Genomic DNA, 55328 nt, shown 5'->3' with positions numbered 1-55328 from the left:
ACTCGCTCATGCTCGATATCATCTATTCTATTTTTAAATAGACAAAAAAGGGGACCTTTGCGGTTCCCTTTTTTTTTTATATAGCTTTATGATGATAACAAATACTCTTTTTAGTCACAGATTATAGATCGTCATTCTCCGATTAGATAGAAATTCTTCATTAAGAGATGCATTCGTTAATTCCATAGGCACCGTCCGGAATAACGTTCGGACGAGCGATTGCCGATAAATGAAGCGAGGTTATATGCTATTTAGACTTATATCAGTGATCTTCAGATAGATAATACAAAGAAGACCGAAAGGATACATGAATATGAAACTAAAACACAGTGAATATCTAGTCAATGAAGTTGAAAAGAAAATTCTAGCCCCTAGTAATTTCAATAAATTAAACTTGAAGAGGCTAGATAGCAATGAAATCAATTCTGCAGCGATACATGAACCAACATTAAATAATACATTGATTTATTTATTCTCTAAGACGATCGAAAGTACACCTGATGGAGTTATTGTATGGGATTGGGAGTTACCCCATATTGAAGTACTCCTATCTGGAAAAGTTCTTCGATTGGATCAAATTAATATTAAGAACCTCCATACGACGGTTGATATTAGCATAGAGATTTGGTTAGATTAATTACTCGCTTCAGACTTAAGTTAATCGTGATCCCTAGTACGAATCTAACGAAGCTTGAAGGAAACATCTTTGAGCCTTAACAATGTGGCTAAATGTAAAAAGAAAATAGAAAAGGAGGGACATCGTGACCTATATTTATAAACCAGACGATATGTTCTACGACGTATTATCATTGAACAACGTTTTCATCGTCACATGGTGGCTACCTGCAGCTAACGCTATTATAATTTCTTATTTAGATGATAATCAGATCATTCAGGACCTGCAGAGAGAAGAATACATCCGTGAGTATATCTATCAGCTAAACCCGAATCTTCGTACAAATAAAACAGAAGTTGTTTTTGAGAATATCGGCAATACCGGATTCATTCGCGAGTTTAACCCAGATCCAAACCAAAGCGGCGGATATCTTGGGATGCAGAGCTTTGCAAAGCGTTTGGGGCTAACCAACGCTTCCACGTACGTGAACGCACATGTCCAAAAACGTGACAAAGAAGCAAATGGTGTTAAATACGATCCAGCCTTTTACCCAGTCAAACAAACGGACCCAGACTATGACGAAAATCGTCATGGTTTCCGTTTCGGATATAACTCTAAAAACTATCACTTGACCATTTTGGCCAATTTGCTCTCTCAGGTACATCCAGATTACTTCACCCGGCGATTTATAAATAGTCCGGTGCTCGCCGAACAAGAAATACCCCTTACAGCAGGAAGTATTCGTAATTACCATAATGAGCTGCAAGAAGATATATGGCGAAACGATATGCCAAAACGGCTTACTTACGCTAAAACATTACACCAGGATCAGAAAGAGGATTACTCTAAGCTAAGCTGGTTAATGCGAAAAGGATGGATCTTAAGCGGTCGTTATATCGATGTCGCTCGTTTAAACGAAAAATCACAAGGTACCGACTTTAAACGTTTGGTTGGTACACTCGGTCTTCAGATCAAGGAATACCACAAGTTTGAAAGTAATGAACAAATCAATACGGTGGAGCAATTCGCTGATCGTTTGAGCTGTAACATCTGTGACGTTTTGAATCTTCAAACACTTTTTGAACATAGAATTTATCAAAAATCGTTTAATATACGAGGACGGCTACTCAGCGAATATCCGCAAACAATCTATGGTCAGCGAAAAGAAAGTCATCCGGAAAATCAAGAAGCACAAGTTGATACGGGTAACTATTTGAACATACGTAAAAACCGACTTACTCGTGACTCGACAAGTGCCTCATTCGTTGAATACGCCATCGCACCTTATAAGCCGATTAAAGACATTGAGAAAGTTTCCTTCATGTACCCATCGGAAATGGAAGCAAAGAAACTCGGTGTTGTACCAACAGATATCCTGGAAGACACGAAGACCTTTTTCGAAAAAAACATTACCAGTGATCCAAACGATCCTGCTCACCAGGATTTCATGCAAATTTATCAGTTTTACGATGCAATACGTGGCCGAAACTTTAACAGCTCGAAAACTTACAAAAAACATTATCCGAACGGAATCGAGAGTTTAGGTAAGTCTTATATCAGCGAATTAATGTCTACGTATAACACCAATTTGTTCTACTACCGTAAAAATGAGAATGGTCATGTCCATCGTTCTTCCTGTTTTGTTAAGTTTTCTATCGGCGGCGTTCATGGAGCTGAAATCAATATAAAACGTTTTCGAGAAGACCAAGAAGAAAGCAAGAGGGATGAAATTATCCAAGAGTACGTGAAAAGTCTGTATCCATCAATAACTGAAGCCCTCAATAGTGAATCGTCGATAAAGATCCCTGATCATTTGCAGATACCGAATCGACTAAAAGATAAAATTAGCAACGATCGCAGAATTAAGCTCCAAGAGTTCACAAAATACGGTTCACTAAAACCGAGTGCGGTTTGGCGGGACAAGATGAACAATGATCTATTCAAGAAAAACTCATCAGGTAGTTGGAGCATCCAATCAAAATATATGTATGTCAGCGCCGGAGCTAGTCATCATCAGGATTACGAGTCTTTTTATCCGTTGCTCCTTTCTCGCTTATCTGTCTTTGTAAACCCAAGCTATCATGGGTATAAAGAAAATGGTGAGCCAACAGATCCGTATTATGACATGTATTTGGAGCGTGCCGGTAAAAAGGAAGAATCAAAAGATCAGTCTCTTCCGGAAGAAGTTCGTAACGACGCAGATATAGAGCAAGATTCCCGAAAGCTGTTGATCAACGCAGCATCTGGCATGGGGGATGCAAAATTCGATAACAATATCCGTGCTAACAATGCAATTATTTCGATGCGGATCATTGGTCAGCTATTCGCATGGCGTATTGGCCAGGCACAAACACTCGCTGGTGCCCGCGTACCTTCGACCAATACAGATGGTTTATATACAATGGACATCTCAGCCGAAGAGAATGATCGCGTTCTAGAAGAAGTTTCAAAAGATATGTATATTAAAATTGATTCAGAACGACTCGACAGATTCGTATCTAAAGATTCTAATAATCGCTTGGAAAGCTATAACGGGAAGATTACCTCCGCTAAAGGGGGGACACTCAACTCCTGGGAAGGTCCGCAGCTCACCCAGAACTTAGATCATCCGGCAATCATTGATCATATTCTGGCAAAATATCTGTCCAGTAAAGCATTTGTAAATCCGGTCAACCAAGGGTTTAAACGGTCACTCGCCGATAAGATCCTTCGTGACTTCGTTAATGATCATTTACATGCCGGCACGCCACAGACCGCGCTTAGATTCTTTCAGTGGATTATTTCAAGTTCAGGGGATACTCACCGCTATGTGTATGCAAACTCATTTAATAAAGAAACCGGTGAAATCACCCTCGAAACTTTGCAGAGTCATAACCGCGTGTTCCTTATCAAGGAAGTTGGAAGGAAAGTGGTGCAAGAAGTAAGACTCGCAACACGGAGCCCCATTAATAAAGCAACATGGGATAAAAGGTACAACGATTATCAAAGAGGCGATCTCTCGTATTCTAACCTTTGGGAACATGATGTGGATGCGCTACAAATCTTACTGCAAAATGGGTTCGATCTTAAAGCTCATAACCGTAATCGCACATCCATGTACTATAGAGACGAGGCTAAATCACAAAAAATAAAAGCTATGCCCGACGATCAAAAAATCGCGCTATTCAATAGCAGTATAGATGATCTACCCAGCGATCGTGCAGCTGCTATGATTCAGGCGCTCAACTTGAATGCATACGTTGATATGGTAGAAAAGACATTTTATTTGTGGTCGAATCTATAAGAACGGCAAGCAAAATTTATACGAAAAACAGGTGACGATATGGCTGAGAGGAGCAGGCTCCATCCATCTCAGCCCATCAACCAGTAACAACTTGCAATGTATAAATCAATAAAGCCTAGAAAATAGAAAAGGTACAGTAAGTAAGGCAGCATTATTGAAAGTACTTAACTTATAAGAATTCCTGAGTACAAACACTACCAAGGAGGGTTAACAATGACAACATTAGAAGAGAAAGTTGCAAAAGCTAGCTGTGTAGTTGGTGATATAGTAATAGATGGAAATGACCCTTATTCCGAACCTCACATCATTGGGAGTGAAACTTTATTTCCTCTACTCAATGTACCGTATGCCAAGAAAGGTAAAACGGGAGATTTACATTTGATTTCCCTTAGGATGAACGACGGAAGTATAGAGTTAATAAAAGTGAGTGATATGACTCGTGAAAAAGTAAAGGAATCTAACTGCATAATAGTAGAGTCTGAAGGTTTAATGACATTATATAAACTTTATAACTGGTCGAATTCTGAATGGGAAGTATGGGAAGCAAAAGAAATAAAAATACTAAAATAAAATGAAGTAATAAAGAGGGCGTTCATATATCCATATGGGCGTCCTTTTTATTTTAAAAATAAATCCTCACCCTTCCTATAGAGCTGCCTCAGCATTTGCGGAATCATCTATAAATCATTTTTCAGAACTACATAAACGAAAAAGAGAAAACATATTTCTCCTTCTCAAACAACCTGAGAAGAAGAAATCGATTAAGGATCTGAAATAAGAGTCTAAACAAAAGTGATTGGAAGGCTCTAACAAAGTGAGACCTTAAAGCCAATGTAAAAGGAGGTACTATTATGACTTTATACACGAAACGCCCAGGAGTTCTTGCCGCGTGTGTAGGTGGAAATTGGTATCTGATCGAAGACCAAAAAGCATGGAAGTCAATCTGCTCGTTTACACCGTCCCAGCTTGGTAAAAAACATAGACTTAACAGTAATACCTATAAAAACGCAACGACTGCGCTAAAGCGCATTCATGTTGCTATATAAAAAAGGAGCGGATAATTATGACAACAGCACAAGCTATCCAAACACAAACAATTCAAGAAAGAATCACTGATCTGATTAATATTTACACTCAAGACCGGAATGAGGTCATAAAGCTTCAAGAAAAATTAAAAACCGCTGAAACAAACTTTCGAGAATCTGGACGTAATGTTGTTTTTATGCAGCGTATGGCTCAAATCGCAAGATATGATCAAAATACAACTGAATGGCAAGAAAGGTATAACGACGATTACTCTTCATCGCATGAAAACGAATGGGTCCAATTTTATGAACTCAAAGTGGCAACATACGAATTTGTGATTTCCATATCAAGAAAAAGGAATTTGAAAAAATTCAAACACGTCGTTCATGTACGTGGATCAAAAATGTCAATCTCTGAAATTATCAATGCAGTCGATAGTTCCTACCGAGATTACACTTACGTTGAAGATAAATATAGAGATGAAGAGATTAATAAAAAATTTGTCAATATCGAAGATGCGATCGCTTTCGTAGAGGAATGGAAATCTCGTCTCGAATCTGATCACGCCGAAAGTCTTCAAGAACAGCGCGATATAAATCGTCAACTCAAAGATGCAGGTCTTATTTATGACCGCGACACAGCCCGAGAGAATAGTTTCAAGCGTGGATATTATGAGGAACCACTAACATCCCTTGATGAAATTGGGATTGTTGATAAAAAAACAATTTCCTAAGTAAAACCTCTAAATGAAGAGCGTCTCACTACGAGGCGCTTAGTTCATTTAGGTGAAAAAATCTTTGATATTTTCAAGACAACTGCAGGAGGTATTTATGAAAAGGTTATCAGAAGAACAACAGAACGCCTTAACGCTGCTCAACAGCGCAATTACCGCATTGAATATCGTTAATGACAATGAATTAGGCATTATATTAGAGGATCTTGGTTATCTTCCGGAACGGGATCTTGACGAAATGAGTGGAGAACTTGATTTCTTTCTTGAACGCGGTGAGATATGCGATCGTGGAGAACTATTAAACCATTAAAGTGAGGCGTGATAACATGAAAATAGCTGTATTTGTTCCAGTAGCAATGGATTGTGTAGAGGAACCTAAAATTTTTACAGGTAATGATGCTGAGAAAAAAGCAGCAAAGGCATTCTTCGATCACACGGGCGTAGAGTATTCAGTTTTCCTAGCGGCTGAAGACAAAGGGGAAATCTTATCGTCTAGCGATACCATTGGTACGAAGATTATTACTAGTCAACTACATCAGACCGATAACATATATGAGGATCTTAATAAAGATGATATTGATTATGTAAAACAGGTACTATGCGACTTGAAGGATGCGAAATATAATGCAAATCAAGCAAGTGACAAAGCCTTGAGATTGCCCAGACAACCAGGGGAGAAAATCAGTGACTATTTATCAGATATTTACCAGCAACTAGAGATGGTAGAAACCATGATCAGTGAAATGTACCCGCAAGCTGCAGGGGAATAAACAAAGCATGAAACGTCTATAAGCGGTGACAATTTTTTGTGAAATTTTAAAATAAATAGATAACTGGTGATAGAAACGTAAAGATGCTTTATAATCAAAAATCCCAAAATAAAAAAGAAGGGACGTCTCCTCGTCATGAAATCTGAAAACAGCAAAATTCGGGGCGCCCGACGAAATGCTGATCGTATCATTCGACGCATTGAAGTATATACCGAACATTTTCCGGAAGTTAGTTCATTTCATAACGATTGCTGGCATCTCGAAATACCAGCATCACAAGCATTTCTTCGTTCAGAACGAACACCAATGAAAGAGAAACGCCGATGCATTCAAACAATGATTGATCGTGCTGAACATTTAATCCAGCAGCGTCCACCAAGTAAAGAATTATTTCAGGTCATGGTCGTCCTAGACGTCGGCGATCTTTGGAGTTCTCAAATCATTATTGGTACACGAGACGCCGATTTTGACCGCTTCATTCATCCGATCAATCCGAACCTTCGCCGAATCGAACAACCTGATCCAGGAAAACTGATACGAGATTGGGGCCTAAACATACCTCCTCACTGGCAAATCACAGGTTTTAGAGAGTTTATTCGTGAAGAGGATCGTCAATTAGAAGGAGAAATTTGGTTTATTGGAGAATGGAACTGACTCAAATCAAAACTTAAAACCCGTAGCATGTGCTATCCATTAATAATTGGGTGGCGCGATATGCTGCGGGTTTTTATATATTTATATATTAATGAGTTTTTGATTAATGGGTTCTGATCCACTCAAAAGACAAATTCCCCCTGATTAAGGCAAATTAATTTTTTCCATTTATTTTATAAATTACTAAGTATCGTCGATATATTAGATATATATATAAATAGAAAGGTGGATTAAAACTTTTGCTAAGTAGCAGCTATGAACATATAGAAAATTCAATTAAATCAACGATATACGGTATAACAGATAATTATCTTAACCATAAAATAGATAAGTTTCAGTACATGGAACAAGTACATACATGCTGTATCGTATTAGGGACACTCTGCAAAACGTTACAAACAAGTGGCTGCGATAAACAACTAATTAGTCGTTTAGCTTTACTAAGAGATGAACTAGCTAGACCAGTAATGCAAATGGTATACGACCAAATTCAAATGTATAGTCAAGAAGACGAATGTGAATTAGATCAAGAAAAAGTATATGAAATGAAATTAAAGAGATCTAAATTAAAACCACTAGCTGGTTAGATAAATGCCCTTTAAGGAGGTGGTTGAGGCAAAATATTTCAAGTTAAACATTAGGTACATTTAGGTATGGTAAGAATTTTATTATATGGAGGAAACAATGAAAAAGAAATTATTGACAACAGTAACAGCACTGACAGTCTCAGCAAATTTAATTAGTCCTGCGGTAGTCCTCGGAGCAGGAATTGAGAACTCTACACCAAACCAGACAGAAAATAATCAGACACCAGAGGTAGAGGTAGACAACAAGGAAGTTAGTAATGAGCAAGTAGAAATTAGTAATGAAGTAGTGGATGTTAGTAAGGATGATACAGAGTCAATTGACACCGTTGAAGAGAGTACATATCAAGACCTTAGTACGTTAGCAGTGGGTGATGTAATACAGATTAGCACTTGGGAAGAGTTGCAAGCAATTGCGGATAATCCAAGCGGTAATTATGAGTTAACGCAAGACATTAATATGGATAACAAGCCTTGGGAGATTATACCCGAGTTTACTGGGACACTTGACGGTAACGGGTTTAGTATTGAAAACTATGTTGGAGAAACAGGTATATTCGCTAGACTAGAGAACGCAGAAATTAGTAATCTTAAATACGTTAGACCTATTATCCATTCTGATGAGAACAAGCCTTTAGGCGGTATTGCCGCAGAAGCAGTTGATTCCACGATCAAAGATATTGTTATTGAAGATATGGATATAAGTGGCGGTGGTATTAGCTCCCTAGGTGGACTCGTTGGACTAGGAACAAATGTTGAAATTAGTAACATACGAGTTATTAACTCTTCTTTAAGTAATATAAATCTAGGAACTGGTGGTGTGCTAGGAACTGGAGGATTAGTAGGGGCAGGCACTAATGTGAAGATAAGTGACAGTAGTGTCGACTTGAGTAACATCACAACAAAGGGTGTCGTTGGTGTCGGCGGTCTTATCGGGGAAAGTACAGGAAACAGCATTAGTAATAGCGTTGCAACTATATCTTCGTTTAGCTGGCTAGGACCGTCATCATCTATAGGCGGAGCTGTTGGCAGATCGGCAAATGACACCTTAGTTGCTGTCGTAGGCTCCGTAACCTTTGATGGGTCAGTGCCAACAGGAAGTAGCATGAGGAACGTGGGTGGACTTGTAGGGAACGCTACGAATATAGCTGTGTCAGGGGGAAGTGCTAACCTTGGACTGCACAGTCCAACACTTAACGCCTCCTATATTGGTGGAATCATAGGTTATATGGAAGGTGGTTCTGTAGAAGGCACCAGTAGCAATAATGATATTCATGTTAATGAAGTGCAATATGTGTCCGGAGGGATAGGTAATATTTTCCGTACGCCAGCAAAAATTAAAGGATTAACTGTGACTGGAACCATTACCGCGGGCGAAGTGAGCAAGCTGAGCAACAGGGTAATAAGTATTGGCGGAGCAGTGGGTTCCGCAATGACTGATACGGTGATTAGTGACACTAATGTGAAAGTTGACTTTAACCTTCATACTAAGTCTCTCACAGCATTTGGTGGAGTACAAGGAGAAGGTGGAGACCTCCGCAATTCTAAGTATGAAGGAACTATGACTGTTACTGGTGAAGGTATGCTACACTCAGGAGGTTTAGCTGGTAGAGCTACATCTGTGCACGACAGTGAAGTAAATGCTACTATGAATTATGATGGCCAGAGTATAACCTTCTTCGGAGGTTTAGTAGGCGGTGGACTTGTTGGTGACCTGCTAGGAAATGATGTTAAGTTTGACATGAATGCTAATGTAACTGGTAGCGTTGGATTCTTGGGAGGCTTAGCCGGTACTACAGCTACTAACACTAAAGTTAACGACAACACTGTTAAGCTAACCATGGCAGGCTCAGCAACTAGAGAAAGTTCTTACATTGGTGGACTAGTTGGAAGTGGTTCGTTTGATTACCGTAATAGATCGGAATTTACAATTAATTGGACAGGAGCATTCAGCGCCTTAGGTGGTCTGATAGGTACGGGTTCTGGTGGTGTTAAAGATAGTTATACTTATAATACCTTTAATGCAAACATAGCAGGTAATCTTACACGAGTTGGTGGAATGGCAGGTAATAGTATAACTAAGTTACCATCTAAAGTAGCTAACATTATTAATATCAACCAAACTAGCGGAACTTCGAATATGGTTGGAGGCCTTGTAAGCTATCTAAGTGTTGATAGTATTAGTTCAGCACCAATGGCTGGAAACTCTAAGTTATTTGCTTTTGAAGAAATTTATATCGATAACACAATGCACATAGCGTCAGGCAGTGAAGTTGGTGTGTTAATTGGAAACCTAACTAACAGTAGCCAAGGTAAAACTTTAGTGTTTAAAGATACTTATGCTCCCACAGTATTCACATCTGAAAATTCTGCGATACCTGCACAATGGACAGGCAGTGGAACAGTTGGGTTAAGTAACGTACTTACCACTACAACTGGAGTGCCAGGACCTAATCTGATTTATTCTAAGGGTATACCGGGAGTAGTGGATAACGCAATTACACAAAATGATATCACAGCCACAACTAGCTATGGAGGTTTTGATGGTGGCCCTTGGAGAAAGCTAACACAATTGGAGAACGTCGACAGTTCCCGTCTAGTTTGGCCAATCGCGGAACACCCATTAGTTGAAGTAACGGTTACGGGCAACACAGCTGATATTAGCTGGGAAGACGTTCCAAATACGGAGTATTATATTGTGTGGGAAACTGGGAAACCAGAAAGAGCCCAAACAGTGGTTGATTCTACCGTATTACATGTAGATAACTTAGAGGTTGGAAGAAACTACGTTTATAACGTTATCGCTATGACCAAGTACGGAACCACTAGAAATGGGGAAGTAATCATAACCCCTGAGCCACCAGTGGTAGACCCTGATCCTGAGCCAACACCTCCGGTAGTTGACCCAGAGCCAACACCGCCAGTGGTTGATCCGGAACCTGAGCCACCAGTGGATGTCGAGCCACCAACCGATGTTGAGCCTGCGCCACCAGTGGATGAAGTAGAACCGCCTGCGGAAGACGCAACTCCACCAGTGGATGAAGTAGAACCAACACCTCCGGTGGAGGACACTAAACCGCCTGTGGTGGATACAACGCCTCCAGCAGTCATTACTCCGGGAACAGGACAAACGCCTGCACCAGATAAGGAACCCGAAGTGGAAGAGGATGCTGAGATTGTAGTAGAGTCTCCAGTCTTCAAAGATAACATTCCTGAGTATGCTAAGGAAGCAGTTAGGGAATTAGTACATGACGGAGTTATCGTAGGTTATCCTGATAACACCTTCCAAGCTTCGGAAACAGTTAGTCGTGTTGAATTCGCTATTATGATTCAACGTGCATTTAACTTCACTGATGGCAAAGCGGAGGTTCCAGTATTTAAAGACCTAAGCAGAAATGCTTGGTATGCCGGTGAGTTAAATAAAGCACTAGTCAATGGTGTTACCAAAGGCTTTAATGATAACACATATCGTCCAAACTTAGACATCCCAAGAGAGCAAGCTAGTATCATGTTATCTAATGTACTTAGACGTGCACAATTGGATAAAGATACTGAGGAACTTGTGAAGTTTAAAGACTTTGAGAATGTTATTAAGTGGGCGCAAGAAGACGTACGCTTAGCAACTATTCATAATATTATTGAGGGCTATCCAAACGGGAATTTCTTGCCTAAAGCACATGTGACTAGAGCGGAAGCTGCTGTCATGATTCATAGATTAATGCAAATAGTAAAAGAGTAGGTTTGAAGAGTTAATCTATATTTCACCAACATAAACCAGAAACCCGTAGCATCCGCTACCCATTAATTATTTGGGGACGTGAAAAGCTATGGGTTTTTTATATGTTGAGGATAGTACGTATCAAGTAGTCTCCGTAAACAATTTAAAATAAAATTAAAAAGTGATGGAGTTAACTTCATGTAACACCGCGTTGTAACGATGAAAGTCTGATGTGAGTGATGGGGATTTACCATATCGGAATTAATCGAAAAAGCGCTACACAATGAACACGAACCAACGGAAGAAAATTTAATTCTTTGCTTTACGGACTATGTAGGGTGCGGCACATGCACCGACATTGAGCCTGAAGATAAATGGCAAAAGCACTTAACAAAATATAAACCTATAGGGGGAATTACTATGTCAATCTTAAAAATTACAAACCTTACCCAAACCGAGCGTCCGAGACTTCAATCAGGCGACTACTTCAGTATTGGTGTAGATCGTATACTAGTCGTATCTATTACAGGTAGTGATGTACAGACGACAGATATCGCTACTGGAGAACTGATCTTACATGAATGCGGCAACACTGTTGAAGAGTTAACGGAAGAGCTAGAGTGTACCTACACAGATATCGTTACCCATGTTCCGAATAAAAACGTCCATATGCACGTCACAATCGACCCAAAAGGGGTGTGACAGCTGTACATATTCTTCGGCAGTTTAGGTCCCGGACAATAGTGTGTAGTATGTCTCAACGACTTTGCCTACGGGGTAAGCCCAGTTCACCCGCACGGTTGGACTCCTTATAAATTAAATATTAAATAATTCATTTTATTCACACAAAATCATTATCGTATACGATGCGTAAATTTATACTTATATTATTTAAATATAAATGCGAAATGTATGTAGTGTGTTTATTATTTGTTATTTATTACTCATATAATGTGAATAAAAGGAGATATAAAATATGAAAGAAGTATATACTCAATATATGGTGAACATAAGAAAAAAGAACTTAGATAGTAAAACGTTTGGCTACTCCTCTGAACTGGACGTCACATTTGATTCAAATGAATGTGATTTTGTAACAGATCTAATCAAGTATTTGGAAGAAAATATCGGATATAAACAGGGAATGTCTGGTCTCTCCATTGTACAGAGAATCAACCACGCTAACAGTCCTTCTTTTATCACTTTTAAACAACTTGAAAACGCCAATGGCGATGAAGATTCAAATGGCCAATTTAAAGCAGAGTATAATCTGACAATCACCTGTAATTTCGTAAGAGTAATGACGAGCAGTGTCCTTTCTCGTCTTTTTAGAGATGCAGCGGTATCTGATCAGAATATACCGGATAGTATAGCTGATAACCTCATGTGGTTCGACAAAGGAATCGATGACACGATAGATCAGTTCCTTGAAAAGTATCCAGACATAACAGAACCATCATCATTCCCTGGTATGCTAAATCTAAGCCTTATACTCAATGGTGACTCGCTCGATCTCCCACTAACTTCTAACATCGCCGACGCTCTTCAATCGTTTTTACGCGCAATAAAAACTGAAGTATGAATCATAAATAACGCTCATAGCTTATGCTATGAGCGTTTATTTTGTATATCGACATTAGTGCAATTCACTGTATATCTGTAAACCTGTAAACCTGTATAAATGTACAGGGTTGTTACTGTATATTCTGCTTATTATTTTTTTTCAAAGTACAACTGTAGTGCGTTCTCAACTATTTCAACCATACTCAAGTCATGTTGAGCGGCATAAATTTTGAGTCTCGTATGGAGTTCTGGATCAAGATCGAAAGTTGCTTTCTTCTTTTTTTTGGCGACCTCTGTAGATCCAGGAATCTGTAAATTTTCAATCCCATATATGTTGGTTTCTGTATTTACAGATTTCTGTGTTGGTTTATTTTCTTTACGTTGAAGCAATTCATTTATGGTCTGTTTCTTTGACACGCTGTAACAACTCCTTTACGAAAGAACTATACGATTTTAACGCCTCTTTATCCGCTTTAGTGGAATCTTGGATTCCATAAATGGATAACTCTTTAATTCGATTTCTACGCTTAATGATGCTATCGAAGACGACATCTTCATAATCAGCCCGAGCCCTCTCTAGAATCGCTGCATCAAGGGTTGTACGAGAATCTAGCATAGAAGTCAGAATACCAGCGAGTATAAGATTTGGATTCGTTTTTCTTTGAATAAGTGAAAGAGTCTCAAGGTAACGATCCAGGGCATCATAACAGAAAGGTTCACTCTGTAAGATAACTACCGCATAATCTGAAGCGGTAAGTGCATTAATAGTTTGCTCCCCAAGGTTCGGAGGCAGATCAATAATAATAAAGTCATACTCATCTTTAACACCATCTAAAGTCTCACGGAGTAGATGAGAAGGTTCACCTCTATAAGATTGATATAAGTAACGAGAGAACGTGGCCAATAAGTCCTCGGCGGGAAGTAAATGCAAGTTCTCTGTAATTTGATGTATATATGGACGAGCATCCATATCTTTAACTGCTTCAAGAACAGTCATCCCTGTGAACTCATAAATATTTTTTTGAGTTAAAAACTGAGTAAGATTCCCCTGACTATCGAAATCAACTGCAAGCACCTTATGTTCTTTAGATAGAAGGTAGCTTGTTATAGCAGATGTAGTGGTCTTACCTACACCGCCCTTTTGAATTCCGATACTAATCGTGATTCCCACTTTATCACCTCTCCTGTATTTACAGTAAACCATATTCCCAAAAATACAGTTTACCATATATTCTTCAACCCAAGATACTCAATCTCCTGCAAAAATAGAGAATAATCTGCTAATACAGGTTCCTGTATTTATGTAGAACCATAGAAAGTGTTAACCTATACTGAGAGAACAGAATCATGAATCCAAATGATGTGATTCTTTACTTTATTGACTAGCCTGTAAATACAGCAAACCGTATTCACATAAATACAGTTCAGATTATATTCTTCAACCCAAGTTACTCATTCTTTTACAAAAAATAAAAGGAGACATAAATACAGGAATCTGTATTTATGTAAAACCATAGATGGTAACAACCTATGAAGTATGAATACAACTGTATGATTCTTACTTTATTAATTAGCCTGTAAATACAGTAAACCATATTTCCATAAAAACAGTTCACAAAATTTTTTCTACCATAACATTGAATTTACGCAAGAAAAAAAGCTTTAAATACAGGAACCTGTATTTATGTAAATACATTAAAATTACAACTCTATACTTATAGATTAGAAGGAAGAATCCAACCGTGTGATTCTCACTGTATTCTTTATCCTGTAATTATCCCTTCTTCCCTTGGTTCCGCTAACTGCAAAGTGTCAAATGATCCGGGACATGGCAAAATAAGGACCCTTCGGGGTCCTCAAATAACTTTGGAAAAGAGGAAATGGAAATAATGATAGAACGTACTGAAACGGAAATTGTAACCTTGAATGAGAATCTACATTTAAATGGTGATATTGCTAAGAATATTCTAGTGGGGTTGTGGAATAGGAAATTAATAAGGTTGCAGGTTGGTCAATCGGTGAATGTTCCTGATACAGAAATTCCATCATTAATGAGGGGCTAAATAATGGATTGAGTGGTTAAGGAAATTGTTATTTCGGTGATGTTGGTCGAGGATGGTGATGATTATCTTTTGATGGTGAATGGTGTAGAACATTATCGTTCTAGAGAGAAACAAGATACATTTCAAGAATATTACTCATTGATTGAAAAATTCCAATAAGCAAGGATAGGTAATTATAGAACATATTTTACCTCTAACTACAGTAAACCATATTTCCATAAATACAGTTCACATACTCTAATCAACCTAGGCATCTAAAACTACTACCAAAAGAACCTTTAAATACAGGAACCTGTATAAATGTAAACCATATAAACCCAACCCTATGAGGAGTGAGCGGTTCCAACTGAATGATTCTCACTTTATTACTTGACCAGTAAATACAGTAAATTGTATTCCCAGAAATAAAGTTATCCATATTTTTATCCAAGCTGCTTAAGCTACTGTTTAAACTTTAAATACAGAAACCTGTATTTATGTAAAACCATAAATATGTAGAATGATCATCTAAATAAAATATTATATTGCATGATTACACACACATATTATTTATGATTATTTGTAGATGAAGACTTTACTAGTAATGGTCTATAGAGCTTAAAACTTATATAATTTGAGAAGAAAAAGTATTGCGGTTGAGAAATTATAGGAACAATGAGTAAAATGAAATAAAAATAAAATAAAACCCATCCATTATAATCTTGGATGGGTTTTATTTTTATTGGCTGGTAAGATCCGGCTGTTTCGTATCTCTAGGAAATAGCAGAATCTCACCAACTCGAATCATATCCGCGTCCTGAATTCCGTTCAGTTCAACGATCTGTCCGAGCGACACGTCGAAAGACTTGCTCAAAGCATACAGCGTATCGCCGTATTCCACGACATAATAATTGTAATCTTTTGTATCCAAGTCCTGTACTAATTTAAGCCGCTTAGAACCATCAACCTGGCTAGTAAGTTTATCCTCTGAACTTATATTCCCGTCCAATGTAGTAGCCACCTCGTCATCACTAGATGTTACCATATCTACGCCAGGAGTAGATGTGGAAGAACCTTCTCCAGATGTAATCGAAAGCATAAAAGAAGTGAACTCTTTGCTATCCAACCTTTCAAGTCGATCCATGATGTCGGTTTTCATTACAACATCGCCGCTAAGAATTTCTTCGTAAAGAGTTACTCCATTCATCGATGATGACGATCCAACAACGGGACCTTCATTTTTACTAACTCCCTGCGTTTGTATAGCTTCAAGAACAATTTTCACATCATCCTCCGACATATCCCTCAAATAAGTCATAAACTCATCTTTCGGCATATCAACGCTTGGTAAAACAATGATACGCGGGGAACTAATTGAATTTTCTGTATCCGCCTGCTCATTACTAGTGGTAACTGAAGATGCAGCAGCTAACTGCTGAGAAGCACTTGCGTTTACAATTTTACTTGGTACATCCATGGAGAAAAACAGAACGAAAAATAATGCGGCACCTGCAATTGTAACTACTGATGCGATCGTCACAGACCGGGTCCCTGTGCTGTAAATGTCGTTTTGGAACTTAGTTTCTTTGAAAACCTTTTCAAATTGTTGAGCAGTTTTCTTGTCTTCAATGTTCGATTCAGAAACGAACGGAGGCTTTCCTATAATGTCCGTATCTTGTTGTACTAGCCCCGAGTCTTTTTTTCGTTTGATTTTGTAAAACGACATTTATTGTTCACTCCCTTTTAATTTTAATTATAACGAATAAGCCTAATTTCCACAAGGTAAAAAACCCGGATTTTTTATATAAACCATTGAACATAGAGCGTTTTGTAATACTTATTAAAATTATTTGTTATGTTATGTCCATCAAACAAATCAATTTAAAATGATTACTGTGACCATAAACTTTATTTTTCATTTATATGGAATTTAACTCAGATGCGAAAGCGGGTCACGCCCCCCATTTCGCCTATATAATATTTGCTTATAAATGTACTAAAACGTCTAGCAAGTGATTCTTAAAATATTGTTGGTATAGAGTTATTAAAGTATAATTCAAATTGAAATGAATGGAAATGCTAATCTAATTCAATAAAAAATAACCTGAAAAGGATACCATTTAATATGTCAAAATTAACGAGAGAACAACTCGGAGTTACGATAGGCGACACCATTATCATTAGTGGTACCGTAAAGTTCGCCAATCTAGATAAACCTGTCGATGGGAAGGCTCTTGCCAAAGTGAATCAGCGTAGATTGAAAAAAGGGATGAAGGAAACAAAACCATTTCGCCGGATCACGCTCAAGAATCCATGTATCATACAAGGACAAGACACGCCACTCGCAAAATTTTACGAACAGAATATATACCGGAACAAAATAACACTTGAATCAAAATCCTTATTTCCGCCGGCATATAAACACTTGCAAAACGGTGAATCTGTCACGATTAATGATCCTCAAAAAAACCCAGCTACAGGTCAAGAGATTATGATTCAGATTTCAACATTTCTATCAAAAGGATTCACACACCTGGGATCTGGAATTGATGTCGTTATATATCCAGAAGGGCCCATCAAATTTTACGAGGCTATTAGGGCTGAGGAGAACTTATCAGGTTTCGGGAAATCAATTGATCTTCTTGTTCATAAGCCTGTAGTCAATAAGAGAGGTTTTGCCGTTGCGCCGATCATTGATCCAGAAAAAATCGGTATAGATATCAGCAATTCGCCCTTCAGCGGTGTAATAAACAGTAGCATAAATGGTGGAATCCTATCCGGAAAAACAGTAGATACGATGAATAAAGTTTATGATGAATCTGCATCAACAAAACTTCCCAAGCAGATAAACCTTACCGAAAAAGAAACTAAGACGGAGAAGAATACCATCAGTATAGACTCTCCATTTGGACCAAACCACAGTTCCGAGTTTGCAAAACAAACTGTAAGCAGCAGGACGCTTAGTCAATTCACATAAGTGAAAAAGCAATTGCCGGGGAGCAGTCGCTCTTCGGTTTTTTGTAGCGCAGATGTTGGCGTGAAAGACTGAATATATAAGGCGGTGTACTATGAAAAGTATGAATCTCTTAACCGAAACGGAAACGCAAACTCCTATCAATACATATCCTATGGTTCATCCGGATGTTTTTAGCAGAAATCCACTCATTTCAAAATTATCAGATGATCCTAACTGGACCGTCTCCGACGATATGAAGCGCCCAATTAACGCTAAAGTTTTACTGGAAACATATGAACTCTTCAATGCTAAACTCGACGAAAGAAAAGAATGGCCGCTTGTTACGCTACCCGAAATTGATGCAGATAGTAATTTAGATTGTGTTAATCGAGCATACCGACTTCGTGCCAGAGAAAACCGTGTTATCGGTATTGATGTAGAACCTATAGCACCGAAGTGGATGAAACATCAAGTTCTCAATTTTCCCGCACAGTATACCGAATTATCCAAAAATGGAGGGGTTCATGCACTTGTTCTTGTACCTGAATGTTTGATAAACGACGATAACCGATACCTGTTCGATGATCTGTCTGTTTTCAAAGAACCAGTCCCCAAAGATAAAAACGGTAAAGATTTGCGTTCCGCATTTTTCGAAGTTATTTTTAATGATCATTACCTGACATTCACGAAGCGTATGCTTACAGAAAAGCCGTGTGCAGACTATGAGAATGACCCCCTCGCTCGGCAATTTCTCGTATCCTTTCTAGCTAATATCCTGGAGATGGATCGAAAAAAGAAAGCCGAGCGAGAAGTCGCTAAACAATATCGAATCGATATGATCGATAGAGAATTAGATGAAAAGAAACAAGAAGATATCCGGTTATTCTTAGATATGGAAATATTCGATAAAGCCAGAACGAAAAGCACTGAGAAAAAACCGCACGACTTTGCAGGCGATGCATCTCGATATGAAATGAGCGTGGCTAATGCAATTGCATATTACGTGATTTTAAATCACAAGATTGCTTTAGACACGGAATCATCGCGAGAACTCGCGGACTCGCTTAGCGAAAAAGATTTGGCTTATGCCATTTTCCTCATGCTTAAGGACGTCGTTCCATACCGTGAGAAACACGATGAATACCGATACAACATGCCCTGGTTGCTGTTCACTTCGAAACGTGCGTACGAGTTCGTACAAGCACAGAATGACCAACGGAAAATAGAGCAGTCCAAATCTTAAAATACTCTAACGGCTTGATCGCTACATTACTTGCGATCGGCCGTTCTTTGTAAGAATAATACCGTCAACATCTAACATTAGGAGGTAAAGACCGATATGATTATAAAGAACGGAACCCCAGTGATTGGACAGAGAGTAGGAGTATACGTGAATTTAAATAAATCCGGAATGTTCTCAATCGTAGATCGTGAACCAAAAAGCAAAAGCCCAACAAGCGGAAAAGTTCTCGGTTATGCTGAGCGAGTACAATTATCTGACGCAGTGTTTAAAATCGCTGACGGAAGACACAACTGGATTATTGAAAATCAGTGCCGAGCCGTGTGTGCCGTATGTATCGGATACCTAGTCTCAGTAGACGAAGAGTGCCCAGCTGATTTAAATCAGGTTGTGACATATAACCCTTATCGAAGCAAAAACTTTCACACCCCAACAGGAGACGTCATAGAAATGGCCAAACGCATACACTTCGAACATCAAGCCGGGTTTATAGCTGCCAGCTAATTACTGAATACAAAAGCTTTATTCAGTACCGACATAAAGGCCATCTAATCAATAGTGATGGATTAGACAGATTATGAAATTTAAAATCATAAACGAAAAAGGGAGAAACATAACGTGCCTAAAAACATAAACACTGAACATATTGATCGCATGTTTCCATTCGAATTTTACGATGAACTTACCACTCAACTTGCAGGATATAAAATCATGAATCCTGCTTTTTTTTCACATGATCACGTTCAAATTAATGAAAAAGAGAAACGTGAATTATTCGAAAACCAAAGAAAAAAAGCAGGAGAACTTAATCAAATGAATATACAGAGCGTAGAACCTATTGGCGAGTTGTTAATGCTCGATGCTTGCTACACTAATGATCAAACAGAAGCGATTTTAAAGGGGGGTCTACAAAGAAGCCAAGTTCCAATGTCAATTCTTACGGTACAGCTTTATGATTCATCAAACCAGCCAGTCTTTGCGACCGATGTATGTGAAGAGACGATCGCCCGTATACCAGAAGTATTATGGGATGATCCAAATCTTCTCATCGCTATAGTAACTCTCGCTGAAGAAGGTCCTAATGTCGGTATACTCAAGGCTCCCCTGTACATCGAAGAGCACATCCAGCAAAAGGTTTTAGAAAATATAGAACATGCAGAAGGAAAAGATAATGAGGAATAGCAGCATGAATACAGCGAACTCTTATCCAATATTTCACTGGCCATCCATCAAAAAAATGTTTGTACATCGTGAACTATACCAAGCCATCGCTTTCTTTTTAAGTCCGCAGCTCATTCCGATCACCGTTATGTTAGGAACGATGTATCCTGAATATACCGCACTCATAAACGTTGTATCGATCCTAATCGGACTTATCATACTTACCTTCGCGATCCGCGTCATTAGCAAACGGCAGCGTAAATACAGGTACGTCAACCGGATTCGAATTCTTCCCATTATAGGAGTCTTTATTAGTTGTATAATTGGGTTAACGTTGATTACCTACTTGTACAGCCTGATCGGAATTACATTACCGTCACAACCCAACCAGGAGTCTCTAACCGATATGATAGGTCGATTCCCACTCATCATGATCTTCATGATTACTATTTTGGCGCCTGTGACTGAAGAACTTGTATTCCGTGAACTGCTACCTAATACACTTGGCCCCAGTTATATCAGTTTTATTACATCCAGTATGCTTTTTGTTGCCATCCACAGCCCCTCAGGCATCATGGGATGGACGTCTTATGGGATTATGGCTGCCGGTTTCTTATACGTAAGGCTCAGTCAAAAAAGCATTTACGCCTGCATTGCTGTGCATATCGTATGGAACACCGTCAGTATCATTGCTTGAACGATAAAGCAAATTATTTTACGATGCTCTGTACGACTTATCCTTTTTAGTAATCTATATTGTCGGAGCCTAATTATCTACAAAATCGAGTGATACTCCCGATTTAAGTGGCCCCGACCAATAAAATAAACTGAGAATATAGTGCGTCGGAGCAATAATTCCGGCGCCTTTTTAATGAAACGCTATCGCTTAACAGAAACCAACGATTTAATAAATGTAAAAAGGAGATATTTAAAATGAAAACCGCTTTTTTAAATGGAAAAATTATTGAGGTCATAAACAAAGTTTCCCCGAAATTTGAAAATGAAATGGACCCCATTGAAATGATGGAAATGCTTAATCGCATGCAGCAAGAACTTGATCAAAATCCAACAGAGAAAACAGAACGGAACGTGCGCGAAGAACTTCAATCTTTTCAAGTCATTACGATCAATAATGTTCAAACGGGAATGAGATGGATCACTAAACCTATGACGTATGAATGGAGAAAAATAGAACGTTCAACGTTACGTCGTATTTTGTATCTTCTAAAGACAGGAACACAGTGGACAAGTAAATATGTGATGAATTCAGAGATTATAAGTGAACAAAGTTTCCCAGTTCCTATAACGCGATCTATTCACTCGTCTCTGCATGACATTTCGCAAAGTAACAACATCAACAAACTAAAATATGCTGTTATCGCTTTAAAAGAAACGATCTATAAAGGGCTTCAGTCTGATATGGGTACCTTCGGTATATTTGAACAACCTGATGGTGTGATCAATATGAATCTATTGAACGCATGGCTTGATGAAAACAAACCGTTAGACGGTACACGGTGGACCAATAAAAACACTTTAACCGTAGTAAGCCTGGATCTAATCGCAGACAGTATCTTATTTCAGCTTAGACCAAATGCAAATGTTTAATTCGAACATGAAAAAGAAAAGGGAGGCTCTTTTATGAATACAAAAGATCCGGTTCAGGTAATAACTAGACAGAAAAAGAATCAAATGTCTGATCAAGTCGAGCAAATGACCATGTTTGATGAGGCCCCGGATTTCCGATTGACTTCAAGATATCGGAGCGGAGTATTTCGGACTCGCGCTGAACTGGCTGAAGGATTGCGGCAAGAAGGTAGAGATGAAATCTATCACGTCCTCAGTTTCGGCGGCGGGACTCAGTCTTCGCATCTATTAGAACAACATTTTCGTGGTGAGATCCACTATGATTACATCGTATTTTCCGACACCGGTGCGGAACCGGAGTTCATCCATGAGCAGGTGAAATGGTGGCAGCGCCGGCAGCAAGAAATCGGAAATAAAACACCATTCATAATAACCCGCCACAGTAATATGAGCGGTGGGCTAGAAGAAATGCTTATGCGATGGATACTGACCGACTACCAGCGGTTCCAAATGCCAGTCTATTGTAGCAGCTTGGACCGTAAGACCGGAGAAATTAAGCCGGCAGGTATGATGCCTAGACAATGTACAGTCGATTTTAAAATCATTCCGGTTAAACAAGCGGTACGGCGAGCTGTCCTCCAGAAACACGGTCTAAAATCCAATCAAAAAATGCCTGCGAACGTCGGATTTATCATCGATATCGGATTCTCTTACGATGAGATCCGCCGAATCAACACCGATCAATCTCCCCAATTCCAATACATCCGTTTAGCTTACCCGCTAGTAGAAGAAAATCTGACTACTGCAGATAGTATTCATTTCCTCGAAGTCAACCAATTTCCAACAAGACGTTCCCGCTGTTACCTTTGTCCGTTCAACTGCGACGGGGATCGAGACATCGGAATGGATTGGGATGAAATCATCGAAGCTGAACCTCTTTCTTTCCTTAAAGCCTGCTGGTTCGATGCTGAACTGCGCCGGGTTCAATTAGGTGGTACAAAAATCATGAATAGTATCCCATACCTACATTATAGTCGGAGACCCCTGGCTGAAGTGTACTCTATAGAGTACGAACGCCTAAAAGACACCTATGCATCCAAATTAAAAGAATGGGTGAATAAATGGCAGGAAGTGATTGAAGAAAAATGGATGAAGGAGATCGCAGCATGAGTAATTAATAAAGAGCAATACCCCACTGTACTAGTAATAGACAATCAAATAAGGAGGTAATTCACATGGAAGTTCGTGAATTAGAGTTCAAAGAAAAAATTATAGGGTATAGAGCAAGTTTCAAAAATAATGAGATATACGATATATCTTTACAGTCAGCACAGGATCTTCATATCTACCCATTGGTAAAAGGCCCCGCTGTAAAGTTGAAACAGCATGACGGTTTGTTTGCGTCAGATGACGAGATAAAAAATGGTGTTTACGCAGAAAATTTATCGAATAAAGAGATGGCAGAAAAGGCCAAGCTCAAATTCCTTAGAAGAGACCCTCTTATTGGTCAGCCTTTAAAAGTACCTAAACCGGATGAAGTATTGTCTATAGGTTTTAGTTATGTACTTGATATTTCTTCTGAATACGCGTTTGATCTTGCCAGAATACGCATTGTCGGAGACGAGATACATTGGACAAACTTAAGTTTAGTATCTAATCCCGTAGATAATTATATAACGGATCGGAATAAAATGACTGTCGATTGTCTTTATAGTAAGTATATGGATCAATTCGAAGAACAGCAGACAACGGTGTTTAATAAAGATATGGTAACAGATATTTTGACGGCTAATAACATTTGGTCGCGCTATTACGAAGTATTTGAGCTTTGCGCTTCACGAGCAGTGGAAGGTGAAAACGTAATAGTTTATGAGGCTATAAATTACAAACAATACTATGGATGTTTGGTGGTTTAAACTACAGTATCGAGGGCCAACCTAACCTCTTTTCCTGGGAAGGGAGAACAGAACAGCAAATGGAATACGAAAAATGCCCGAAATGCGGCAATGAGAACTTAAAAATATACGAACAAATAGCAGTTTGCCGTGTTCGTTCTGTTAGAACCGGAAAGGTTTTAAAGAATGATGGTTTTTTGGAAACACAGTGCTGGAATTACTTTTGTAAATGTGGTTGGACGGGGGAAATGTTGACGCAGTAAAACTAATCTAATAAGGGGGGATACCAAGGTGGAATTTAACACACTTACTAATTGTAGAGGTTGCCTTGATGCAGATTTAGTAAATATGATGGGTTTTTGCTCAAGCTGTTGGGAAGATGTAAAAGACAACTATGTGGACGCTAAAGAGGAAGGTATAAATCCTGACCATTAGGTCAAAGATAGTCAAAGACAATGAAAACAAAGAGGTCAGACTTATACTTATGTGAATGAGTGGGAAAGTAGGGTAGCCTAACGGCTACCCTAGTCCTTCTTGTTTATGATCTAGTTATAAGAAATATATTAAAGTACTTTGATCCAATAAAAGAACAACGCCATACATACAGCGTGGATTCCTAAAGAAAAGAACAAGAATAAATGTTCAGCTAGACCGCCCTTCGTGTATGCAAAGGTCGTACTTCGCCCCGCTTTTATTGTCTGACCACCTGGCCGAGTAATATACTTCCCGATTACAGGATAGAACCAACAAATCCCCTGATTACTGAATGAATCTTCGAGGATGTGAAGTGCGTACCCAAGCGTAAGTGCTGCCAGAAAAATCGAATGAAAAGACCAAGATGCAGCAGCGAGCAGGATCACGATCCAGATCGTGTGGGTGATCGTTCGATGAGGAATGATCCGACTCAGCAATCCAAAGTATCGTCCAATCGACGATTCTTCCGAATCGATATCTGGCAAGAGTGTTCCGAGTGTAAAACTCAGCAAAATGAGTGCTGCAGATAGAGGTTCGCCTGTATTCGAAAACCAATTGAGTAAAAAAAGTGATCCAAATAGTCCCAGTAAATAAACAAAAAGTAATTTTCTTCGGCCTATTCGTAAAAGCAAGAAAACAAACAGAATCACCGCTAAAACAGTCAGTCCATATTCTAGCAACGTGTTCGGTAAGTGAATTGAATGGCCAAACACCTGAAAATCATCTAATTTATCTTTCGCCGGCGAACGAGTAGCGATGAACGCATACCCGATTAGGCCCATATGAAGCGCAGCCAGTGAACCGACAACGTGCGTTTTACCCATCATAAAGCGTCCACCTCGTATTTATTCTATTACTGTTTATCTACACGTCGCTGAGCATCACCAAGAATAAAATCTCTCTGTCCATCTGTATCGTCCGATATCACGGTCCGATGAATTGCTATAAGTTCTGAAATCAATAAATTTGTTACTTTTGAGTCTTTCGATAGTTCTTCAACTTTATGTAAGAGACGCTCTGTAAGTTCGTTTTGCTTAGTAATCGCATTCAATTGATGAGTAGAAAGGACTGTTTGATTTTTAGTCATTTGGTGAAATAGAGATGTTTGTTTACGCATGCTTTGTATGATTGACGGAAATTCCGCGATGAGTTTCTGCTGATCAGCGAACGTTGGGAGCCCGCCGCGTTTTATTTCAGGAAAACTTCCCATAAATGCTTCACTCCTTCTTATAATAAATCAGAATTTTTCCGATGAATAAGGGCAGAGTAGTCAGCCGAATCATCGTAGACGACCAATGAAAGATTTTCATCGACAGTTAATATATTTACACCATCGAAGTAAGGCAGAATGGGAATTCCCAGATACACCATGCCACTAACCAAGCAAAGATTCTGATGTTTGGGTGATCCGTCGGTAAAAAGTGGATGTCGAGATCTAAAACGAAGCGTCTTTTTTCTTCCGTTAGTATCCTGGATACGATCAATAATTTTATAAGCTAGCGGCTGCCGAGTTCGGCCGAATGCTGTAGCAAGTAGCTTAACTAAATTGACTAGAGAAACATCAACCACTTCAGCATCCGGAAAATGTTTTTCCTCAAAAACTGGAAGTACACTGATTCCATCACCCTGTGCGCAAAAATCCAATAGGGGTTTTTCCAATACGGCATACATCGAAAAAGATTGAAGTTTATTGTCGTTGCTCATTAAGTGCTTCACATACCTTTCATGTAGTAGAGAATTTGCAGTTTGACCATTCTTTAAAATCAGTAAGGATTTACTAGGACAATCTTATCACAAATTAACTTTATTTAACAATAAAACATCTGAGTGTCTAGACTTTTAGATCATATTTCGCATATTTTTATAAATGTTATAAGTGAAATCAACCACTATAAAATAAAGTTATAATTAACCGATATATCATGATATATGAACCCCCGTTTCGTACCGTATTTCTAGTCAAATTCATTTTTTAGTAAACAGATCAAATATACACTTCCAGGACCTAATCATGAAAAACAACAAGAAAGAAATAAGTTGTGACTTCGCTAAAAGATCATGCGAACCCACCTATAGTAAGAGTGAAGTATCTGGTTCATATTCCAGCCCATGAATGAACTAATAAGGCGAGTTGATATAAGAAAATATAAATTTATAAAACAGGAGGATATTAAAATGACTGCAAATTTAGATACGAGAGAGGAACTTCGACCATATCGGAACCGTAAACTTGGATTTGAGGGTGTGTTAATTGATTTGATCCAGCCAAACGCTCAAAATAAACAAACCTATGGACTTGTATTTGGTAGCGTATATGCACCGAATGAAAAAATCGAGTTGGATCATGTCGTCATTAAAGTCAGTAAATGTGTTTATCAGGCGTCTAACGTTGAACTATTTAATCGCTATCGGTTCACTGCATTTATTGAAAGTTACATGAAAGTTAAAAGTTTCGATGGCATTGAGGCTCTAACTGAAAGTTATATGTTGGTAAAGCCGAACATAATTGAAGTTATGGAAAACTCAAATATGCAGCAACCTACAAAATTTGTGAAAAGTCGGATTAAAAGCATTATGATATGCAAGACATCTGATATCCGGCATACTGAAGCTGAGCTATACGAAATGATCTCAAAGCTTCAAAATAATGGGTCTGTCGAAAATTTTATAAATAAGTACACACGTAGCATCCAACATAAAAAAGTAACCCAGACCGACATTATCAATACGGTTTACACTTCAAGTTACAAAAGACCCAAGATTGTATCCTAAAATACAGAGTAAGTTAAAAAATTAGAAGAAATAATTTTGGAAAAACATAACGATGAGTCACAAATTGAGGTATGCTGTGACATGAGAAAAGTATGGGAGGATAGAGAGGTACATAAGTAGAAAATCGTTAGTAATTAGTAAATAGAAAGTCGGGGTCAATTGATCCCGTTGTGGACATTGCCCCGAGAGAACTTAACTCGAAGGGAAGTTTAGATTTGAAGAAATTCAAGAAGTTTCTAGCATTGACATTAGCAAGTACATTAGTATTAGGTAGTTCTACCAGTTTGATTGACGGAGGTAAGGTGGAAGCAGCCTCAGGACTCATCACACCGGAAGCCAGCATAGAAACAGTATCTGTCCCACAAAACGTACGCAAAGTGAGTAGCACATTTACTAGTAACACTATTGCTTGGGATGCTGTAGAAGGTGCAACAAGTTATAAAGTTAAAGTGGACATCGGAAGTTATAAAGAAGTCACTGGCACTTCGTACACAGACATAACAGCTTATGTAGGTGGCACGAAAACTTATGTAGTTCGTGCAGTTAAAGATGGAGTAGAGTCGATCGATTCCGCGTCATTGGAGATCAAAACTGGACAAATTCCAGATATAACTAATGCCGAAGCAGGCGTGGTAGGTTCCAATAGAGTAGACCTTGGTTGGGATGCTATTGAAGGAATAACAGACTACGTAATCACTAGAAATGACGGAGTAATATTCTTTCCGAAAACAAATAGTTACAGTGATATTACTGCTAAGCCAGGAGTTACTTATACTTATGAAGTTGAAGCACAAGCAGGTAATTCTTTCAGTAAATCAGCTAGTGTAGAAGTAACAACCAAACCGGCTTTGACGTTTATCCAAAACCTAAGAGTTGTCAGCACCGCACTTAACTCTATTACACTAGCTTGGGATGCTCAAGAAGGTGCAGATGGTTATGAAATATCTATGAGTGGTGCAACTAAAAGAGATAAGACAGAAGAAACTTCTTTCACCGTGACAGGTTTGGCAGAAGCAACTAACTATGACTTTAAAGTTTGGGCTGTATCAGGGAAAACAGTTGGTGGAAGTCAAGGCGTGAGTGGAACAACTAAATCAACAACTCTTGATAAACTTCCTGCTCCTAGCAACTTTGTAGCAGAGAAGGTTGGTACTACCACTTCTAAAGTTAAATGGAATGCTGTAGATGGTGCAGATGAATACGTTGTTAAACGTAATGGAATGCCAATAGGTATTGTATTATCAACTTGGATTTCTGATAAAGATTTAATGGATGGCACAACTTACACTTATAAAGTAGCTGCGATCAAAGACGGTGTTGAAGGTGAATTTGCAACACTGTTAGTTACAACGCTTGAAGAAGATCAAGTAGAGATTGCGCCGGCTCCGGTAGCTCCTTCTACATTTACAGCTGTAAAAGGAAACTCTAAAGAAGAAGTATTATTGTCTTGGGATGGAAGTAACGAGACACTAAGCGTGATATTAACTGCAGACGGTCTTAAGATCGCTGAACTCAGTGGAACTGAGAATTATTATAAAGTACTCGGTAAACTTGGACAAACAGTTAAGTATGGTGTATCTGTTTTGAATGTGCAAGGCACACGTAGCCCAGAGAGAACTGTTATTTATACTTTCCCTGTGGGTCAAGTGACAACACCTAGAACATTGACATTGCAAGATGCAACATATAAAAATGTAGCGTTGAGTTGGGAACCAACTTTTGATGCGGATAGCTATGAATTGTATCGCGATGGTCAAGTAATTATGGCAGAAGCTGATGAAACGTACTTTGAAGATACAACCGTTGAAGGTGGACGTAGATATGTGTACTCGGTTAAAGCAGTTAAAGATGGTAATTATTCCGCAGCAGCAAACAGAGTCGTAAACACACCTAACGCACCAGAAGAAGGTGTGGCTCCAGAAGCTATTCCGACCTTGAAAGTGTTGAAAGCCTACTCAGATCGTGTAAATTTTCAAATTGATCCAGTACCTAATGCAACTAAGTATGAAGTATTTAGAGACGGATTGAAAGTTTATGAGGGTAGCTTGAACCTGATTACAGACGCGACTGTAACCCCTAGCACTACTTATAACTATACTGTTAAAGCTAGTAATGCTTGGGGAGAAATAGAATCGGATACGGTATCTGTAACAACACCAGCTGTTGAGCCAATTATCCAAATAGAGGCTACTGAAGTAAAACAAGGCACACTTACAATGAGCTTTAAAGAAGTAGATACTGCGGAATGGTATGAAGTTGCGCGTAACCCTGAGTGGAAGATCACTCTAAATGGAGACGGTACTTACCATCTTGGATATTATAATGAAGTAACTCTTGAAACTAAAGATTATGGAAATTATCCAATAGTTGATGGTGAAATTTCGTTCTTCGAAGAAGACATAGAGAGTGATCGAAATTACCGATACGAAATCACAGCTATCAAACGTGGCGTTGATGGTACACCAGAAGTTATTGGTATAAGTGAAATAACTGTCTCACATACAGAGGAAGAAGTATTTACTCCTCCTACTGACAATGACGGTAACACTGGTGGAAACATCGATAACGACGGTTCAACTGGTGGCAACACTGGAGGTTCTGCAGTAGGTGGTGGAAGTTCTATCGGTGGTGGAACAGTAGGAGGTTCTATTGGTGACACTACTGGCGAGATAGTAACTCCAGAAGATACTACTGTTTCTTTGACTGATATCAAAGATCACTATGCAGAAAACGAAATCACTTTCTTAGTTAAGGAAGGTATTATCAAAGGGTATGAAGATGGAACTTTCGCACCTAACAAAGAAGTGTCCCGTGCAGAGTTTGCTATCATGTTGAAACGTGCAATGGGTTATGAAAGTGCTGCTGGAACTAATAACGGCTTTAATGACTTAGATGCTAAAGCCTGGTACGCAACAGAGCTTTCAGTAGCTCTTAGTCTTGGAATTACAAAGGGATATAATGATGGAACGTATCGTCCTAATGCTAAAATCAGCAGACAGGAAGCATCGATCATGATCTCCAACGTTCTTATGAAAGAACTCAAAAATCCTGTTATGACCAAAGCTGGATTTAAAGACTATGCTGATATCACCACTTGGGCATCAGACGGGGTAAACTTAGCATCATCTTATGAAATCGTTAAAGGTTATGCCGATGGTAAATTCTATCCTAAAAAGAATATCACTCGTGCAGAAACAGCAGTAATGATTTATCGTTTGTTAGAAGTACTTAAATAATGACTATGCTCCGACTTCCAAGTGAGGTCGGAGTTTTTTTTATTTATTGTATCTTTTTTGAACACGAACTTTAACTTTGTTGGTCCTAAATCACTTGAAAAAGTATAAATCTAAAACAGTGTGATATTTTAACCATATGAAAAATTCACATTAGAAAAACAAAATAAAATCAGAAAAACAGGCTATTCTAACAACCCCCACCCCAATAAGGCAACTCAAACCAAATATTTCATCTAAAGACAAACCAAAAAAATCTACAAGGTTCTATTTTTATTAAAGAAAGTGTCCTCTGGACACGGACAAATAAAGTATTCAACTTAAAGCAGCGTGGTGCAAAAAGTCTCCCAGTTCTCCAAACACGCTCTTCTTTTTTATAAAAGGGCATCCTTGAAAGGCTGCCCCGATATATAAAGTACATTCCTAGAAGAGGGAAGCTAACTGAGCTAGGTTTGAAAATATATAAGAAAAGAGGGGGAGAAATATGAATGAAGAATGGAAAGAGATCTTAGAAAATCCACCTGAAAATTGGAGAGATAAATGGAATAAAAGAAGTAAGCTTACTCGGTTTGATACAAGAGACCGAGCAGGAAGATGGATTGAAAAACATCAAAAGAAGTATGATTCTTCTTTGTTGTGTGATGTACATGTAAAAGATGGCTTTGTTGTCTATATACAAAAGTGATTTTTAAGTTAGAAGCTATCCTGCAATACCTAAAGATTTCGATAAGGGACTCCTTCTGGGAACATTACTTAAATAGGAACGGCTTATCTCCTGCAGCCGTTCAACGTGTGTTCTTGCGCCAGAGCGACTCCATTTATAAATAGATATTCCACAAACCATAGCCGAGCAGGCAATGGGAAGCTAGGGGGGGTTAATACAGTGCCCGACCAAGAAGCATCTATTCAAAGCGTTATGAATACTGCCAACCGTATCCCCCGACAGAAAGTAATAGACTTTTTAAATCAAACGTTCGATTAATGCTAAGATTACGTGAACAATTAAGACCTTTGTGTCCGGATTTCAGCATATTTATCATGCCGAAATCCGGACATTTTTTATATCCAGCAGAAAACGAGGATATTGACTTGATTGTTGAAATTCGATGAATCTTACATCTAAATATAAAGTAATCCGTAACTGCTCCTAAGCTATATTATTGTCCCAATAGAAGAGAACGTACACTTCATTCCAAGATTAATAGTATAAGAAGAAATATCATCTTATATGGTATAATTAGGAAAAAAGGAGCTTGATTATGAGGAGACATAAAAATACCGGAATTGTCCGCAATGTCGATTCATTAGGTCGTATAGTGCTTCCGAAAGAACTGCGGGACATACTTGGAATTGAGATTGGCGATCCACTTGAATACTTTATTGATGATGCAAATGAACGTCTGACAGTAAGAACATATCGAACAATGGAATGTATGTTTTGTTCCACTACAACAGGTCTAGTTTATTTTAAAGATTATTTTATATGTGGCCCATGTGTAAAACAAGTTCCCGGTTCCGGAAACGAGAAATTACCCGAAAGGGTAGCATCCCTTCAGAAAACTAGCACGAAAAAAGAATTAGATAATATTAAACTAAAACAGAATCGCAGCAAAAAGACGCTCGTCCGGCTGATTGAGGTCATGAAAGAGAATCCCGATTCATCGCAAAAGAAATGGGCGGAGCTTAGTGGTATATCCCAGGGCAGAGTCAGTCAGTTAGTACAAATATTGAATGAATTGGACCGCCAATCTTCTTGATTTAGTGAGTCATCAAGCATCATTACTCGATTAAAAGAAAAACATTTGTACTATAACAATAAGATATTAAAACTTTAATGAAGAGGGAGCGTGTTATTATATGAAAAAAGAAATTATAATGCATCCAGGAATCTATCGTTTCAAATTCCCTTATGTGACAGGGCACTTGGTTCCAAATGATGCAGGAGAAGTTACAGTCTATGATTGTGATGTAGAAATGAGAGTTGGCCAAGAAGAGGATTTAAGAGAGGGTAAGTTAGTTACAATCATCATTACTTCCTACAGTCCTCCAGGAGTGCAAAATAGAATTGAACATATTGCGACAAAAATCCGATTGACGTTCTTTGATGATATCTTCCATGAACTTCATTGGGAGAAGGCGATTGTTTCTGAAGAAAGGATACGTTGGATTGAACAACATCTATTCTCTAAAGGTAGTAACCCAGGGAATACCTCGCATGATCAAAGTTTGGAAGTCACGATGCGATGGGATGCAAAGAAACATGCATATTGTGAACCATCGTGGAAGACAGCTCAAATCATATATAACTGAAGATAATGTAGGTGCTCCTGGAGTTTCAGGAGCACTTTTTTAGATATTTCTTGCCTCCGAGGCGGCTTACGGTGTAAATGATTTTATGGATGAAAACTGAGCACAAAGAAGTAATAGTTTGATGGAAGAAAAATCAAATGAACTTGTGTTAACATTACGATCCTGAAGGAAGTATCACCAGATTCATCTTTTGTAATCTATACGAGTGAGGAGCATAGGAATGAAAAAATTAGATGTCTTAAATAAAATCAAATTAATAGACGGTGAGATCCGCGAGGTAGAAGCCCAGATAAGTATCATGAGCATTAGGTCTGTTCGCGAGAAAATGGAAAAATATCTTAAGAATTTGCACGTTAAAGCTGATAAACTAGTAGCAGATCTTGATAGAGCGAATTAGATTACCCAAGCGATTAAATCTACAGTCTCCCAGGATGTCGAAAAATAAGAACAAGACATGAGTGGAAATATTAGGGATATCTCAAGTTTATAGTAATAAAATCCGCCTAAATGGCAGCTTAACTCTTAAAGCCAAGTTATTATTTTGACAACATGTTTTCCAATCTGGACATCTGTTCTATGTGTTAGAGTATTCTTTAAGTTTTTAGCATATTCACTGATGACATTTATCTCACCTATTTCTTGTGTTAAGCATTGAATATCTAAGATTATCTCTATTACGTCGTATTGATCCGGTTTAAATACCTCAACAAGTGTTGTTCTAATAGCATGCTTACCTTTACCTGAAGAAAGTGAATTAGCAGTTCTATTAAGTAAACCGCGGTAATCACCGCGCTTTACACCGTACTCTTGTAACGCTTCACTAACGTCTTTTTTAAATCGAATTTTTGCTAGCATTATATCTCCTCCTTCGTAATGATATAAGTATAAGGTATGTTTTTTAAAGTATAGGGGGAGGGGGTATGTTGGCGTTCGCATGGGACGATTTGCAAACATGCTTGACAACATTCTGAACAGTGTGAAGAAACCATAGAAAAAAGATTTGGTTTACAGCAGATCCGGAGGTGTACATAATTTGCTTGGTAAGTGGAAAAAAAAGAGAGTGATTAAAAAGGAACTTCAAGATAAACTTTTTGAAGCAGAAATAGAGAAAACAAAAGCTTTCTCCAAATGGCATGATCTTCTGGTGTGTAGAAGTGCCTTGACTATACTAGAAGCAGAGTCTAAGGACGAACTCTCCGTTTTATGGGATGAATTTAAAAAGAACGATAATGGAATGGGAAGACTCGGTGATATATGGAAAATTAAAGATCGTCAATTCAGCGTTTCGAATGGCCGGTTCTATATGTCAATTGAATATTTCTGTTTTATCCTTAGACATGAGGAACAACATCCCAGTTATTTGAATGCCCTTGAACAATATGAAATGTTAAAACAGAAGTGTGAAGAGATCGAACAGCAGATTGAAAGACTCTAATATAATCATGACCATGATTTATACGACTGAGGGTCTGGTAGCGGACAGAAAGTCGATCAGCTGGACGTAGAAGCAACTACGACATATGAGATCAGAGGTGATTTTTAATGAATGAAATGAAACGACGATCTTTTGAAAAAGAAATTAATAACCCTAATATCACTGATAAAGAAAAAGCTAGAATTGAATATAAATTATATAAAATGGAAAATCGTCCGGAAAGGGGTCTAATGATTTTTTTTGGAAGTGTAATTCTGATTATGCTGATCATTACACTTGCGGTAAAAGGGTAAATTCGAAAAACTTGAATAAACCGGTATGCGAACCTGCATCCGGTTTATTTTTTTGCTAATTTTTATTAAACGAGCTTTGTATTCGAATAAGTCGCCTAATTAAGCGACCAATACATAAAATGAATTATTCTTTCACCGAAAATGCATTAGGAGGATCATGATATATGAAAATGAAATATGCAATAAGTAAGGGCGGAGAAGTAACTGAAAGAGGTCAAATCTTTAAGGTGACAAAGCATACTAGCGAGACTGCTTTTCTAAACGACGAGCTAGTTAATGGTCCTCACCTTGAGATTCAAGAAAAGGTAGAAAATCTCGTTAAAATTGATGAAGAGATATATATGCGTCTTCGGGATCTATACACTGAAGATGATTACGATTCAGATAAAGTCAAATCTATCCTAAGACATTTTCTTAAATAATCCTATAAATAATTAGAGAGAAACAACTTTTTGATACATAAGAGTTAAAAAATATACCGAGGTGATGAAGAGTGGAGAAACTTCTATGGCAGATTATAGAGGAGTCAAAAGAAGGAAAAGAGTATTGTCTTCCAGATAAGCAGTTTTTAAACCTGTCAAGAATACTGATGGGCTATGACAAGGATACGATATTGAGCCTTGAAAAGTTATGGATAGAAAAGCTCGAATCGTTCAAAGTGCCTGAGTTTGATCTGCTTCATAGCAGTAAAGGCGGTATCGTTAATGCTGGTGATGATGGTTTCTACCTTGATTTTCGCAGTTGGTTGCTAGGGCAGGGTTATGACCTGTATCAAAATTTTATCGTGAGAAAGCATGTGGCTGTATTAGAGTATGTTGCTAAAAACCAGGTCCATAAAAATGACTTGCGTTTTGAAAGTTTGTGGTATGCATTTTCTTCGGCCCTAGAAAAGATAGAGACGGGAACAGAGTTTACTATTGGAGAGATTCGATCTGTTATTACACTATCCAGTGGGAAGTATAAGGTGACTGAGTTAAGAGTACAGGACCAAAAGGTTGGTTATAGAGTCATCTTTAACGTAGAAAGAATCAGTAACGGGGCAAAAACGTTATGGGCTTTTGATATTCCTCTGGATATTCTAAATGACCTGGATGATTATATGATACCTCCAGAAGAGAGAGATTTGTTAGATAAAGTATCTAAATTAAGGTGCCTAGACCTTGTACCTCATGGCGATATCTTTATATCAGAAAAAGGGCTGCAAACAGGTATCGAAGCTATCAGCCTTAAGGGACAAGGATACGCAGCTAGTTTCGTAATTGGTGGGGTTAGTGGAAGAATATAAATACAGAATTTTCCGTAGGTGCCGGTGTAATCTTTTTGTAGCTGTTCTTTTGAAGATATAAGGTAAAGAACGGACGAAAACTGAGCAAAAAAAGGTGATAGTTTGGCGGAAGAAGACACACTCTATAAAGATGCAATAAAGCGAATTGATGACCTTCGATAGATCTTGTAAGGCACACAAAACTAACTCAAAGGTAGGTAATTAAAATGATGATGAATATCTTGCGTAAAGAAAATAATGATGAAGGTAGTGTACTACTGGTGAATGGTGCAATGCCATTAGAAGGTGAACTTGCAAAAAGCGTTATAAAAGGACTATGGAACTCTAATTTTAAAATGATAAAAATTGGGGAATCAATAGAAGTAACCCCAACCCGATTTGCTTCTCTACTGAGAGGGGTGTAATAATATGAAAAAGGTAAAACAAGTTAAAGGGTTCGTAATCGCTGAGGATAAGGAAAAGAGGTTACATATCTTTTCCAAGGATGAATGGTCATATGGTGCAGGTTTCCGGTACGCTGAATGGGACGCTGACAACATGCAGGAAGCTATAGACTTCATAGAATCTTACTAAACAGAGGAAGCAGAAAAGCTTTCTTTTTTTGTGCCTGAAAATACTTTAAAAGTAAATTATCATATAAGGGGGATTATAGTTGGCTGATAACCCTACCCCAGTAATAAGATTCTCAGCGTAATGAAGATGATTTAATAATCTCAAGAAAAGACAGATTATAACAAATGAAATGTGATTATAAGCAACTATACAGAATATATCGATGTCGATCATTCCGGCATCCCCCACTGGCATACCCTACTTTGTTTGATATAATAAGAACAAATGTACGTGGAAGGTGATCGTCTTGAATAAATCCATGCCAACGCCTAAAGAAATGGAGGCCATCAGAAGCTATATAGAAATACCAATTGTTCTTGATGTACTCCAAAGTAATATAAAAATAGTAGAACAAGGATTCAGAATACCAGTAATATTTAAGGCTAGCCTTATAAATTTGCAAGACAGAGCTAGTATAGATCTTAAATCTATAAAAAAATTCTTGTTTAACGCAGGTATCAAAATAATTGAAGAACAACGATTGAAAGAATCCATAAATATAAAGTATTTATGCAGGGGATATGTTCGAGAGTTTCAAATGCTACACGGGGTTTTACAAAGCAGAATTGAATCACGGATTTCAAATTACTTAAATGTAGATATTTCAAAAATAGAGAGATGAAGCATATTCCAGAAGAATATAATGTAATCTATTTAGCAACCGCTTTGGTAGCTTCCTTTGCTGATGTAGGACGCTGCTTTTCCCAAAGATATGTTGGAAATTAATTAGCCTAGCATAAGAACTAATGTTCGCATTATAATAGTCATTGAGGTGATTATGGTGAAAGCGAACAAATTAACTAAAGGAAGCAATATCTTTTGGGAATCGAGCAGGATGGTCATGCCTGAACATCGTGAGGCACATAATGAACTGATGCGTCTAAACAGTCGTAAGCAGCGTGTTATTCTGGACGATCAAGAGGAGGAAATTGTATACCGTGCTCTCGCAGAGTCCTACCAGCTTAAAAAAACGGTTAATGTGGAACTGTTTGACGAATATGAGGACAGACGAGTGATAGGCATTGTTGAGCGAGTAGACATGCAACTCAATCGTTTTAAAGTTGACGGTGAATGGTTTGATGTCCGGGATGTAATTAGTGCGAATATCGAGGCATACGAATACTGAGTAATTTTACAACACCTTACATAGCTGTTATTTGAGGCGTCCCAATAAGGGCGCCTTTTTATTAATAGTATGAGATAAAAATAGTGATTAAAGAGCCGTAACGTAATAAACAAGCCTTTATAGGTTTTTTTAAAATAAACGAAAGCATAAACCGATATATAGTATGTCTAGTAAACTATACAAAAATACTATAACTAGGAGGATGAATGTAAAATCAGAGAAAACACTAAAGATGTCAGATATATCTACAGTTATCCAAAGAATAACCAAGAACACCACTAGTTGATAATATTTTTTAAAAAAGGGGAGACCTTCCATGGGTTTTAAATCAGTTACAGAGGAAACAACAAGGGTCAATGCGGATAACGTTAGAGAGGATCTACAATCTAGGAATAATAAATATATATCACAACTCGATCCATTTTTGCTTGAAGATTACTGTTTAGCAATTGATCATACATTTCGTCTCGAAATAATGAATAATCTTGATGGGAAAACTGTTACATACATATTGAAAGATGCACTAATTGATATTGATGCTTTTGTTGAAAATATGTTGTTACCACTTAAGCTTAAAGTCGAAATAAATGGAAGTGACGCTACACTTGATTATAATATTTCTAGGGTAGAAGCTGTTCAGAATTCCGTAAGTTTTGAAAATCCTAAATATTACATATATTGCGATAATTCTAACGAGATAGGATTTAGATTTTGGTTCTTAAAAAATAAGTAACAGTGAGCAAAAAAAAACGAAATCAATGGATTATATAGGTGATGTTATTCGATCGAGTCGCTATTAAATAGCGACTTTTTGTCTTCTTGGATTCATCATAAACCTATTAGGGACAGGCCTTAATTTATTACTGCTTACAAGCAGGAAATCTGTTAACATGAAGTTTGCGAGGTGTTATATGAAGAAGTCATCATTATGGATATATGCCGTCCTACTATTTGTACTATCGTTTGATATCTGGACGAATAACTCACCGCAAGCTGAAGGCTTTTACACTGTAATACTTAGATGGCTTGATAACATAAAAATCTCAGTGGTTTGGTCTGTACTAATCTTTGCAGGGTTCTTAATTTGGCACAAAGATCGTGTTCATTTAAAAGAGCAAGAAAAAGACGAGCTAAAGGATCAAATGAGAAGCCGGATGGAAATGCTGGTGATGGCAAATCAACAGTTAAGTGAATATCGAATGCGTGACCTTTTAGTGGATCTGTTTCGTCGGTTTGTTTCAACGCAGCCATATGTTCTTGGAGTACAATTGTACGAGTATTCCATCGTAAATAAATCTGGCTTCGGAACAGTCAAGCTAAACTTTATTGATGGTTACGTGGGGGAGACAACAGACATTAATGCCGCTCAGCAGTTGTATTATTCCTATAAAATGCGAATGATGAGAGAATACCAGGATGCTCTTAGGTCCTTGTATGAACAGGATGATACTGAAGAAATTAATGCGAATAAGTTGATCAACTTCACTAAAAAGTATGCAGGACCTCTTAAAAGAAAGGCGAAAAGAGACTTTACAGAAGAAGACGCTGTTACATATGCTTTTGCTTCACTTGGTATAGACATATTAGAGGCTGCACTTGAAACTGATATCAAATTTATTCCACCAGATCGGGTTGCTCAATTACAAAGCAAAAAAAGAATAGGTTTCTTGCAATCAATCTTGGCGGATAGCCCTTATACATTCTCACATCATGGGGCCAATGGAAAGGCGAATAGGCAATATATTGCAAGCCCGTTCCACGATCATGATCGGCAATATTTATATGTGATTGTTTTAGATGAGGAAATTCTGTTTGATTCAGAATATCACGATATTCTCCGAGATATAGCCGACAGATTTGATAGCCAACTTCAAAAATGCTTTGAAACGGTGTATAATGGTAATCAGAAGGGTGATGATAACGATGGTACTTAAACCGATGAAAAAAGTTCGTAATGCCGCTGAAGTCATCCAGTTGCTTAAACAAGAAGGTTTTGATGTCCAAACACAACAATCGAAGGTAAATAAACCCGAGAAGGGTTTTAGTGCCCTCATTGGTAAACGAAATCGTCCGCTTGTTTTGAAATAAAATAAGGAAATAAGAGCATAAGAAACAGGGTCGGCAAATTGCCGGCCTTTTCTTTTTTCATAATTTTTGTCTCCAATACATAACCTATTTCATGTATATGTAGAGGAGAGAGTTTTATAATGGACAAGTTAAAACAAAAGGAAAAAGAGCAAGCAATTCGACAATTAGAGAAATTTGGTTTTATTGTGAGACCTGGTTATCCACGGACTGAGGTCCCGTTTACCGGACTAGTTGGAAAACGAAGAACGCCGCTACATGTTAATTCTGAACAGGGAAATTATAAAAAAAATAATTGAAGGAGTCGGTGGTTTATTTGTTACCTACTTAGGGAAGAATACATTTATACACCTGAAACCCATCATAGTCTTATATAATGTGACACATTATATAAGACAGTATACGGAGTAAGGGATTAAACAGACTCACGGACATATGTACAAAATCCAACTTATGTGTATATGTCTATACAAATTTTTCGGCAATCACAGTACATGTTCTTGTTCCGCAACAATTCATTTTCATTCATTGAATTTCTCCACTTGTATAAGTATGTCCAGTCCCTTGTAGTTAAATACTCCTTAAGTTTGTCTTCCCTTATCGCTTTTTTGCAAAAGGAATAATTACAAAAAATACATACGGGCTTATTAAATTTATTCGTACCTGTTACGGTAAAACTTTACACGACTTTGTTTATAATCTGCCGCGTTATCGCTGGTTTTTCTGATCCCCCGGTTAAACTCCTTCATCTATGGGTAAAAAATTTCGTTTGGCGTATTATCTGTTTTACTACATTCCTGTATTCCTGTATTTATGTATATACACGGGTATGCGATTATAGGTTAGACTGCGAACTTTTCCTTCTATCTATTAAAATAAAAAGCCCACTGCAGTAGAATAAAGATCTTATACAGTGAACATCTACTGATTCTTATAAAAATGGATCATACTACATCTATTATATGCTTTGAAACTCCATACTTGATAGCAAGCGTATCTATCAACTCATGGTGAGTATGATATTCTGTATTATCGACCACATCTTGGTCATCATACAATTTTTCGTCATTATCATCGTACATCATCACATACTCAACACGATATACACCTGGTGTTTCTTCTGGTTCCTCTATAGATAAATCAATACGCTCAATTTTTCCAATAACATCTGACAAGCTACTATCATAGATAGCCCATACTTCACCATGGCTTACCTGAATGTTTATTTCACCGTCACTTTGAGCTTTAAACTCATCTGCTTTTGTCATATCTTCATCACCTTCTTGGAGTATATTGAAGCACATCTTCTGATGCCCATTATATCAAAAAACGTTTATTTTTATAGAAAAAGGAATACAGAACTCATAGTCAGATTTATTTGCATTGAGGTAATCTTGGAAGCTAGATGCAGAGATTCTCCCCACAATTCTGTTATTCCTGGGATCGATTTTAGATACTGTACAAACAGTCTGTTTTTAATTTCAAGCGATTAATCTTCCACACACATAGCAATCACTCAGTAAACCCAGGCAAGCATTAATGCAAACATTATGGGTAAAACTTTAACAGAATCGCGTTAACAGGCAGCGCATTCGGAAATAGGATCAGGTTCTTGTCCATTCCGGCAATCGGTACAAGTTCTTGTCCTTGGCTCGGGACACGAACTTGTACCGATAACATAAAAAGCTGCTACAATAGCGAATCTCAATGGGAATATGTTCTTTCCGTCGATACTTTAAGAAACGAATATTACGAATTAATACGGATCGTAGATTTTCTTATAATCAGGATGTTCATGGGAAATAATATTTTCTGCAGAAAGTTTTCCGAGGATCATAAATGCTGATTGATCAAGTGATTTTCTTTTATCTAAGTTCTCTATTATGCTGTTAAGAAAATCTTTCCCTATATCATACAATGGGACATCACAGACAAATATGGTTGGTATTCCATTCTTCTTTAGTTCATCTCGGAGATAAAATTGTGATAGTACAGCATTCAAAAGTTCACTACCATATAACAGGTAATGCCCCGATCTATATAAAAGCTCTTCTTTTGTAATAGTAAACCAAACCCGTTTTGGTTCAGTCCAAATTTCGTTAAGTTTAGTTGAAATCTGATCTTCAGTTATAAATGGTTTTATTTTTAAAATATATTGAAGCTGCTCATAGCTCCGTTCTTTTGTTAGTGGTTTAATTCCATGAGTGTAATAGCTGTCGAGGTCACTTGTTCTACATCCGTGAAAAGCTCTAATGTGTGTGAAATTTTTTAAAATATCTATATTAGAGTAATCTTCACCTTTTTTATATACCAGGACATTTTTCATAATGCAAACCTCCCTATCCGATTTTGTATAGTTTCATAAATATATGATCAAATGAAAACGAGGATAGAGTCTCCACAGAACATTCAAGAGGTCTATTTGTAATAGATTAATCCGCATTGAGTCGATAATAAGGGTGGATTTAATTTAAACCATATCTAAGTGTATTTCAGAAATCATCAAAATTATAAGTTTCCCTTCTAGATTACCCCTTTCCTCTTTCTTGTGAAAAAGCCGACTGTGCTGAACGCTCAAATTCAGACAAATCGGCTATAACAATACTATGTTACTGGAATTATCCTATTTTAATTAAAGTTCAAGACCCGATTGTTCAGTCCTTTCGAGATTCGATTGATGAGTCATTTGCTGTTGGTTGGTATGTCTATAAGTGTGCTGCTGATCACTTTTGAGAATATCATTATGAACACTAGTAATTTGTTTATTCACTTTTTGAACGGCCCTATCTATTTTCCGAACAACTGAATGAAGAGATAAAACTTTTTTTCGGATATCTTGAATCTCATTGTGAGAAGGACATTCTTCCTTTTGCTTTAGAACATCATCGTTAAGAATTTGTTTTTTTTCCTCTAATATACGAAGTTCCTTTTTGTTAGGTTGAGTAATTCTTTCCTTTAGATTCTTGGGTTGTTTCAGTTCAATGCTCTTTTCTAATTCTTTAAACTCGTTTTCCATTTTTTCTAATTTCTTGTAGTTATGTATTGGCTGTTCTGTAGAATGAAGTTCCTGACGACGGTTTCGCAATTCTTTTAATAGCATATCCCGATCAGCTTCAAGATCCTTCTTCACTTTTCCTAACGTATTATTCCACTCTTTCATAACTGACTTTACCCACGGCTTCATCTCATTTGGCGGAGTATGATATGTAGTTTTGCCTCGGTTTACTTCAGCCTGCAGCTGGTAAACATGAGAATTATCAAAAATAAAACTACGATCTGCTAAACGCATAGCTTCAGGTAAATTCTGTCGAGACGTAACATAACGGCGAATAATATCCTCTTCGGCAATATCGTGGCCGCCTTCTTTTACTCGGTTTTGAACACGTAATACATGCAAGTCGACGGTTTTCAAACCTACATAATACAGATCCACTTGAAAGCCAGCATTCTTGGCCATCTCCATCTGACGTAACACATTTTTACCACCCAGAGTTGTCTCAATGGAAAAATCCCGGCGATTGGAGATACATTCTCTTACCCTCTTCACTGTTTCCCTACCAGCTGCTATGTTCGAAATTTTCATATCCCGAGCTATTGCATCCCCATCGATCGTTTCAATACCCTTATTCTTATGGTCAAGAATTTGAGTTAAGTGTGATTTGCCGGCTCCATTGGTTCCGGCAAAAACAGTCATGGTAGGACTACTCTCCGGAGTAAGGAGTCTCTGTAAACGTTCCATCTCCATTGCGATTAACCTCCATTTTACGTCCATCTGGGTACTCTTGAATAATTGTATCGCCTATCATATAACAAAACGGAAGATTATGATTCCGCGCTTTTTGTTGAGCTAATTTCGTAGCTTTGCGACCGATCTCATTCCACTCTTCAGGTGTGTAATTGTGTCTAGCCACAGTTATCTCTCCCTTCAACTAACAATATATTAATAAGAAGTATGATAAGAACGTATGTGCTTCGATCATACCATAAAACCTTGAATTTATTAACAATGTTGTCGGATATCATCAACATGCAAATATATGCTGCTGTGAGGACACGAACTTGTACCTATTGCCATTCAGCACATCCGCCAAACTGCTCCATACAACATTGAATAGATCTTGGAAATATCGGAATCCGCGGCCAAATCCACTGGTCGATGGCTCAAAAAAGCCAGATATCTAAAATTGATATCTGGCTTTTTTCCTTTACCTACATCAATCAATCTGCCCAAACATCATCCATTAGCTTCTTGATTTGCTTCTCTCGCTGCATTCTTTCCGCCTGGTTAGATTTCCATACTCCCTCTACCAAAGTAACAACATCCCCCACTTTGACTGAAGCATCAACGGCGGACTTAGAAACATCATGTGTCTGTCCATCAATTTCAATTACAGCAAAGTCACCTTCAAACCGATCAACGATTCCTTTCATGCACCTACCTCCTTCTTATCTTTCACAAGCTATACCGTCTTTATCTCTATCTAGCTTCGTGCTATAACCCGGATCACCTTCGTAAAGCGGTGCCTTCCCAGCTACTCTTACTTCGGTACAGTTCTTATAATAAACATTCGTGTTTGTTTCCGTCTTTGTTTCTGCAGCGTCGTTATTATTGGTAGTTGCTTCAGGTTCCTTTTTTGTTGTAGTATCTGATTTTTGAATGTTTGTTTCTTTATCTTTCGCAGCTGCAGTATACTTCCTTTCACTAACAGATGGTTTAATGGTAGTTCCATTGGACGTAAATACAATCGTTCCCTGCAGATCGTTACGATAAATTTTCACCTTTTTGTCATGGAGCCTCTTTAAAATATTACTTGTTGGATGGCCATAACTATTGTCACCTACTTGAATGACAGCATACGTAGGATTAACCGCATTTAAAAACGCCTGGCTGGTCGATGAATTGGACCCATGATGGCCTACAAGCATCACATCTGATTTTAAATTCACACCGCTATTTATCATATCACTTTCACTACCAGACTCCGCATCTCCTGTGAATAAGAACGTGTTTTTGTTAAAGGTAAGCTTAACGACTGCGCTCATTTCATTTTTATCATCATACGTTTTAACAGGAGCGATCATTTTGATATTAAGTTGATTATCTAAATCGATCGTTACACCTGCTTTAGCTGTTGTAACCTTAAGACCTTTATTTTTAATTGAAGTAAGTAAAGATTCAAATGTTTTTGTATTCGAAGAAACCTTTGGCATGTAGATCTTTCCAATATCAAAAGCATCTACTACTGCATCCAGTCCTCCAACATGGTCAGCATCTGGGTGCGTTCCAATGATAACATCTACTTTCGATATACCTTGTTTTTTCAGATAACTAACCATAACCTGCTCATCATCATTATTTCCCCCATCGATAAGCATTGTTTTACCATTTGGTGTTTGTATGAGCTGCGATGCACCTTGTCCTACATCTATGTAATGAACGGTTAGTTTACCTTTAAGAGCCGTTGTAGAAGGTTTGGCTGCTTCTGTAGTTGTTTTATCTTTTGTCGTTTCAGTCTTTGATGATTCTTTCTCTGAAGATGCGATTAAGGAAGAATTGTTATCGTTATTACTTACTGCTGTATCTGTTGTCAGTGGAATAGTGTTGCTGTTGTCGACATGTGTTGCTGTCGTTGATCCGCATCCACTAATGATAAGAAAGAATAAACATGTTAGTAAAACAAAATAACTATTCTTCCTAAAAATTATTGCAAAGTCTTTCATGCTAATCCCCCATACTTAAATTAACTTATTATATTAGATATCATTTAACACAAAGCAACCGGTCGGGTCTTTCGAACGGCTGCCTTACTACTAGTTATTATTGAACTACCTATGTACGGATGACCAATTATAGGTTTTATCGAAATTTTCGAGGCTTGAATCTAGATCATAGTAAGGTGATTCCATAGAATTATCCAACAATCCATTTTCCAATAATTCTCCAACCAAAGCTCTAATATGTTTTGGATTTGAAGAAATAATTACTTCACGAAGATTTGCTAATATATCATCATACTTTCCGAGCATTTCTAATGCATGAGATTGTACTGAACTAGCAGATTTCATTACATCTTCATCATTATGATAAGGTTCATCAATATTTCTGTTGATTTGTATATATTTCGATTGAACTATGTCATACAAGAATTTAATCTCAATTGCATCCATTTCTCTTGTTATAATATTGAGTATTTCTGATGGATTTCTTCTATAGTTTTCAATGTTCTTTGAATTTAAACTTAGAGTAAATATTTTTTTAATATAATCAAATTCTGAATCCAAAAAATGATCGTCATACAATTCAGTACTGGTGAAAAAGTAGATTTCTTTTTCATTTTCATAGCCAGTATGTATTGCTAAAAAGAAACCGGGCTTAGGTTTGTTGTCACTACATAGATAATCCATTTTTATTTCTACTTTTCCAGATTCAAAATTCATTCTGAACTTACTTTGAATAAACCCTAATCTTGGTGGAATAGGTCCAAGAAGAGAGCTTTTTGGATTTTTTCTTTGAATAATATGATCTGCGCCTTCAGCATCTATAGAACGCTCCAAAACCCAGAACCTATCAAGTAACAATGCTTTCGTTCTCGCTTCACCTATAACTCCATTATCATTACTACGCATCCAAGATTCATATCCAGCGAAATCATCCACGTTGCATCTGCCCCTTTTTTTGTAAAATATATATAAAATAAATATTTTTTGATCACTCAACCCTACCCGTTAGCTTAATGAATTAACAGGAGAAGATCAACCAGTTATACCTAATCAGTAATGGATATAGTTATTGGCACTCGATTTATATAAATATAACGATAAAAAGGCCGTCCACTACAGGACTACACTACGTTCTTTCGTAAACCACTACTCGTTTTAGTAAATGCTTCTCATAAAACTCTCTATCATATTCGGTATCTGAAATAGTAACTATATGTATGTTAGGATTAATGTCTACTTTCTTTTGAGTCCACTCCAAGTTATGAATTACATAATCAAAATCATCGCTTAAGATGCATACATCAATATCTCTCTTAGGATCGTCTTTAACTAGTTGAGATCCAATAACAAATACTTCCTTAACACACTTGAACTCTTTTAAGTATCTAACGAACGTCATCACATCTTCTTTCACCTTTTGGGATTTAATATAATACAATTTGCATCTCTCCTCTATAAATGTAATAAGACCCCTGGAGTTACCAAGGGGCTTTGTGTACTTAATGTGCTGATTTGTAGGATAATATTATAGCACATCATGGACACTTCATTACCTTTTAGATAATCGATGGAGGAGAGCCCTGCAAGGATGCTATAATAGATGTCTACATCATGATTCAGTCATAAAGGAGAAATATATGTATACTACAGTCAAACTTAATAATTACTTGATACCTCAAGCCAAAGTCACTCTTCAGGAAGATAGAAAAAGTTCAGCCACAAGTAAAAATCTGCGTTCTTATAAGATAGAATGCTCCTTATCACCTAAAGAATATGAAATTTTCGAAATGGTGGTTAATACTTGGCCGCTTCAATTTTCTGTTGTAGATAGTTCATCTAATACAGAAATGAATGTTTTCTACTTAGAAAAATCGAGATCCTTCATCAGAGGTGAGAATAATTTCAGAATTTATTCTGTTATCCTGGAGTTTGAGGTTTTTGAAGACGAAAGAAATTCTAGTAATGAAGATGCAAGTACCCTATTCAATACTCAACTAAATATATTAAAAACACGAGCATTGGTCAGTCTACTTGAAGAAAAAGGGATATTAGAAGTCGATGAGCACGATAATAGAGCAAAAGAGGTAATAAAGAAGGAACTAAAGGAGCTGCAATATAGATTCAAAGGGTTTTCCGGAGAGTTAAACATTCTTTAGCTAAATCCATCAAAACGGATCTACAGGCAACACAAATAAGCCAGATACTCTATAGGTATCTGGCTTATTTTTATCTTCCGTGGCCTTTGGAATAACAAAAATAGAGATGCGCATCTCATTTGTTTTAGCGTATGTATGGCGGCCGCCGAACGCTTACTCCCAGTATAGACAGCGAGTCAAGAGAATAAACCCTGAATCATTCTGAAATTCCATGCTGTGTAGTTTTCTTGTACTAAATGTAGCTCTAATAGTCACTATCAGACCTTCAATTCTCACTTCTCATAGATTTTAATAGGTAAACATTGCTTTTATGCTGCCTATGTCCTGTGTTCTGGATCTGATGGACAACAAAGGTTTGGCAACTTGCAAAGCACACAAAATTTCACATCCCAATTATTTAAAAATAGTTCTTTATTAAATCAATATGGAAACTTAAATCATAAGCTGTAATGCTGTTGACGCTCAATGTACTATCTTCTTTATTAATATTAAATAGTGCATAATTCGAGTATTCTTTACCTGCTGATTTTTGATGAACACCTTCATACATGACTCCATCATATCCGAGGTAATTACAACAAACTCCAATATAATTTGGTAGCAAGTATGCTTGTTTCAATAATTTAGTCTCTACATTTTTTTCTTCAAAAAATCCGCTGAATTCACCGTCAAAATTTCCTATATCAAATATTTTTATTTCATTCTTCAATTTAAACTCTGCTATGTCAATAACTTCATCTGTCAATGGATTAATTTCATATGGGATAGCATCTATATGGTTACTTAAGTAAAGTATAGAAAATCCTACGCTATTAAAACGTCCATGAGACGATAACCCAGGTGGTGGTGACCACATGTCTGCATCGCTATAAGAATTTATTACATCTCTTTTTCGTGATCTTCCTCTGTATAAGGTAGCGGTTCCTGGTAGGACCGTTTTATATTCTCCTGCTTCAAAATGTTTTTTTATAGTATTAAAAATGGCTTCCCCCACTGCATGGTTGAATGCCAATAATGGATATTTTGAAATGTGTTCCTTAAAGTCCAATAATTCTTGAGGAGAAAAATATTCACCATATTTTTTACCAAACTCAGAGAATCTTTCATATTCAAAACCATAGAAATTATTCATATCGCTTTCCGTGTAAATATCACTGTAACAATTGAACACACCCCCGGTGGGATTATTTTTGCGATGATTGGACTCTCGGCCATATCCGCAAGGACAGATTATTAACTTTGCGAAGAAATTTACAAGTTCAAAAGGAACTTCTTGTTCGTGCTCTTGTAAATATTCTGATACAGTGCTCCCGTTACAATCATCTAAATCCATTCTTGAAGTAAGATCCGTATCTTTATTGAATGCATGAACAAAGTTAGCACGATCAAAACCTTCACAAAATTCGCAACCGCTTATATCTTTTGATAATTCGTCAGCCACGTCTATAATAATAGATCCTATATTGGAATAAACATATTCACTACTGCTACTTTTACAAATTTCACAATTTAAAGAATCTTCGTTATTTTCTAATGATGTGCAATAATCTTCAATATCAACATGGCCATTCACTTCTAGAAAATTAGTGAATATTTCATAACAATCATTACAAATGTGAATCTCTTCATCATACATTAGTATTTTATCTCCTTCAGAAGACTATAATTATCCAAACAGATAAATCGTTGATGTGACTGTGGCCGCCGGTTTATTTAGTGGATTATACTTTTTTGTTAAGTAGTTCTTCTATTTCTTCAGGGGACAGAGTATATTTTTTAACTTTTCCAGCCGGTTGCGGTTCGCCAAAACCTTTCCATACACGCGCATCGTACCTTTTTTTTGCTCGCATCTCTGCTTGTATACGTTGGGAGGTACTTTGAGATTTTGTAAGTTTCTTCGGTGGAGCTGGTTTTGCTCCCTTTTTTCTTTTCGTATTGCTCTTTTTGCTTCTTCCAGTCCATAGTGTAGGCATCATGATGTCATCCTTTCATTTAAAATAACAATCTCCGGTAAAACCTTATGTTTCTGGACTCTACCTCTCTTATAATCCAATATCTGTAGCTGCATTTTCTTCAAATAAGGAGGTATGTCTTATATATTTCCGAACCATATAAGCAGATTTATGACGAGATTGCTTCATTATCGATCTTTCACTTTTTCCTAGCATGGCTGCAGTTGTCGCAAACCCAGAACGTAAACTATGCCCTGCATAGTCCTCTTCATTAAGACCTACAACATTCATATATCGTTTTACTATAATAGAGACTGCTTTACTAGATAATCTCTTCTCAGAAACTTGCCCATGCCTATTAATGGATCTAAACAAGGCTCCTTCTGATATATTAGCAACTTCTAACCACTTATTAATAGCATGAACAGGACATGTATCCGGATTTTCTCCATATGGAATAGCTACTACTTCTTTTTTTCCTTCTTGGTTTGTCTTAGAAGATTTTAGAGAAATCACAATTCCTTCTTTAACTGTCTTAATATCCTCTACATCAATACCTATAAGTTCACTTCTCCGGAAAGCACCTGCAAATCCAAGTAAGAGTAATGCACGATCTCGAATCCCTAAGAGTCGATCAGGGATGACATCCAGAATTTGTTTAAGTATATCTAGGATGATAGGCTCTTTTCCTTTTTCTTCAGTTCCGATCGTACGTTTAATACCAGCCCATACCATACGAATTTTATTGGTGTTAGGTGACTCATAACCCGCAGCAGTATGTGCTTGGGAAATGGCACTTATCCGTCTTTGAATTGTGCTTGCTTTAAATCCGTCTTTAGCAAGATTCGTAAGGTAGAGCGCATAAGTCTCCTCGGTAGTAGGTAACGAAGCTAATCCAAAGTTTTCGCACCATGATGTAAAATGTCTCCAGTCTGATTGATATGAACGCACGGTATTTTTAGCTTTTGCAGCTGATATATATGTATTGGCTTGGTCCATAAGATTTGATAGTGTTTCACCAACATCTACTTGTAGTGTACGATCATGTTTTTCAGTTGAAGTGACTCCTAAGTTAGGCATACCATCGTTCATTTAAACCCCTCCAATATCAAATCTAGTGACTAAGATCCTTACCTGATTTATATTGTATTGCACTAATAACTAACCAGGGCCTTTTTTTGAATGTCTAAGAATAAAAACCTTTCTTTTGGGAATACAATTAAGAATAGACCTGATCCCGTATCTTCATAGTTCCTTCTTCTTTCTCGTATCTCTCTTCATCTCACACATCAACAAACATCACATCCCCTCCCTCTTTTTCTATAGAATCCTAAGTTCCGATACCTTTATATTATCGGAACTTAGGATTCTTTTGTTATTATACCACCTATTTGCGCAAAATACATGCTATATGGACTTCAATTTTTGTGTTATAGTTATACTAAATTATACGGTAAACCGGTAAACTACTATATATATCAAGGGTTTACTGGTTTACTGAAAGGAGAATGTTTAATGGCTAAAGACGATGTTAAATCAATTAAAATGGATAGTGATTTTAAAAAAATAGTGAATGAGAAGATAGCAGAGTCAGGTATGGAGGGCGCTGAGTGGCTCAAGTCTCTTATGGCGTTAGAAGCCTTACATAACATTCGTGAAACGAACCCAGAGCTTGAATATGACTTAAAGGATCTAGAGAAACACATGAATATCATTTTTAATTTGTTTATCAGAATGTATCAGCGTGGAGAAACAGCTGTAATTGAGAGCAAAGAGGAAGCTAAAAAGTTAGTGGAAGTTTCTAAAATCGAATTGAAAGATCTTAAGGGTCAGGTGGCTGATCTTACAAACGAAAACAAGAAATATACTGAAGAGTTAGATCGTACTATTCTTGAAAATAAAGATCTTCAGGTAATGATGAATCAGTATGCTAAGTCAGCAGAAACCTTGGATGAAATGAACCGACTCTTAAATGATAAAATTCAAACACTGGAAAAAGAGGTAGAGGCTTTTAATGAATTAAAAAAAGAGAATGAACAATTGAAAATTGAAATGAATAATCTGAAGGGTAAGCATAAGGAGGATATATCATATTTAGAGGAAATCGTTAGTAAGCAAAAAGATGAATTTACTCAATTTAAAAAGAATAGTGAAATCCAAATTAAAGAGGCTGAAGAAAAACTAGATCGAAAGGAATTTGAATTCAAGCAAATTACGGAGAGCTTAAAACGAGAGCATGCTTTATCTTTGAAAGAGGCTATACTAGAAGAAAAACTGATTTGGCAAGAAAAAATTCAAAAAATTTATGAATTAGAAAATAATATGAAAAAACAAAAAAAAACTAATGATACGACAACTGAAGGAAAAAACGAGAATATTAAATAATAGAGGCTCATCACAACATTTTAAACAAACCCAACACCGCATTGGCGCTGGGTTTGTATTGTATCTATCATAAACGGACTTCTTTGTTTGCTTGGGCCTCCTCAATGAAGTTTGTTTTGTAAATGCAAAAGGTTGTAACTTAGACCTTTCTACTGGCTAATAGCTGCGATGTTAGAAATCCTGTCGCTATCCACAAACCATATGTTAAAAATCCCAATAATAAATTCATTGTAAACAGACTGGTGTATAAACTCAAAAGAACAAATATTAATGTGATGAGTAAGGATGAAATAATTATTGCATACAATTTTTTTGAATGATTTTTACGATATCCTCTTTTTTTATTTGTTGTTCTCCTATTTATAACAGGATAAAAACCCCCAATAAAACCAAATAATAAAAAAGGGATTATAGGAGACATCAAGATAACAAGATCGTTAGAAATTTCATTAATCAGATATTTTTGAAACTTAAAAGAAAGATCTATCATAATAAAGATAATTGTCAAGTAGATAGCTAGTTTTGTCGAAAATAATACATATTTATTCATATTTTCACCTCTCTATATGGAAACTATCTCCTAATTATTACTTATTATAGTATAATTTATAATGTACTCAAATACATTTTAGGAGGAATTATATGAAAAACCTTACAAAAGTAGCCAAAGTATTAACAACAGCAGCTCTATTTACCGGTTTAATCGCAGGAAGTGCCTATGCTGATTCTGGATCAACTAAGGAGGTAACAAACAATAGTCCTCTTATATCAGTTGAGAGTTTGAACAATAACTCAGAATTAAAAAAAATAGGTAAATCGTTCACTCTAGATGAAATTCCAACAATTGAAAATGTAAACATTGCACTAACTGAACTTAATGTATCAAGTGAAAACCCATATCAAAAGATTGATTTAGGCAATGGATTTTATGTTGAAGCTGGTGGAGGCATTACAACACCAACTAATTCTAATGAAACAGCAAATTCACGAACTATACAAAATAAAACTGCTTCTGGTTACTTCTCTGTTAATGTAGCTGGTGTTAAGTTATATGATATCAATGTTAGTGCATCATACACTTATGATGATTCAACCACTAAGATTAAGACCGTACAAAATCCTATTAGTGCAAGTGCCTCAGGATTTTTCGGATGGACCGGCGAGATAACAAATAAATTAGCTTATAAAATAGATGATACCGCTTACGATCTTGTGGCTGATGCAAAGTACAAATATATTAAATTAATCGGAGACGTCTCAGGACACATCGAAGTGAGATTCACAGCGACAGGAAATTGGTATATGCATGATACTTATATTGGAGATGTGGATGCCTAATTAGGTATCTATAATGAGAATTGCAACCGGTAATTATATCGGTTGTTTTTCTCATTCACTATTATAAGAATAAGTTATTATCTTCTATTATTATTTAAAACTACTTAACATTCCACCCCCCATCTTGTAGCTCGCTTTCATTGCCATTATCCTCAACATTTGTTGAAATTTCGAACTAAAGTTATGAAATATTTATTTTAATCCAAAACGCTTAAATAAAGTAACACTTACATTGAAATATCGAGCTGCCTTTCCTCTTTAGGTACTACATTGTCGACAACCCATCTACCATCTACATACAGTCCGATCGTAATCGGCAAGTTGTTTTGTTGAACAAGGCTTCTCCATCATTGTATGATATAGCTCGTGATTCTTAACTTTACATTTCCTTAATTTTCGTACCGGTAAATTTGGATAAACACTATTACAACCATAGCATAGATTTCTTTCGTTATCCTTAATAGATGGATGATTTCCACATCGTACACACAAGCTTTTGCTTAATCTGTATATAAGTTTAGTTGAAGTTTTTGTGCAGCTCTTCTCTCATTACATTCCTTACATAAGTATATATTAGAAGATTGTTCACCACATTCCGCACACCTAGAGTCTTGCCACGGATATTCCTAACCTCTGAAATAATTACATATTTTATTGCAATAGGTCGATATAAATCTTTGTAATGCTACAAGATATATTTATAGGAGGAAATGTCATGGGGAGAAATAATAATCGCAGTACACCACCTGATCCAAGGGATCACGATGCTTATCAAGAGTGGGAAATTTATGAGGATATTAGGAGAAGAAAGGATTATACTGATTCGCTAGCATTGGATGAAGATGCATCCGATGCGGATATTGAATGGGAAACACAAATGAGATATGAAGATGGTTATGAAGATGACATTGAAGACGACTTTTAAAAAGGTTTTAACACTAAAACTTTAAAAACGACTGGTAAATATATCAAAATGTTTTATTTGCAAAAAAAGCCACAGGAATTTTATCCTCTGGCTTTTTTGAATTATTCTATCAGTCAGCAAAAACTTGCGGCAAGTAAAATGCGTACATCACACATTTAAATGAAACTACGTTCTGAGCTTCTCCTGCAGTTTAGGGATAGCAGTGACCACTTGTCTGATTTCTTCTTGTAACTCGTTAGATACATCTGTATGTTCAAGCACCGTAAGCGCCCATGATAGTTGGTGAGAGGCATTCCCCATGTGAACTAGCGACTGGTAAACATAATCATCCAGTACTCCTAATTGCTTAAATTTTTCGTACCCAGGTTGATGCGCAGCATATGTTCCAAATTCAGCAACGACATGGTTCGAATCAACTTCAAATCTACCTTGATTATTAATACCGTATTCTGGCTTGGAAATTTCAAATTCTTCGAATCCTTTGTCTCGTAATGCATTTACATAACCCTCGACATCCTGCTCAGCGAGTTTATGAGCCGATGCCTTACCGTCTTTTTTACAGATCAACCATACTTCATTCATCTTATTTCTCTCCTTTGGTGGGCCTTGCCCAGTATGATTCCGATCCCTATTAGCCTCTTCTTTTATTTTAATGGATACATTCCATATAATTTCTCTCTAAACTCATCGTTTTCAATAAGAAAGAACGTCTCTAAAATATTTCCTTTATCATCCCAAATTTTAAACGTCCAATCATGAAATACCTCTATTGTCATTCCATCATATTTGGATAATGAATCGATTAAAAATGTAACTCCATTATATTGAATACTTGCATCTGAAACATCAATGTCTTCACAGTTTAATATTTCGATTCCAAAAATCATAAGATCTGAGCTGCTCATGTGGTAGATCATTTCCTCCTTAAAATTATAATAATTATCCCTACATGGTTTATATGTTCATCATTGGTTTGTGCTCTAAAGTTATGAAATTTATTTTAATCCAAAACCCTTAAATAAATCTGTCACATTCACATTAAAATATCGAGCTGCCTTCCAAGCATTATCATCTTTAGGTACTACATTGTCGAAAACCCATCTACATACAGTCCGATCGCTTATTCCTATGTAATCGGCAAGTTGTTTTGTTGAACAAGACTTCTCCATCATTGCATGGTATAGCTCATAATTCTTAACTTTCCATTTCCTTAATCTTCGTATCGGTAAATTTGGATAGACACTATTACATCCATAACATAAATTTCTTTCGTTATCCTTTATAGATGGATGATTTCCACATCGTACACACAAGTTTTTGCTTAATCTGTATAATTTTCGTTGAAGTTTTTGATCTGCCCTCCTCTCATTACATTCATTACATAAATATGTATTAGAA

67 protein-coding genes (1 of these 67 only partly in view) are annotated in these 55328 nt (G+C 37.1%); 44 read left to right on the top strand and 23 right to left on the bottom strand.

Going from position 1 to position 55328, the window contains the following annotated elements; genetic code table 11:
• Nucleotides 1–394: 394 nt before the first annotated feature.
• From H9647_RS20295 to H9647_RS20240, 12 genes are all read left to right on the top strand, one after another.
• Complete coding sequence (locus H9647_RS20295) at nt 395–637, top strand: hypothetical protein (RefSeq protein ID WP_191803460.1); 243 nt, start codon at nt 395–397, stop codon at nt 635–637.
• Between the two features lie 124 nt (nt 638–761).
• Nucleotides 762–3899: a hypothetical protein gene (locus tag H9647_RS20290; protein ID WP_191803458.1), complete on the top strand. Its 3138-nt coding sequence runs from the start codon at nt 762–764 to the stop codon at nt 3897–3899.
• Between the two features lie 213 nt (nt 3900–4112).
• Nucleotides 4113–4469: a hypothetical protein gene (locus tag H9647_RS20285; RefSeq protein WP_191803456.1), complete on the top strand. Its 357-nt coding sequence runs from the start codon at nt 4113–4115 to the stop codon at nt 4467–4469.
• Nucleotides 4470–4750: 281 nt separating this feature from the next.
• Nucleotides 4751–4945, top strand: a complete 195-nt coding sequence (locus H9647_RS20280) for a hypothetical protein (protein WP_191803454.1) — start codon at nt 4751–4753, stop codon at nt 4943–4945.
• Between the two features lie 17 nt (nt 4946–4962).
• Nucleotides 4963–5658: a hypothetical protein gene (locus H9647_RS20275; protein WP_191803452.1), complete on the top strand. Its 696-nt coding sequence runs from the start codon at nt 4963–4965 to the stop codon at nt 5656–5658.
• Nucleotides 5659–5755: 97 nt separating this feature from the next.
• On the top strand, nt 5756–5968 hold the full coding sequence (locus tag H9647_RS20270; protein ID WP_191803450.1) for a hypothetical protein: 213 nt from the start codon (nt 5756–5758) through the stop codon (nt 5966–5968).
• A gap of 16 nt (nt 5969–5984) precedes the next feature.
• Nucleotides 5985–6428 carry a hypothetical protein gene (locus H9647_RS20265; RefSeq protein ID WP_191803448.1) on the top strand — a complete coding sequence of 148 codons (444 nt, stop codon included), beginning with the start codon at nt 5985–5987 and terminating at the stop codon, nt 6426–6428.
• A 135-nt stretch (nt 6429–6563) separates the two neighbouring features.
• Entirely contained in the window at nt 6564–7082 is a 519-nt protein-coding gene (locus H9647_RS20260) for a DUF3916 domain-containing protein (RefSeq protein WP_191803446.1), read from the top strand.
• A gap of 239 nt (nt 7083–7321) precedes the next feature.
• Nucleotides 7322–7669: a hypothetical protein gene (locus tag H9647_RS20255; protein ID WP_191803444.1), complete on the top strand. Its 348-nt coding sequence runs from the start codon at nt 7322–7324 to the stop codon at nt 7667–7669.
• A 97-nt stretch (nt 7670–7766) separates the two neighbouring features.
• Nucleotides 7767–11405, top strand: coding sequence for an S-layer homology domain-containing protein (locus H9647_RS20250; protein ID WP_191803442.1), 3639 nt, complete (start codon nt 7767–7769; stop codon nt 11403–11405).
• Nucleotides 11406–11804: 399 nt separating this feature from the next.
• The gene (locus H9647_RS20245) at nt 11805–12086 is read left to right on the top strand and encodes a hypothetical protein (protein WP_191803432.1); all 282 of its coding nucleotides are present in this window, start codon (nt 11805–11807) and stop codon (nt 12084–12086) included.
• A gap of 274 nt (nt 12087–12360) precedes the next feature.
• Entirely contained in the window at nt 12361–12966 is a 606-nt protein-coding gene (locus H9647_RS20240; RefSeq protein WP_191803430.1) for a hypothetical protein, read from the top strand.
• 131 nt (nt 12967–13097) lie between these two features.
• Here the strand turns inward: H9647_RS20240 and H9647_RS20235 are convergent, their stop codons facing one another.
• On the bottom strand, nt 13098–13364 hold the full coding sequence (locus tag H9647_RS20235; RefSeq protein ID WP_191803429.1) for a hypothetical protein: 267 nt from the start codon (nt 13362–13364) through the stop codon (nt 13098–13100).
• On the bottom strand, nt 13339–14118 hold the full coding sequence (locus H9647_RS20230; RefSeq protein ID WP_191803427.1) for a ParA family protein: 780 nt from the start codon (nt 14116–14118) through the stop codon (nt 13339–13341). Before H9647_RS20230 ends, H9647_RS20235 begins: the two co-directional genes overlap by 26 nt.
• A 928-nt stretch (nt 14119–15046) precedes the next feature.
• Between H9647_RS20230 and H9647_RS26050 the strand changes: the two genes are divergently transcribed.
• Nucleotides 15047–15169 carry a hypothetical protein gene (locus H9647_RS26050; RefSeq protein ID WP_263621330.1) on the top strand — a complete coding sequence of 41 codons (123 nt, stop codon included), beginning with the start codon at nt 15047–15049 and terminating at the stop codon, nt 15167–15169.
• Between the two features lie 559 nt (nt 15170–15728).
• Here the strand turns inward: H9647_RS26050 and H9647_RS20225 are convergent.
• Nucleotides 15729–16715, bottom strand: a complete 987-nt coding sequence (locus H9647_RS20225) for a LysM peptidoglycan-binding domain-containing protein (protein ID WP_191803412.1) — start codon at nt 16713–16715, stop codon at nt 15729–15731.
• A gap of 399 nt (nt 16716–17114) precedes the next feature.
• Here H9647_RS20225 and H9647_RS20220 point away from each other — a divergent pair, with 399 nt between their 5' ends.
• The 9 genes from H9647_RS20220 to H9647_RS20180 all read left to right on the top strand — a co-directional run bounded on the left by H9647_RS20220 (nt 17115) and on the right by H9647_RS20180 (nt 24263).
• Nucleotides 17115–17966: a hypothetical protein gene (locus H9647_RS20220; RefSeq protein ID WP_191803410.1), complete on the top strand. Its 852-nt coding sequence runs from the start codon at nt 17115–17117 to the stop codon at nt 17964–17966.
• Between the two features lie 91 nt (nt 17967–18057).
• Nucleotides 18058–19188 (top strand): hypothetical protein, encoded by a 1131-nt coding sequence (locus H9647_RS20215; RefSeq protein ID WP_191803408.1) that lies wholly within the window; start codon nt 18058–18060, stop codon nt 19186–19188.
• Nucleotides 19189–19284: 96 nt separating this feature from the next.
• A complete protein-coding gene (locus tag H9647_RS20210) occupies nt 19285–19689 on the top strand; it encodes a hypothetical protein (RefSeq protein ID WP_191803406.1) in 405 nt (134 codons plus the stop codon).
• Nucleotides 19690–19803: 114 nt separating this feature from the next.
• Nucleotides 19804–20367 carry a hypothetical protein gene (locus H9647_RS20205; RefSeq protein WP_191803404.1) on the top strand — a complete coding sequence of 188 codons (564 nt, stop codon included), beginning with the start codon at nt 19804–19806 and terminating at the stop codon, nt 20365–20367.
• A 4-nt stretch (nt 20368–20371) separates the two neighbouring features.
• The gene (locus H9647_RS20200; protein WP_191803402.1) at nt 20372–21043 is read left to right on the top strand and encodes a CPBP family intramembrane glutamic endopeptidase; all 672 of its coding nucleotides are present in this window, start codon (nt 20372–20374) and stop codon (nt 21041–21043) included.
• A 236-nt stretch (nt 21044–21279) separates the two neighbouring features.
• Nucleotides 21280–21954, top strand: coding sequence for a hypothetical protein (locus tag H9647_RS20195; RefSeq protein ID WP_191803400.1), 675 nt, complete (start codon nt 21280–21282; stop codon nt 21952–21954).
• Between the two features lie 33 nt (nt 21955–21987).
• Complete coding sequence (locus tag H9647_RS20190) at nt 21988–23103, top strand: hypothetical protein (protein ID WP_225229435.1); 1116 nt, start codon at nt 21988–21990, stop codon at nt 23101–23103.
• Nucleotides 23104–23168: 65 nt separating this feature from the next.
• Entirely contained in the window at nt 23169–23849 is a 681-nt protein-coding gene (locus tag H9647_RS20185; RefSeq protein WP_191803399.1) for a hypothetical protein, read from the top strand.
• Nucleotides 23850–24119: 270 nt separating this feature from the next.
• Nucleotides 24120–24263: a hypothetical protein gene (locus tag H9647_RS20180; protein WP_191803397.1), complete on the top strand. Its 144-nt coding sequence runs from the start codon at nt 24120–24122 to the stop codon at nt 24261–24263.
• A 128-nt stretch (nt 24264–24391) separates the two neighbouring features.
• Here H9647_RS20180 and H9647_RS20175 read toward each other — a convergent pair whose 3' ends face one another.
• From H9647_RS20175 to H9647_RS20165, 3 genes are read right to left on the bottom strand one after another with little or no spacing between them, the layout of a single operon-like run.
• Entirely contained in the window at nt 24392–25129 is a 738-nt protein-coding gene (locus H9647_RS20175) for a metal-dependent hydrolase (protein WP_191803395.1), read from the bottom strand.
• A gap of 26 nt (nt 25130–25155) precedes the next feature.
• Nucleotides 25156–25512 carry a hypothetical protein gene (locus H9647_RS20170; protein WP_191803393.1) on the bottom strand — a complete coding sequence of 119 codons (357 nt, stop codon included), beginning with the start codon at nt 25510–25512 and terminating at the stop codon, nt 25156–25158.
• A gap of 17 nt (nt 25513–25529) precedes the next feature.
• Entirely contained in the window at nt 25530–26006 is a 477-nt protein-coding gene (locus H9647_RS20165) for a hypothetical protein (protein ID WP_191803391.1), read from the bottom strand.
• Between the two features lie 471 nt (nt 26007–26477).
• Between H9647_RS20165 and H9647_RS20160 the strand changes: the two genes are divergently transcribed.
• From H9647_RS20160 to H9647_RS20135, 6 genes are all read left to right on the top strand, one after another.
• Nucleotides 26478–27074: a hypothetical protein gene (locus H9647_RS20160; RefSeq protein WP_191803389.1), complete on the top strand. Its 597-nt coding sequence runs from the start codon at nt 26478–26480 to the stop codon at nt 27072–27074.
• A 215-nt stretch (nt 27075–27289) separates the two neighbouring features.
• Complete coding sequence (locus tag H9647_RS20155; protein ID WP_191803387.1) at nt 27290–30310, top strand: S-layer homology domain-containing protein; 3021 nt, start codon at nt 27290–27292, stop codon at nt 30308–30310.
• A 481-nt stretch (nt 30311–30791) separates the two neighbouring features.
• On the top strand, nt 30792–30992 hold the full coding sequence (locus H9647_RS20150; protein ID WP_191803385.1) for a hypothetical protein: 201 nt from the start codon (nt 30792–30794) through the stop codon (nt 30990–30992).
• Between the two features lie 574 nt (nt 30993–31566).
• On the top strand, nt 31567–32064 hold the full coding sequence (locus H9647_RS20145; RefSeq protein ID WP_191803384.1) for an AbrB/MazE/SpoVT family DNA-binding domain-containing protein: 498 nt from the start codon (nt 31567–31569) through the stop codon (nt 32062–32064).
• 100 nt (nt 32065–32164) lie between these two features.
• Nucleotides 32165–32617 (top strand): hypothetical protein, encoded by a 453-nt coding sequence (locus H9647_RS20140; protein ID WP_191803382.1) that lies wholly within the window; start codon nt 32165–32167, stop codon nt 32615–32617.
• Between the two features lie 220 nt (nt 32618–32837).
• On the top strand, nt 32838–33014 hold the full coding sequence (locus tag H9647_RS20135) for a hypothetical protein (protein ID WP_191803380.1): 177 nt from the start codon (nt 32838–32840) through the stop codon (nt 33012–33014).
• A gap of 125 nt (nt 33015–33139) precedes the next feature.
• Here the strand turns inward: H9647_RS20135 and H9647_RS20130 are convergent, their stop codons facing one another.
• On the bottom strand, nt 33140–33472 hold the full coding sequence (locus H9647_RS20130; protein WP_191803378.1) for a hypothetical protein: 333 nt from the start codon (nt 33470–33472) through the stop codon (nt 33140–33142).
• Between the two features lie 145 nt (nt 33473–33617).
• On the opposite strand from H9647_RS20130, the gene H9647_RS20125 reads away from it, so the two are divergent.
• The 12 genes from H9647_RS20125 (at nt 33618) to H9647_RS20070 (ending at nt 39752) form a co-directional block, all read left to right on the top strand.
• Complete coding sequence (locus H9647_RS20125) at nt 33618–34052, top strand: hypothetical protein (RefSeq protein WP_191803376.1); 435 nt, start codon at nt 33618–33620, stop codon at nt 34050–34052.
• A 107-nt stretch (nt 34053–34159) separates the two neighbouring features.
• A complete protein-coding gene (locus H9647_RS20120) occupies nt 34160–34345 on the top strand; it encodes a hypothetical protein (protein WP_191803374.1) in 186 nt (61 codons plus the stop codon).
• 164 nt (nt 34346–34509) lie between these two features.
• Entirely contained in the window at nt 34510–34767 is a 258-nt protein-coding gene (locus H9647_RS20115; RefSeq protein WP_191803372.1) for a hypothetical protein, read from the top strand.
• A 71-nt stretch (nt 34768–34838) separates the two neighbouring features.
• Nucleotides 34839–35630 carry a DUF4240 domain-containing protein gene (locus H9647_RS20110; protein WP_191803370.1) on the top strand — a complete coding sequence of 264 codons (792 nt, stop codon included), beginning with the start codon at nt 34839–34841 and terminating at the stop codon, nt 35628–35630.
• 206 nt (nt 35631–35836) lie between these two features.
• Nucleotides 35837–36034 (top strand): hypothetical protein, encoded by a 198-nt coding sequence (locus H9647_RS20105; protein WP_191803368.1) that lies wholly within the window; start codon nt 35837–35839, stop codon nt 36032–36034.
• 4 nt (nt 36035–36038) lie between these two features.
• Nucleotides 36039–36203 (top strand): hypothetical protein, encoded by a 165-nt coding sequence (locus tag H9647_RS20100; protein ID WP_191803366.1) that lies wholly within the window; start codon nt 36039–36041, stop codon nt 36201–36203.
• A gap of 298 nt (nt 36204–36501) precedes the next feature.
• Nucleotides 36502–36864, top strand: a complete 363-nt coding sequence (locus H9647_RS20095) for a hypothetical protein (protein ID WP_191803364.1) — start codon at nt 36502–36504, stop codon at nt 36862–36864.
• A gap of 219 nt (nt 36865–37083) precedes the next feature.
• Nucleotides 37084–37368, top strand: coding sequence for a YolD-like family protein (locus tag H9647_RS20090; protein ID WP_191803362.1), 285 nt, complete (start codon nt 37084–37086; stop codon nt 37366–37368).
• 316 nt (nt 37369–37684) lie between these two features.
• Complete coding sequence (locus H9647_RS20085) at nt 37685–38101, top strand: hypothetical protein (RefSeq protein ID WP_191803360.1); 417 nt, start codon at nt 37685–37687, stop codon at nt 38099–38101.
• A gap of 178 nt (nt 38102–38279) precedes the next feature.
• On the top strand, nt 38280–39302 hold the full coding sequence (locus H9647_RS20080) for a hypothetical protein (RefSeq protein ID WP_191803358.1): 1023 nt from the start codon (nt 38280–38282) through the stop codon (nt 39300–39302).
• Nucleotides 39303–39306: 4 nt separating this feature from the next.
• The gene (locus H9647_RS20075) at nt 39307–39456 is read left to right on the top strand and encodes a hypothetical protein (protein WP_191803356.1); all 150 of its coding nucleotides are present in this window, start codon (nt 39307–39309) and stop codon (nt 39454–39456) included.
• 119 nt (nt 39457–39575) lie between these two features.
• On the top strand, nt 39576–39752 hold the full coding sequence (locus H9647_RS20070) for a hypothetical protein (protein WP_191803354.1): 177 nt from the start codon (nt 39576–39578) through the stop codon (nt 39750–39752).
• 645 nt (nt 39753–40397) lie between these two features.
• Here the strand turns inward: H9647_RS20070 and H9647_RS20065 are convergent.
• The 9 genes from H9647_RS20065 to H9647_RS20030 all read right to left on the bottom strand — a co-directional run bounded on the left by H9647_RS20065 (nt 40398) and on the right by H9647_RS20030 (nt 46612).
• Nucleotides 40398–40721 carry a hypothetical protein gene (locus H9647_RS20065; protein ID WP_191803353.1) on the bottom strand — a complete coding sequence of 108 codons (324 nt, stop codon included), beginning with the start codon at nt 40719–40721 and terminating at the stop codon, nt 40398–40400.
• A 280-nt stretch (nt 40722–41001) separates the two neighbouring features.
• Nucleotides 41002–41133 (bottom strand): hypothetical protein, encoded by a 132-nt coding sequence (locus H9647_RS26045; protein WP_263621329.1) that lies wholly within the window; start codon nt 41131–41133, stop codon nt 41002–41004.
• 76 nt (nt 41134–41209) lie between these two features.
• A complete protein-coding gene (locus H9647_RS20060; protein ID WP_191803351.1) occupies nt 41210–41779 on the bottom strand; it encodes a hypothetical protein in 570 nt (189 codons plus the stop codon).
• Between the two features lie 306 nt (nt 41780–42085).
• On the bottom strand, nt 42086–43198 hold the full coding sequence (locus tag H9647_RS20055) for a zeta toxin family protein (RefSeq protein WP_191803349.1): 1113 nt from the start codon (nt 43196–43198) through the stop codon (nt 42086–42088).
• Nucleotides 43155–43364, bottom strand: a complete 210-nt coding sequence (locus H9647_RS20050; protein ID WP_191803347.1) for a hypothetical protein — start codon at nt 43362–43364, stop codon at nt 43155–43157. The genes H9647_RS20055 and H9647_RS20050 overlap by 44 nt, the downstream gene beginning before the upstream one ends.
• A 307-nt stretch (nt 43365–43671) precedes the next feature.
• Nucleotides 43672–43884 (bottom strand): DUF3006 domain-containing protein, encoded by a 213-nt coding sequence (locus H9647_RS20045; protein ID WP_191803345.1) that lies wholly within the window; start codon nt 43882–43884, stop codon nt 43672–43674.
• Between the two features lie 15 nt (nt 43885–43899).
• Nucleotides 43900–45174, bottom strand: coding sequence for an MBL fold metallo-hydrolase (locus H9647_RS20040; protein ID WP_191803343.1), 1275 nt, complete (start codon nt 45172–45174; stop codon nt 43900–43902).
• Nucleotides 45175–45279: 105 nt separating this feature from the next.
• On the bottom strand, nt 45280–46110 hold the full coding sequence (locus H9647_RS20035; RefSeq protein ID WP_191803341.1) for a hypothetical protein: 831 nt from the start codon (nt 46108–46110) through the stop codon (nt 45280–45282).
• Between the two features lie 190 nt (nt 46111–46300).
• Nucleotides 46301–46612 carry a nucleotidyltransferase domain-containing protein gene (locus H9647_RS20030; RefSeq protein ID WP_191803339.1) on the bottom strand — a complete coding sequence of 104 codons (312 nt, stop codon included), beginning with the start codon at nt 46610–46612 and terminating at the stop codon, nt 46301–46303.
• A gap of 199 nt (nt 46613–46811) precedes the next feature.
• Here H9647_RS20030 and H9647_RS20025 point away from each other — a divergent pair, with 199 nt between their 5' ends.
• The gene (locus tag H9647_RS20025) at nt 46812–47330 is read left to right on the top strand and encodes a hypothetical protein (protein WP_191803337.1); all 519 of its coding nucleotides are present in this window, start codon (nt 46812–46814) and stop codon (nt 47328–47330) included.
• A gap of 397 nt (nt 47331–47727) precedes the next feature.
• Here the strand turns inward: H9647_RS20025 and H9647_RS20020 are convergent, their stop codons facing one another.
• The 3 genes from H9647_RS20020 to H9647_RS20010 all read right to left on the bottom strand — a co-directional run bounded on the left by H9647_RS20020 (nt 47728) and on the right by H9647_RS20010 (nt 50374).
• Nucleotides 47728–48966: an RES family NAD+ phosphorylase gene (locus tag H9647_RS20020; RefSeq protein ID WP_191803336.1), complete on the bottom strand. Its 1239-nt coding sequence runs from the start codon at nt 48964–48966 to the stop codon at nt 47728–47730.
• An 85-nt stretch (nt 48967–49051) separates the two neighbouring features.
• Complete coding sequence (locus H9647_RS20015) at nt 49052–49306, bottom strand: hypothetical protein (RefSeq protein WP_191803334.1); 255 nt, start codon at nt 49304–49306, stop codon at nt 49052–49054.
• 66 nt (nt 49307–49372) lie between these two features.
• Complete coding sequence (locus H9647_RS20010; RefSeq protein WP_225229434.1) at nt 49373–50374, bottom strand: site-specific integrase; 1002 nt, start codon at nt 50372–50374, stop codon at nt 49373–49375.
• A 423-nt stretch (nt 50375–50797) separates the two neighbouring features.
• Between H9647_RS20010 and H9647_RS20005 the strand changes: the two genes are divergently transcribed.
• The gene (locus H9647_RS20005; RefSeq protein WP_191803332.1) at nt 50798–51667 is read left to right on the top strand and encodes a hypothetical protein; all 870 of its coding nucleotides are present in this window, start codon (nt 50798–50800) and stop codon (nt 51665–51667) included.
• A 139-nt stretch (nt 51668–51806) separates the two neighbouring features.
• On the opposite strand, the gene H9647_RS20000 is transcribed toward H9647_RS20005, so the two are convergent.
• On the bottom strand, nt 51807–52217 hold the full coding sequence (locus H9647_RS20000; RefSeq protein WP_191803330.1) for a voltage-gated chloride channel family protein: 411 nt from the start codon (nt 52215–52217) through the stop codon (nt 51807–51809).
• A gap of 92 nt (nt 52218–52309) precedes the next feature.
• On the opposite strand from H9647_RS20000, the gene H9647_RS19995 reads away from it, so the two are divergent.
• Nucleotides 52310–53005: a hypothetical protein gene (locus tag H9647_RS19995; protein ID WP_191803328.1), complete on the top strand. Its 696-nt coding sequence runs from the start codon at nt 52310–52312 to the stop codon at nt 53003–53005.
• Nucleotides 53006–53720: 715 nt separating this feature from the next.
• On the top strand, nt 53721–53930 hold the full coding sequence (locus H9647_RS19990; protein WP_191803326.1) for a hypothetical protein: 210 nt from the start codon (nt 53721–53723) through the stop codon (nt 53928–53930).
• 165 nt (nt 53931–54095) lie between these two features.
• On the opposite strand, the gene H9647_RS19985 is transcribed toward H9647_RS19990, so the two are convergent.
• The 3 genes from H9647_RS19985 to H9647_RS19975 all read right to left on the bottom strand — a co-directional run.
• Nucleotides 54096–54512 (bottom strand): hypothetical protein, encoded by a 417-nt coding sequence (locus tag H9647_RS19985; protein WP_191803473.1) that lies wholly within the window; start codon nt 54510–54512, stop codon nt 54096–54098.
• 62 nt (nt 54513–54574) lie between these two features.
• A complete protein-coding gene (locus H9647_RS19980) occupies nt 54575–54817 on the bottom strand; it encodes a hypothetical protein (protein ID WP_225229433.1) in 243 nt (80 codons plus the stop codon).
• 108 nt (nt 54818–54925) lie between these two features.
• On the bottom strand, nt 54926–55328 hold the 3' portion of the coding sequence (locus tag H9647_RS19975; protein ID WP_191803324.1) for a helix-turn-helix transcriptional regulator. The gene runs 86 nt beyond the window's last position; the window shows 403 of its 489 coding nt (coding positions 87–489); the start codon falls outside the window, past its right edge; the stop codon is at nt 54926–54928.

Origin of the sequence: Paenibacillus gallinarum (assembly GCF_014836635.1) — a bacterium.
GTDB classification, from domain to species: Bacteria; Bacillota; Bacilli; order Paenibacillales; family Paenibacillaceae; genus Paenibacillus; species Paenibacillus gallinarum.
Note: the sequence above shows the minus strand (reverse complement) of the source record. Positions and strands in the feature narration are given on the sequence as shown.

What these genes read in the sequence shown, in the direction of transcription:
- H9647_RS20285 (WP_191803456.1), top strand. Translation starts at nt 4,113, where the DNA reads ATGACAACATTAGAAGAGAAAGTTGCAAAAGCTAGCTGTGTAGTTGGT.
- H9647_RS20280 (WP_191803454.1), top strand. Translation starts at nt 4,751, where the DNA reads ATGACTTTATACACGAAACGCCCAGGAGTTCTTGCCGCGTGTGTAGGT.
- H9647_RS20275 (WP_191803452.1), top strand. Translation starts at nt 4,963, where the DNA reads ATGACAACAGCACAAGCTATCCAAACACAAACAATTCAAGAAAGAATC.
- H9647_RS20270 (WP_191803450.1), top strand. Translation starts at nt 5,756, where the DNA reads ATGAAAAGGTTATCAGAAGAACAACAGAACGCCTTAACGCTGCTCAAC.
- H9647_RS20265 (WP_191803448.1), top strand. Translation starts at nt 5,985, where the DNA reads ATGAAAATAGCTGTATTTGTTCCAGTAGCAATGGATTGTGTAGAGGAA.
- H9647_RS20260 (WP_191803446.1), top strand. Translation starts at nt 6,564, where the DNA reads ATGAAATCTGAAAACAGCAAAATTCGGGGCGCCCGACGAAATGCTGAT.
- H9647_RS20250 (WP_191803442.1), top strand. Translation starts at nt 7,767, where the DNA reads ATGAAAAAGAAATTATTGACAACAGTAACAGCACTGACAGTCTCAGCA.
- H9647_RS20245 (WP_191803432.1), top strand. Translation starts at nt 11,805, where the DNA reads ATGTCAATCTTAAAAATTACAAACCTTACCCAAACCGAGCGTCCGAGA.
- H9647_RS20240 (WP_191803430.1), top strand. Translation starts at nt 12,361, where the DNA reads ATGAAAGAAGTATATACTCAATATATGGTGAACATAAGAAAAAAGAAC.
- H9647_RS20225 (WP_191803412.1), bottom strand. Translation starts at nt 16,715, where the DNA reads ATGTCGTTTTACAAAATCAAACGAAAAAAAGACTCGGGGCTAGTACAA.
- H9647_RS20220 (WP_191803410.1), top strand. Translation starts at nt 17,115, where the DNA reads ATGTCAAAATTAACGAGAGAACAACTCGGAGTTACGATAGGCGACACC.
- H9647_RS20215 (WP_191803408.1), top strand. Translation starts at nt 18,058, where the DNA reads ATGAAAAGTATGAATCTCTTAACCGAAACGGAAACGCAAACTCCTATC.
- H9647_RS20210 (WP_191803406.1), top strand. Translation starts at nt 19,285, where the DNA reads ATGATTATAAAGAACGGAACCCCAGTGATTGGACAGAGAGTAGGAGTA.
- H9647_RS20200 (WP_191803402.1), top strand. Translation starts at nt 20,372, where the DNA reads ATGAATACAGCGAACTCTTATCCAATATTTCACTGGCCATCCATCAAA.
- H9647_RS20195 (WP_191803400.1), top strand. Translation starts at nt 21,280, where the DNA reads ATGAAAACCGCTTTTTTAAATGGAAAAATTATTGAGGTCATAAACAAA.
- H9647_RS20190 (WP_225229435.1), top strand. Translation starts at nt 21,988, where the DNA reads ATGAATACAAAAGATCCGGTTCAGGTAATAACTAGACAGAAAAAGAAT.
- H9647_RS20185 (WP_191803399.1), top strand. Translation starts at nt 23,169, where the DNA reads ATGGAAGTTCGTGAATTAGAGTTCAAAGAAAAAATTATAGGGTATAGA.
- H9647_RS20175 (WP_191803395.1), bottom strand. Translation starts at nt 25,129, where the DNA reads ATGATGGGTAAAACGCACGTTGTCGGTTCACTGGCTGCGCTTCATATG.
- H9647_RS20170 (WP_191803393.1), bottom strand. Translation starts at nt 25,512, where the DNA reads ATGGGAAGTTTTCCTGAAATAAAACGCGGCGGGCTCCCAACGTTCGCT.
- H9647_RS20165 (WP_191803391.1), bottom strand. Translation starts at nt 26,006, where the DNA reads ATGAGCAACGACAATAAACTTCAATCTTTTTCGATGTATGCCGTATTG.
- H9647_RS20160 (WP_191803389.1), top strand. Translation starts at nt 26,478, where the DNA reads ATGACTGCAAATTTAGATACGAGAGAGGAACTTCGACCATATCGGAAC.
- H9647_RS20150 (WP_191803385.1), top strand. Translation starts at nt 30,792, where the DNA reads ATGAATGAAGAATGGAAAGAGATCTTAGAAAATCCACCTGAAAATTGG.
- H9647_RS20145 (WP_191803384.1), top strand. Translation starts at nt 31,567, where the DNA reads ATGAGGAGACATAAAAATACCGGAATTGTCCGCAATGTCGATTCATTA.
- H9647_RS20140 (WP_191803382.1), top strand. Translation starts at nt 32,165, where the DNA reads ATGAAAAAAGAAATTATAATGCATCCAGGAATCTATCGTTTCAAATTC.
- H9647_RS20135 (WP_191803380.1), top strand. Translation starts at nt 32,838, where the DNA reads ATGAAAAAATTAGATGTCTTAAATAAAATCAAATTAATAGACGGTGAG.
- H9647_RS20130 (WP_191803378.1), bottom strand. Translation starts at nt 33,472, where the DNA reads ATGCTAGCAAAAATTCGATTTAAAAAAGACGTTAGTGAAGCGTTACAA.
- H9647_RS20120 (WP_191803374.1), top strand. Translation starts at nt 34,160, where the DNA reads ATGAATGAAATGAAACGACGATCTTTTGAAAAAGAAATTAATAACCCT.
- H9647_RS20115 (WP_191803372.1), top strand. Translation starts at nt 34,510, where the DNA reads ATGAAAATGAAATATGCAATAAGTAAGGGCGGAGAAGTAACTGAAAGA.
- H9647_RS20105 (WP_191803368.1), top strand. Translation starts at nt 35,837, where the DNA reads ATGATGATGAATATCTTGCGTAAAGAAAATAATGATGAAGGTAGTGTA.
- H9647_RS20100 (WP_191803366.1), top strand. Translation starts at nt 36,039, where the DNA reads ATGAAAAAGGTAAAACAAGTTAAAGGGTTCGTAATCGCTGAGGATAAG.
- H9647_RS20095 (WP_191803364.1), top strand. Translation starts at nt 36,502, where the DNA reads ATGCCAACGCCTAAAGAAATGGAGGCCATCAGAAGCTATATAGAAATA.
- H9647_RS20090 (WP_191803362.1), top strand. Translation starts at nt 37,084, where the DNA reads ATGCCTGAACATCGTGAGGCACATAATGAACTGATGCGTCTAAACAGT.
- H9647_RS20085 (WP_191803360.1), top strand. Translation starts at nt 37,685, where the DNA reads ATGGGTTTTAAATCAGTTACAGAGGAAACAACAAGGGTCAATGCGGAT.
- H9647_RS20080 (WP_191803358.1), top strand. Translation starts at nt 38,280, where the DNA reads ATGAAGAAGTCATCATTATGGATATATGCCGTCCTACTATTTGTACTA.
- H9647_RS20075 (WP_191803356.1), top strand. Translation starts at nt 39,307, where the DNA reads ATGAAAAAAGTTCGTAATGCCGCTGAAGTCATCCAGTTGCTTAAACAA.
- H9647_RS20070 (WP_191803354.1), top strand. Translation starts at nt 39,576, where the DNA reads ATGGACAAGTTAAAACAAAAGGAAAAAGAGCAAGCAATTCGACAATTA.
- H9647_RS20065 (WP_191803353.1), bottom strand. Translation starts at nt 40,721, where the DNA reads ATGACAAAAGCAGATGAGTTTAAAGCTCAAAGTGACGGTGAAATAAAC.
- H9647_RS26045 (WP_263621329.1), bottom strand. Translation starts at nt 41,133, where the DNA reads ATGTTATCGGTACAAGTTCGTGTCCCGAGCCAAGGACAAGAACTTGTA.
- H9647_RS20060 (WP_191803351.1), bottom strand. Translation starts at nt 41,779, where the DNA reads ATGAAAAATGTCCTGGTATATAAAAAAGGTGAAGATTACTCTAATATA.
- H9647_RS20055 (WP_191803349.1), bottom strand. Translation starts at nt 43,198, where the DNA reads ATGGAGATGGAACGTTTACAGAGACTCCTTACTCCGGAGAGTAGTCCT.
- H9647_RS20045 (WP_191803345.1), bottom strand. Translation starts at nt 43,884, where the DNA reads ATGAAAGGAATCGTTGATCGGTTTGAAGGTGACTTTGCTGTAATTGAA.
- H9647_RS20040 (WP_191803343.1), bottom strand. Translation starts at nt 45,174, where the DNA reads ATGAAAGACTTTGCAATAATTTTTAGGAAGAATAGTTATTTTGTTTTA.
- H9647_RS20025 (WP_191803337.1), top strand. Translation starts at nt 46,812, where the DNA reads ATGTATACTACAGTCAAACTTAATAATTACTTGATACCTCAAGCCAAA.
- H9647_RS20020 (WP_191803336.1), bottom strand. Translation starts at nt 48,966, where the DNA reads ATGTATGATGAAGAGATTCACATTTGTAATGATTGTTATGAAATATTC.
- H9647_RS20015 (WP_191803334.1), bottom strand. Translation starts at nt 49,306, where the DNA reads ATGATGCCTACACTATGGACTGGAAGAAGCAAAAAGAGCAATACGAAA.
- H9647_RS20010 (WP_225229434.1), bottom strand. Translation starts at nt 50,374, where the DNA reads ATGAACGATGGTATGCCTAACTTAGGAGTCACTTCAACTGAAAAACAT.
- H9647_RS20005 (WP_191803332.1), top strand. Translation starts at nt 50,798, where the DNA reads ATGGCTAAAGACGATGTTAAATCAATTAAAATGGATAGTGATTTTAAA.
- H9647_RS20000 (WP_191803330.1), bottom strand. Translation starts at nt 52,217, where the DNA reads ATGAATAAATATGTATTATTTTCGACAAAACTAGCTATCTACTTGACA.
- H9647_RS19995 (WP_191803328.1), top strand. Translation starts at nt 52,310, where the DNA reads ATGAAAAACCTTACAAAAGTAGCCAAAGTATTAACAACAGCAGCTCTA.
- H9647_RS19990 (WP_191803326.1), top strand. Translation starts at nt 53,721, where the DNA reads ATGGGGAGAAATAATAATCGCAGTACACCACCTGATCCAAGGGATCAC.
- H9647_RS19985 (WP_191803473.1), bottom strand. Translation starts at nt 54,512, where the DNA reads ATGAATGAAGTATGGTTGATCTGTAAAAAAGACGGTAAGGCATCGGCT.
- H9647_RS19980 (WP_225229433.1), bottom strand. Translation starts at nt 54,817, where the DNA reads ATGATTTTTGGAATCGAAATATTAAACTGTGAAGACATTGATGTTTCA.